Source organism: Achromobacter sp. NCFB-sbj8-Ac1-l (assembly GCF_052695805.1).
This window is the reverse complement of the sequence record NZ_CP199812.1, coordinates 6,149,968-6,205,542: the sequence shown is the minus strand read 5'-3', so window position 1 is coordinate 6,205,542 and position 55,575 is coordinate 6,149,968. Positions and strand designations below refer to the sequence as shown.

Genomic DNA, 55,575 nt, shown 5'->3' with positions numbered 1-55,575 from the left:
TCGCCCAGGGCGGCAATGCGGGCCGCGTCCTTAGGGACGCGTGACCCGTCCCCCAGGCCGGTGGTGCCGTCGTCTCCGGTGCGGGTGGCAATGACGGAAAGGCGGTTGGCCATGAATTGTCCTTTGCAATCAACCGTCAAGATTGTTGCGTAATTGCGGGTGAACTATTGCACAAGGACGGTATCCTAGCACTGTGGAAATCGCAGAACCGCCGTAAGGTCCGGGCTGCGCTTGCAAGGCAATCGGAGGATAACGCATGGCTTTCAACCGCAAATACGCAATGCCCATGGCCGTCGCCACCGCGATGGCCGTCGTGTCGCTGGCGACGCCGCTGGCGTTCGCCCAGCAGGCCGACGCCAGTGGCGAGGTGCGGCGCGTGGACCCGGCTGCGGGCAAGGTCACCATCAAGCACGATGCCATCAAGGCGCTGGACCTGCCGGCGATGACGCTGGTGTACGACGCCGATCCCGCGCTGCTGGCCAAGATCAAGGCCGGTGACAAGGTCCGATTCACGGCCGAACGCAAGGATGGCAAGTACGTGGTGACCGCAATCACCAACTAAGTCTTGCCAGGCTGTCCGCCGTTGTGGCCCATGAGCCACCGCCGCGCGTGGCGCTTCAGGAATGCAGAAAGGCCCGCCGCAATGGATTGCGGCGGGCCTTTCTGCGTGCGGCGGACAGCCTTGGGCCGCGCCTACAGCACGTAGCTACAGCACGTAGCGGGCCAGGTCCTGGCTGCTGGCGGCTTCGGCCAGTTGCGCATTGACGTAGGCGGCGTCGATCTTGACGGTCTTGTCGCTGCTGGAGGTGGCGTCGAACGACAGTTCGTCGAGCAGCTTTTCCATCACCGTGTACAGGCGACGGGCGCCGATGTTCTCGGTGGTTTCATTGACGTCGTAGGCCAGTTCGGCCAGGCGGCGCACGCCTTCGTCGGTGAATTCCAGCTGCACGTCTTCGGTGGCCATCAGCGCCGTGTACTGCTTGGTCAACGAGGCATCGGTGTCGGACAGGATGCGGACGAAGTCTTCGGCGGTCAGGGATTCGAGCTCGACGCGGATCGGGAAGCGGCCCTGCAGTTCAGGGATCAGATCCGACGGGCGGGCCAGGTGGAAGGCGCCCGACGCGATGAACAGGATGTGGTCGGTGCGGACCATGCCGTAGCGCGTGTTGACGGTGGTGCCTTCGACCAGCGGCAGCAGGTCGCGCTGCACGCCCTGGCGCGAGACGTCGGCGCCGCCGCTTTCCTGGCGGGCTGCGATCTTGTCGATTTCGTCCAGGAAGACGATGCCGTTCTGTTCGACGTTATTGATGGCGGCGGTGCGCAGGTCTTCTTCGTTGACGCGCTTGGCGGCCTCTTCGTCGACGATGAGCTTGAAGGCTTCGCGCACCTTCATTTTCTTGGACTTCTTCTTGTCGCGGGCCAGGCCGGCAAACATGCCGCGCAGTTGCTCGGCCATTTCTTCCATGCCGGGGGGCGTCATGACGTCCATCTGCGGCGCAGCCTGGGCGACTTCGATCTCGATTTCGAGGTCGTCGATCTTGCCTTCGCGCAAGCGCTTGCGGAAGGTCTGTCGGGCGCTGTTGTCTTCGCCGCGTTCGGGTTCGCCGGAGGCACCGCGCGGGGGCGGCACCAGGGCGTCGAGGATGCGGTCTTCGGCGGCGTCTTCGGCCTGGGTGCGCACGCGGCGCATTTCCAGTTCGCGAGTCTGCTTGATCGAGTATTCGGTCAGGTCGCGGATGATGGTGTCGACGTCGCGGCCCACGTAGCCCACTTCGGTGAACTTGGTGGCTTCGATCTTGATGAACGGCGCGTTGGCCAGCTTGGCCAGGCGGCGGGCGATTTCAGTCTTGCCCACGCCGGTGGGGCCGATCATGAGGATGTTCTTGGGGTGGATTTCGTGGCGCAGGGGTTCTGCGACCTGCTGGCGGCGCCAGCGGTTGCGCAGGGCGACCGCCACGGCGCGCTTGGCGCGGTTCTGGCCGACGATGTATTTGTCGAGTTCGGAGACGATCTCTCCGGGCGTCATGTTGGATGCGGACATGAGGGCGAATCCTTGGAAAGCTAGGGCTGGCTGGGGGACGCGCGCCGCGGCGCAGGAAGCTGCGCCGCGCGGCGGCGTCAGTCGCCCAGCGTTTCGATGACGTGGTTCTGGTTGGTGTAGATGCAGAGGTCGCCAGCGATCTCGAGAGATTGTTTGACGATGGTCTCGGGCGGCAGTTCCGTGTTGCGCAGCAGGGCCAGGGCGGCCGACTGGGCATAGGCGCCGCCGGAGCCGATGGCGGCCAGGCCGTGTTCGGGTTCGAGGACGTCGCCGTTGCCGGTGAGCACCAGCGTGTGCTCGGCGTCGGCCACGATCAGCATGGCTTCGAGCCGGCGCAGGACGCGGTCGGTGCGCCAGTCGCGCGTGAGTTCGACCGCGGCGCGCATCAGGTTGCCCTGGTGTTTGTCGAGCTTGGCCTCGAAGCGTTCCTGCAGCGTGAACGCATCGGCGGTGGCGCCGGCGAAACCGGCCAGGATCTTGTCGTGGTAGAGGCGGCGGATCTTGCGCGCCGTGCCTTTGATGACGATGTTGCCCAGGGTGACCTGGCCATCGCCGCCCAGTGCGACGCGGTTACCGCGACGCACGCACACGATGGTGGTGGCGTGAAATTGTTCCATGCGTTCCTTCCTTTGAAAGGACTAGCTGGGGGCGATCCAGGGGAAATCAAGACTCAGCGCGACGCCAATAAAAAAGGCCATGCTGGGGCCAGCATAGCCTTTCAGGGTGACGCCGGAAAACGGGACGGATCAGTCGCCGTACAGCTTCTGGCGCATTTCGCGGCGCTCTTGGGCTTCGAGCGACAGCGTGGCGGTGGGGCGGGCCAACAGGCGCGGAACGCCGATGGGTTCGCCCGTTTCTTCACACCAGCCGTATTCACCGCTGTCGATGCGGGCGATGGACTGTTGCACCTTTTTCAGCAGCTTGCGTTCGCGGTCGCGGGTACGCAGCTCAAGGGCGTGTTCTTCCTCGATGGTGGCGCGGTCGGCGGGATCGGGCACGAACTGCGTTTCGCGCAGGTGCTCGGTGGTTTCGCCGGCGTTGGCCAGGATGTCCTGTTCGAGTTGTTTGAGCCGTTCCTTGAAGAAAGCCAGCTGGCGTTCGTTCATGTAGTCGGACTCGGGCATGGCCAGCAATTCCTTCTCGCTGGGCAGATCAATCGCCGTATCGCTCGTCGACTTGCTTGATTTTTTGGTTGCTGCCTTGGTAGCCATGAAAACACTCCACTATGAATCGATCCTGGCGCGGGCGGTTCTTCCCGGTCCGTGTGCTTGCTGCCTACGCTATCCGTACCTCACAGTACTGCCTTCGTCGCATCGAGTCACGTATCCAAAAAGGGGATTACCCCGCCAGGCACTGCTCCAAGCCCCGGGTGAAAATTTCCTGGGGCAGCTTGCGTCCGATGAAGACCATCTTGGTGGACGGTTTTTCGGCCGCGGTCCACGGTTTGCCGGGTTCGGCGCCCATCATCATGTGCACACCCTGGAACAACATGCGGCGGTTGATGCCCTTCATGTACAGGATGCCCTTGTAGCGCAGCAGGTCGGGACCATAGACCTGCACCACGCCACCCAGGAATTCCTCAAGGCGAGCGGGATCGAACGGCTTGTTGGAACGGAACACGAACGCGCCGATTTCATCGTCGTGTTTGTGGTGGTGATGATGTGCGTGATTGCAATGCGCCCCGCAGTCGCCGTCGTGGTCGTGACCGTGGTCATGATCATGGCCGTGATCGTGCCCATGGTCGTGCCCATGGTCGTGCCCGTGGGCATGGCTGTGGGCGGCGTCGGGGTGCTCATCGGCCAGGAATTCCGGGTCGATGTCGAGAATGGAATTCAGGTTGAAGCCGCTGATGTCGATGATGGACTTCAGGTCGGCGTCGCCGAAGTTGACCGCGGTGATGGGCGCGCGCGGGTTCATGTGCACCAGGCGGTTGCGCAGCGCTTCGTAGTCGACTTCGTTGACCAGGTCTTTCTTGGAAATCAGGATGCGGTCCGCGAACCCGACCTGCTTCTGGGCTTCGGGCTGCTCGTCCAGCGTGGCCATGCCGTGCTTGGCGTCGACCACCGTGACCACCGCGTCCAGGCGGTAGTACTCGGCGATGTCGTCGTCCATGAAGAACGTCTGGCACACCGGGCCGGGGTTGGCCATGCCGGTGGTTTCCAGGATGACGCGTTCGAAATTCAGGGTGCCGGCTTCACGCTTGGCGCGCAGCTCGGACAGGGTGCGCATCAGGTCGCCCCGCACCGTGCAGCAGACGCAGCCGTTGGACAGTTCGATGATTTCTTCATCGCTGTCCTGGACCAGCAGGTCGTTGTCGATGCTTTCCGGCCCGAACTCGTTTTCGATGACCGCGACACGGCGGCCGTGGAATTCGGTCAGGATACGTTTGAGCAGGGTGGTCTTGCCCGCACCGAGAAAGCCGGTGAGGATGGTGACGGGAACCATTTTGTCCAAACTGCGCGGGGTGTTCATGGCGAAGCTGCTTGCGTGAAGTAAGGCGGCGAAGAGTCGCTGCCACAGGCTGCGAGGGCCGCCTATAGCGGCCGGACGCAGGATTACAGCACAGTCGGGGGCAGGGGGCAAACCCCGGGCCAACCCGGGGGCCAGAGCCGCCCAGATCGCGGCTGTACGCCGTCAAGTATCGGGCGATATCACTATTTTGGGGCAATTTTCCGGATTTCAAGGTCCGGATCAGGCGGGGGCCAGGATTGCCGGCCAGGGCCCTTGCGCCTGCCCTGCGACAGGCGCGTATCGGGCGCCTCAGTGGTGATGGTGGTGGTGGCCGGCGTCGGCGGGCTGCTTCTGCTGGCACTGCGGGCACAGGGCCCGGATCTCGGTTTCGTGGGTGGCCAGGGCGTAGCCCGTCTGGGCGACGCGTTCGGCCAACTGGCGGCTCATGGCGGGGTCGGAGACTTCGGCCACCGCGCCGCAGCCGGTACAGACCACCAGCAGGTCATGCGGTGCGCCGCCGGCATCATGGCAGGCGCTCCAGGCGTTGACCGCGTCCAGGCGGTGGATCAGGCCTTCATCCATCAGGAAGTCCAGGGCGCGGTACACCGTGGGAGGCGCGGCGCCGGGGTGGACTTCGCGCATGGCGTCCAGCAGTTCGTAGGCCTTCAGGCTGCGGCCGTGGCGCAGCAGCAGTTCCAGCACCTTGCGGCGGATGGGGGTGAGGCGGCGGCCGCGTTGTTCGCACAACGTCTCGGCGACGCTGAGCTGGGCGCCTACGGTGTCGCTGCGGGGGGAACGGGGCGGAGCGGGCATGGCGGGCTTCATCTGAATTAGGGACGCGCGCGACGCGCGCGAGATGCCAGGAAGGTAGCAGAAAACACCCTGATGCGGGCGAAAGGCGCCCTTTCAAGCCTTGTTAGTTATGATATAACATAATAAATCTGTTTCGCAGCCTGCCGGTTTCATGTCTCACTTCACGCTTTTGCCCCCGCGGCCCGGCGCCGCGCCGGGGGCGGGCACGCTTTCCCGCTCCAGCTTCCTGGCCTCTGCCTGGCGCCGCATGGCCTATGCGCTGGCCGCGGCCGCGGCGCTGTGGGCCCTGACCGGCTGGGCGATGGACTGGTGGCCCCGATGAGCGCCGTGCCGGTCGCCATCGAACTGCAGGACGCGTCCTTCGGCTGGCATGGGCACGCGGCCCTGCGCGGCGTGTCGGGTCGTTTCGAGCCGGGTGCGATGACCGCCGTGGTCGGGCCGAACGGGGCCGGCAAGTCGACGCTGATCAAGGGCATCATGGGGGTGCTGCGGCCGTTGTCAGGCAGCGTCACCGTCGGTGGGGCCGGCCGTTCGGAACTGGCCTGGCTGCCCCAGGCGGCCGAACTGGACCGATCGTTTCCCGTGTCGGTGCTGGACCTGGTGGCAATGGGCGCGTGGCGCCGGGTCGGCGCCTGGCGGCGCTACGGGGCCGAGGAAATCGACCGCTGCCTGCATGCGCTGGATACGGTGGGCCTGGCAGGCATGGCCGGACGCGCGGTGGACACGCTGTCTGGCGGGCAGATGCAGCGCACGCTGTTCGCACGGATGCTGGTGCAGGATGCGCCGGTGCTGCTGCTGGACGAGCCCTTCGCCGCGGTGGACAGCCACACCGCCGATGACCTGATGGCGTTGCTCTGCGGCCTGCATGGCCAGGGTCGTACCGTGATCACCGTGCTGCATGACCTGGACATGGTGCGCGGTCATTTTCCGCAGTGCCTGCTGCTGTCCGGCTCGGTGGTGGCCTGGGGCGATACCGAGGCTGCGCTGTGCGACAAGAACCTGAAGACGGCACGCCAATGGCACGTGGGGGCGTTCGCATGAGCGCGCTGCAATGGGTCGTGTCGCCTTTTCTTGATTACGGTTTCATGCGCCGCGCGCTGGCCGGGGCCTGCGCCTTGTCGCTGGGGGCCGCGCCGCTGGGGGTGTTCCTGGTCTTGCGCCGCATGAGCCTGATGGGCGACGCAATGTCGCACGCCATCCTGCCGGGCGTGGCGGCGGGTTTCCTGCTGTCCGGGCTGTCGCTGGGCGCGATGATGCTGGGCGGCATCGCCACCGGCCTGGCCGTGGCGTTGCTGGCGGGCCTGGTGGCGCGGCTGACGCCGCTGCGCGAAGACGCCAGTTTCGCCGCCTTCTATTTGATCTCGCTGGGCCTGGGGGTGCTGCTGGTGTCGCTGCGTGGCTCCAACATGGATCTGCTGCATGTGCTGTTCGGCACCGTGCTGGGGCTGGATGACGCCGCGCTGCTGCTGGTGACGGCGACGGCCAGCGTCACGCTGGTGGTCCTGGCGGCGCTGTACCGGATGCTGGTGGCGGAATGCCTGGACCCGGGCTTTCTGCGGGCCAGCGGCGGGCGCGGCGGTTGGGTGCACATGGGCTTCCTGGTGCTGGTGGTGGTGAATCTGGTGGCGGGTTTCCAGGTGCTGGGCACCTTGATGGTGGTCGGCATCATGATGCTGCCGGCCGCCGCGGCGCGCTTCTGGCTGCGTTCGGCAGCAGGGCAGATCCCGTTGGCGGCAGGGGTTGGCGTGGCCGCATCGGTCGCCGGCCTGCTGGTTTCGTATCACTTCAATGTGCCGGCCTCGCCCGCGATCATCCTGGCCGCCGGCGTCTGTTACCTGTTTTCCATCGTTTGCGGCCCGCAAGGCGGGTTGCTGCGGGCGCCGCGCAGATCGCGCCGGGCCTGATCCCCTCAAGGAGATTTGCTATGACTTCCCTATCGCTGGCGCTGTCGCGCCGCCGCGCCTTGCTGGCCGCTGCCGGCCTGTGGCTGTCCGCGGCCTTCGGCCTGGCGCATGCCGCCCAGCCGTTGCAGGCCGTTGCCAGCTTTTCCATCCTGGGCGACATCGTGCGCGAAGTGGGCGGCGAAGACGTGCAGTTGACGACGTTGGTCGGACCGGACGGCGATGCCCATGAATACGAGCCTACGCCTGCGGATGCCAAGAAACTGGCGGCCGCGAAAGTGCTGTTCGTGAACGGGCTGGATTTCGAGGCCTGGCTGCCCAGGCTGGTCAAGGCGTCCGGCTTTTCGGGCCAGACCGTGGTGGCGTCCAAAGGGGTCGCGGCGCGCAAGTTCGCCGGGCACGGCCACGATCACGGCGGCAAGGACCACGATCATGACCACGCCGCCCACGCCCATGGCGACGCGGGCCACAGCCACGGCGACGCCGATCCGCACGCCTGGCAGAACCTGGCCAACGGCGTGATCTACGCGCGCAACGTGGCAGACGGCCTGGCCGCCGCGGACCCGGTCCATGCCGACGCCTATCGCAAGCGCGCCGATGCCTACATCGCTCGCATCCAGGCCGCCGACGCGTCGGTGCGCAAGACCTTTGCGGCGATTCCCGCGGAACGCCGCAAGGTCGTGACGTCGCATGATGCGTTCGGCTATTTCGGTGACGCCTATGGGGTGGAATTCATTTCTGCGGTGGGCATGTCGACCGCGGCCGAACCTGCGGCCGGTGACGTGGCGCGCATCATTGAACAGGTCAAGCGCGAGAAGGTGCCGGCGGTGTTTGTCGAGAACATCACCAGCCCGCGCCTGGTGCAGCAGATCGCGCGCGAAACGGGCGCCAAGGTGGGTGGTACGCTTTATTCCGATGCGCTGTCCAAGCCCGGACAACCCGGCGCCACCTACCTGGAAATGTTTGAATGGAACGTACGTCAGCTCGCCGCGGCCTTGCAGCCCTGATTGCCGTGACGGGCGCGTTGGCGGCCAGCGCCGCCAACGCCCACCCGCACATGTGGATCGACGCCCGCGCGGTGGTCGACCTGGACGAGCAGCACCGGATCACCGCGGTGCGGCAGGTCTGGCTGTTCGACGAGATGTTTGGCGCCTATGCCACGCAAGGCCTGAAGAAGGGCAAGGGCGGCACGCTCGCCGACGACACCTTGAAAGGCATGGCAGAAGACTGGATGAAGGCGCTGGGCGAGCCGGTGTCGCACTATTTCACGCGGGTCACGGTGGCGGGCAAGACCGCGGCGTTCGCCGCGCCGCGTGATGCGCGCGTGACCTGGAACCCCAAGACGGGCCGTCTGGCCCTGGCATTCACCTTGCCGCTGGCCGAGCCCGCGGCGCTGGACGCCGCAGGCGCCCAGGTGGACATCTACGACCCGACCTATTTCGTGGCCTACGCCTTTGACGAAAAGGGCGCTGTCACGCTGGGTGGCCCCGGCGCGGCGGCCTGCAAGCCGGCTTACCGCAAGCCGAAGGAACTGGATTGGAACACCATGCAGCAGCTGGCCGCGATCCCGGCCGATCCGGACGCACTGCCGGAAGAGCTTTTCGCCATCACCAAGGGGCTGACGCACCGCATCGAGGTGCAATGCGCCTGACGGCGGGCGGTGCGGCCGCCGCCTGCGCGTGGCTGTTGGCGTTGGCCGTCATGGCCTGGACCGGGACGGCCAACGCGCAGGGTGCGCATCCGTTTGGCGTGCCGGAAAGCGGTGCGGGCATGAGCGGGCCAAGCTGGCTGGCGAGCTTTTTCGGCCAGGTGTCGGTGTGGCAAAGCCATTTCTACCGTCAGCTGACGGGCGCGGTACGAGCCTGGCAGGCGGACGGCGGCGCGGCCTGGATGCTGATCGGCCTGTCGTTCGCGTACGGCGTGTTCCACGCGCTGGGGCCGGGGCACGGCAAGGCGGTGATTTCCTCATATGTCGTGGCCAACCGGCAGACCGCGCGCAATGGCGCCCTGCTGGCCCTGGTGTCGTCGCTGGTGCAGGCGCTGGTGGCGATCGCGATGGTGGCTGTGCTGGCGCTTGTCTTCAACGCGACGGCAGCGACCATGAACCAGGCGACGCGCTGGTTGGAGCTGGCCTCGTATGCGTTGGTGACGTTGTTGGGCGCGAGGCTGGTGTGGGTCAAGGCGCTGCGGCCGTTGCGGCGGCGGCGCGCCTTAGCGGTGCCGCCCGCCGAGCTTGGCATTCATGGGCCAGGGCCGTCCGCGGCCGCCACGCCCCGCCCGGCCTTGAAGGGGGCTGCGGCGTTGCGGGCCATTTCGGTGCAGGCGGCGCCTGTGCGGCAGGGCTCTGCCGCAGTTGCGTTGCCGAGCGCACTGCACGGCGCTGCGCACGATCATGCGCATCATCATCTCGACGACTGCGGTTGCGGCCATGCCCATGTGCCGCCGCCGGAGCAGGTGGCCGGGCCCTTGAATTGGCGACGTGCCGGGTCGGCGATCCTGGCCGTGGGGTTGCGACCGTGCAGCGGCGCGTTGATCGTGCTGGTGTTCGCGTTGTCGCAGGGATTCTTTCTGGCGGGCGTGGCGTCGGCATTGGCGATGGGCCTGGGCACGGGGTTGACGGTCGCCGCGCTGGCTTGCCTGGCGGTGGCCGCGGGTGGGGCGGCAACGGCCCTGGGCGGCCGACTGTCCAGCGTGGGCGCGGCGCGGCTGCGCTATGGCGTGGAAGCCCTGGCTGCCCTGGCCGTATTGGCGTTGGGTGTGCTGCTCTTGGGCGGAATGCTGGCGGGCGGCGGCTGAGCGGCCAGCGTCAGGATTTGCGGCCGGCGCGTGGATGCGCCTGATCGTACGCGCGAGCCAGGTGCTGGAAGTCGAGCCGGGTGTAGATCTGGGTGGTGGAAATGTTGGCGTGGCCCAGCATTTCCTGGACGGCACGCAGGTCCTGGGCGGATTGCAGCACGTGGCTGGCGAAGCTGTGACGCAGCACGTGCGGATGCACATGGGTGGGCAGGCCGGCGGTCTGCGCGATCTGCGCCAGTTGCAGCTGCACCACGCGCGGCGAGATGCGTCGTCCGCGCGCGCCCAGGAACAGCGCGGCCGCATCTTCGGGCTGCGCGGCGGGCGGAGCCAACTGTGGGCGGACTTCGATCCAGCGTCGCAACGCCACCAGGGCCGCCTGGCCTACCGGCACCGAACGGCGCTTGCCGCCCTTGCCCAGCACGATGACTTCGGCATCGTCCAGGTTGAGCCAGCCGCGTGATTCGTACTGGGTCGAGCGCTCGTAGCGCAGGTCCAGCCCCACCAGTTCAGAAAGGCGCAGCCCGCTCGAATAGAGCAATTCGAACATGGCCTGGTCGCGCAGCGCGGCGGGCTCGGTGGCGACCTGCGCCTGGGGGCGGTCGAGCAGGGCCTGGGTCTGTTCGACCGACAGGGCCTTGGGCAGGCCGCGAGGCGCCTTGGGGGCGCGTACGCCGGCGACGGGATTGCCGGCCAGGCCGACGACCGGCGCCCACCACTGATAGAAGCCGCGCCACGCTGCCAACGTGCGTGCCAGGCTGCGCGGGCCGCGGCCCTGGGCGTGCAGCCGCGCCACGAACTGGCGGATGTGGCCGTTGCCCAGGGTGTCCAGCGGCAGCTTGGCGCGTTCGGCCAGGTCGCGCAGGAAGTGCAGTTCTCGCCGGTAGCCGTCGAGCGTATGCGGGGAATAGCGGCGGTTGGCTTCCAGATGGCGTAGCCAGGCGACCATCGGGTCGGGCAGGGGGGCGTCCGGTGCTTGCGGTGCCTGCATGGGAGCCCCCGCCTTCATGGGGTCAGGCCTTGGGGGCGGCCGGGTTCAGCCGGTGCAGCGCGGCCGAGGCCAGTTGGCCGATGGATTCGAGGAACGCCGTGCCCATGTCGGGCGTGAAGCGTTCGGCGTCGTCCGAGCCCAGCACCAGCAGGCCGACGCTGGCGCCATCGGCTTCCAGGCGCAGCGGCACCAGGGCCAGCGACTTGGGCTTGGCATCGAGCCAGCCGGCGGCTTCGAAGGCGGTATCGGTGCCGCAATACGGCGTTTTCAGGCTGTCGGCGAACGTGCGCACGTCTTGCGTGACGGGTTCGCCGTAGCCAGTTTCGGGCAGGTCGGGCAGGTTCCACAGGCGCAGCGCGACGTGGTTGATGTCGAACTGCTCGGCCAGGCCCAGGGCGATTTCGCCGGGCAGGAGCTGAGGATCGTTTTCGGACAGCAGGCGGCAGCACCATTTGGCGACATGGCCGCCGATGGTTTCATTGGCGGTGGCGTTGTGCACCAGTTCGTTCAGGCGCCATTCGAGTTCGCGATTGCGTTCGCGCAGCGTGAGGATCTGGCGTTCGCCCAGAGAAATGGCGCGCGACCCATGCGGATGCGGCACTTGCAGCGTCGCGAAGACGTCGGCGTGTGCATCGAAGAAGCCGGGGTGTTCCTGCAGGAAATTGGCGATGTCCTGGGCGGTGAAAGCGGTATCGGTCATGGGTTATCGGTTCAGCGCCATGGAGAAGACGAGCTTGTCGATGTCGACCTGCCCCGTGAAGACGGATTCGGCCGGGCCGGTCATGCGCAACTGGCCGTCGGTCCAGGCGATGGTCAGCACGCCGCCGCGCGTTTGCACGCGCACCGGGGAATCGAGCAGGCCACGGCGGATGCCGGCCGCGACGGCGGCGCAGGCGCCGGTGCCGCAAGCCAGGGTTTCGCCGGCGCCGCGTTCGTGCACGCGCAGCCGGATGTTGTGGCGATCGACGACTTGCATGAAGCCGGCGTTGACCCGGCGCGCAAAGCGCGGGTGGGTCTCGACCAGCGGGCCGACGATGGCGACGGGGGCGGTGTCGACGTTGTCGACCACCTGCACCGCGTGCGGGTTGGAGATGGCCACGGCCGAGAGGCTGACGCTGCGCGGCAGGCCGGCGGGCGTATCCAGCGGCAGTTCCCACAGGGTGTCCTGGCCTTCGGCGTGCGAGGCCAGGCCGGCGGTGTCGAACGGCAGGGCGGCCGGGTCGAAGCGGGTGCTGCCCATGTCGACCGTGACTTGTTCGTCGTCGCCTTCGTCCAGGACGAGGATGCCCGTGGCGATCTCGGCGCGCAGCGGATTGCGGTCGGACAGGCCCTGCTCGTGCACGAAGCGCACGAAGCAGCGCGCGCCGTTGCCGCAGTGTTCGACCTCGCTGCCGTCGGAGTTGAAGATGCGGTAGCGGAAGTCGGCGTCGGGGCGCGTGGCGCGTTCGACCAGCAGGATCTGGTCGGCGCCGATGCCGAAGTGCCGGTCGCCCAGCGCGCGGGCGCGTTCGGGCGTCATGTCGATGACTTGGCGAACGCCGTCGAGCACGACGAAGTCGTTGCCTGCGCCATGCATTTTGGTGAAGTTCCAGTTCATGGGGGGATTATCGCCCATTCTGGCTCGGGAAACCGGGCGCGCCGCCGCAGTCGATCTGTCCGCGGCGGGGGCGGTGGCCTAGTAGATCTTGGCTTCGCCCGGCGGCCGGGTCTTGAAGCGGCGATGGACCCAGTAGTACTGGCTGGGGCAGCGGCGCACCCAGGCCTCGAGTTCGCGGTTCAGGCGGGCGGTGGCCTCTTCGAGCGAGTCGTCGCCGGGGAAGTTCTCCAGCGGTGGCAGGACTTCGGCGTGGTAACGACCGGTTTCGGGGTTCCAGAAATCCAGGATGGGCAGCACGGCAGCGTCCCACTTCTTGGCCAGCTGGGCGGTCGCCAGCAAGGTGGCGGCCTGGACGCCGAAGAACGGCGCGAACACGGCGCCCTGGCGGCCGAAGTCCATGTCCGGCAGGTAGTACACCGGGCGCGGGGCGCGCAGGTGGCGGATCAGTTCGCGTACGCCGTCCTTGCGGCTGACCAGGAAGACTTCGTTGAAGCGGGCGCGCCCGGCGGCCACGACGGCGTCGATGTGCGGGTCGCTTTGCGGGGTGTACATGGTGGCCGCGCTGGGCACTTCCATGGTGAGCCGGGTGGCGGCGGCATCCAGGCCGATGAAATGGGGGGCCAGCAGGATGACGCTGCGGCCCTGGGCGGTGAGTTCGTTGATGCGTTCGGCGCCGCTCTGGGTGACCATGTCCTTGATGGCCTCGGGCGTGCCGTACCAGAGCACGCCGCGGTCGACGATGGATTGCGCCAGGGCGCGGAAATGTTCACGCACCCAGCGTTCGCGCACGGCTTCAGGCTGGTCGGGAAAGCACAGTTCGAGGTTGCGGCGCACGATGCGGGTGCGCGATTTGGCCAGGCGCATGGCCAGCCAGCCGAGCGTGGCGCCGATGCGTTGGCGCGTGGCGGGCCGCATGCGGCCGAACCATTTCAGCAGGGAAACCAGCGTGCGCGTTTTGGATTCGTTCATGGGCAAAATAGGGGCATAAGACCAGGGCGGCGGAGGGGGCGCGGGCGTCAGCCGGGCTCGGCCGCGGCGCCGTCGACGGGCGCGGGCGGTGCGCCGCGCGGGGTCTTATAGCGGTTGTAGCTCCAGAGGTATTGCCGCGGGCAGCGGCGGATCAGGGTTTCCATGGCGGCGTTCAGCAGCGCGGCCTGGGCCTGCGGGTCGGCGGGCAGGGGCTCGGGCACGCGCACGTAGTGGATGCGCCAGCCGCGGCCACCGGGCAGGCGTTCGCCAGCGGTCAGGATGATCGGCACGCCGGTCTGGCTGGCCAGCTTGCCGGGCAGGGTCATGGTGTAGGCCATGCGGCCGAAGAACGGTGCCCAGACGCCGTCGCCGACGCCCGGGGCCTGGTCGGGCAGCATGCCGACCGATTCGCCGCGGCGCAGGGCGCGTACGAATTCGCGTACGCCCTGCATGGTGGCGGGTACGGCAATGACGGCCGAACTGTTGCGCGCGGTTTCCAGCAGCGGCGCCAGGATGTCCTTGCGAGGCGGGCGGAACATCACGGTCATGGGCATCTGGCGGGCCAGGTAGCGGGCGGTGATCTCGAAGCAGCCCAAGTGCGGGGTCAGGAACAGGATGCCGCGGTTTTCGGCGCGGGCAGCGTCCACGACCGCATTGTCGTCCGACACGACCTGGGCCAGGCTTTGCTCATTGCGGAACCAGACCCGGGGCATTTCGAGGATCATCGCGCCGGCCTCGCCGGCGGCCTGGCGGGCGAAGGCCGCGCCGGGGTAGCCGGCCTGCGCCGCATTGGCCTGCAGGCGGCGCCGGTACTTGCCCGGGAACGCATAGGCGACGCGGCCGAGCAGGCGCCCCAGCGCGTGCGCGACGGGCAGGGGCAAGGAGGCAAACAGGCGAAACAGGGCGAGCAGCATGCGGCAAAGGGGTGAGATCGGGCATGGTAATGCCTGTGCTCGCGGGAAAGACCCCACCCCCGGCACAAGCATAAGTACGGCATTTTCGCTTAAAATCGGCAGGTCGCCGAGTTAACCGACAACTTGCGGGGCGACGGCAGGGGGGCAGCGCATTGCGCGTCTCTTGCCAAATCCGCTAAAGCGTCGCGCCCAGATCAGCGTATGTCAATGCAGTCCGGGGTGCTACGCGCCTCGTGAACCTATGTTCCGGCTGTGCCGGACACGAAAGGACGCATCTGTGGCCAACAACGACTTTCTCTTCACTTCCGAATCCGTTTCCGAAGGGCACCCCGACAAGGTCGCCGACCAGATTTCCGACGCGATTCTGGACGCCATCTTCACCCAGGACCCCAACGCGCGCGTCGCCGCCGAAACCCTGTGCAACACGGGTCTGGTCGTGCTGGCCGGTGAAATCACCACCACCGCCAACGTCGACTACATCCAGGTTGCACGCGACACGATCCGCCGCATCGGCTACGACAACACCGAATACGGCATCGACTACAAGGGTTGCGCGGTGCTGGTCGCCTACGACAAGCAGTCGCCGGACATCGCCCAGGGCGTGGACCGCAGCTCGGAAGACTACCTGAACCAGGGCGCGGGCGACCAAGGCCTGATGTTCGGCTACGCCTGCGACGAAACCCCCGACCTGATGCCCGCCCCGATCTGGTACGCGCACCGCCTGGTGCAGCGCCAGAGCGAACTGCGCAAGGACGGCCGCCTGCCGTGGCTGCGCCCGGACGCCAAGTCGCAAGTGACCTTCCGCTACATCGACGGCCGCCCGGCTGAAGTCGACACCGTGGTGCTGTCGACCCAGCACGCGCCCGACGTCACGCAGGAAACCATCCGCGAAGCCGTCATCGAAGACATCATCAAGCCCAGCTTCCCCGAAGGCCTGATCACGCCCCAGACCAAGTTCCTGGTCAACCCGACCGGCCGCTTCGTCATCGGCGGCCCGCAAGGCGATTGCGGCCTGACCGGCCGCAAGATCATCGTCGACACCTACGGCGGCGCATGCCCGCACGGCGGCGGCGCGTTCTCGGGCAAGGATCCGTCCAAGGTCGACCGCTCGGCTGCCTACGCCGCCCGCTACGTGGCCAAGAACATCGTGGCCGCCGGCCTGGCGCGCCAGTGCCAGGTGCAGGTCAGCTACGCCATCGGCGTGGCCGAGCCCATCAACATCACCGTCTACACCGAAGGCACCGGCGTCATTCCCGACGACCAGATCGCCAAGCTGGTGCGCGAGCACTTCGACCTGCGTCCGAAGGGCATCGTGAACATGCTCGACCTGCTGCGCCCGATCTACACCAAGACCGCCGCCTATGGCCACTTTGGCCGTTCCGAGCCGGAATTCTCGTGGGAAGCCACGGACAAGGTCCAGGAACTGAAGAAGGCGCTCTAAGCTGCCCGCTTCCAGCAAAAAAGCGCCCCTGCATGAACTTGCAGGGGCGCTTTTCTTTGTGGGCAGCAACCGGGGCTACAGTCCCCAGGCGGACAGGTCAGGGGTACGCGGAACGGGCGCCAGCACCCGTTCGATGGCCGCGGCGCAATCCAGCATGGCGGCGTCGCTGCCCGCGGGGGCGAGCAGCTGCACGGCCAGCGGCATGCCGTCGGCGTCGAAGCCGGCCGGCAGGGCGATGGCCGCGGCGCCCAGGAAGTTGGCCGGGCGCAACAGTTTGCCCAGGCCGGTGTGGCGGATGTCGGCCGCGTCCAGCGGTTGCGCGGCCTGGTCGCAGGCGGGCATCAGCAGGGCGTCCAGCCCCTGCATGGCGGCGGCGAACGCGGCCATGTCGGCCTGGCGGCGCGTGAGTGCGGCTTCGTAGTCGGCATGGCTGATGCGGCCGCCCGCGGCAATGCGGGCGCGCACCACTTCCCACAGCGGTTGCGCAGGGTCTTCGGCCAAGGCGCCATAGTAGCGATAGGCCTCGTAGGCGAGCACCAGCGAGTTGTCGTCTGCCATGCGGGCAAACGACAGCGTGGCGGGCGGATGCCAGGCTTCGGGCGTGCAGCCGGCCTGGTCCAGGCTTTCCTGGGCGTCGTGCCAGATGCGCAGGCCTTCGTCGGTCAGCGGGGCCGGCCAGGCTTGCGGGGCCAATACCGCTACCGACGCACGCCGACGTGCGGCGGGGCGGCGCAGGGCTGTGATGCAGGCGGGCGGCAGCGCCAGTGTGGCGGCGTCATCGACATCCGGGCCGGCCAGCAACTGCGTCAACAGGCGTGCGTCCGCCACGCTGCGGGCGATGGGGCCCAGCACATCCAGGGTGTCGGACAGCGGCAGACAGCCGGCGCGGCTGATGACGCCGGACGACGGCTTGTAGCCGACCACGCCGTTCAGCGCCGCCGGAGCGCGCACTGAACCGCCCGTGTCGCCGCCCAGCGCCAACGGCGCCAGGCCGGCGCCCACGGCCACGCCGGCGCCGCTGGACGAGCCGCCCGGCGCGCGCGCTTCGCGGGCGTCCCAGGGGTTGCGGGCGGTGCCTTGCGTGGGGTTCTGGCCGGACAGGCCGAACGCGAATTCGGTCATGCGGGTCTTGCCCAGAATGGGCATGCCCTGCGCGGCCAGCCCGTGGGCGGCGGCGGATGTCTCGTCGCTGACCACGCCGCGGCGGGTCTGTGACCCTCCGCTGATCGTGGTGCCTGCCCATTGCACGCTGTCTTTCACCGCCACCGGCACGCCGTGCAGGGGGCCCATCGAGATGCCCGCGGCTTGCAGGCGATCGGCCGCGTCGGCCTGGGCCAGCGCGCGTTCGGCGGTGACTTCGCTGTAGGCGGCGAGCTGCGGCGCGCGTTCGATGCGGTCCAGGAAGTGGGTGGTGACCTGGCGCGACGTCAATTCGCCGTCGCGGATGGCGCGGGCGAGTTCGCGGGCTTCTCGGAAATGCAGGGCGGTATCTTGGTCTGGCATGGCTCTCACGAAAATGAAAAAGCCTTCCGGCCCGTCGGGGCCGGAAAGCAGGGCATGGGACGCTGCAAGAGGCGCGTTACTTCAGCGATTGGCCCCGGGTTTCAGGCATGCGGATGAAGGTGATCAGCGTGATGACGGCGCCCGCCAGCACGTAATAGAAGAACCAGCGCTCCATGCCCTTGCTTTGCAGCCAGGTCAGCAGGTAGGGCGTGGTGCCGCCCAGCAGCGCGACGACCAGGTTGTACGGCGCGCCGATGCCGACGGCGCGCACGCTGGTCGGGAACTGCTCGGACATGATGGCCGGGGCGATCGACGTGTACATGGCATACAGCACCAGGCCGAACAGTTCCACGGCCAGGATCGAGCCGAACGACGGGCCCAGCGTGCTCATCAGCGGATAGAAGAAGATCAGGTAGCCGGCGGCAAAGAAGATCAGCTGCGGCTTGCGGCCGATGCGGTCGGACAGCATGCCGAACAGCGGCTGCACCAGCATGAACACGATCAGCGCGATGGTGTTGGCGGCGAACGCGACCTGCGGGTCGGCCTTGACCTGGCGGATGGCGTAGGTAGGCACGTAGGCCACGAAGATATAGAACGCGAAGGTCGTCAGGATGGAGAAGCCGACGATGCGCAGCACTTCGCGCGGGTGGTCCCGCAGCAGGGTGCGCAGCGGCTGCTTTTCGACACCGGCTTTCTTGGCGTGCGAGAACGCTTCGGTTTCCGGGATCGAACGGCGGATCCACATGCCGGCCAGGCCGCCCAGCGCGCCCAGGGCGAACGGAATGCGCCAGCCCCAGGCGGCCATGTCAGCCTTGGTCAGCGTCGACGTCAGGATCCAGCCCACGGCCGAGGCGGCCAGGATGCCGACCGCGGCGCTGAAGAAGACGAAGCTGGAATAGAAGCCGCGCTTTTCGGGCGGCGCCATTTCCGCCAGGAAGGTCGTGGCCGAGGCATACTCTCCGCCCAGCGACAGGCCTTGCAGCAGGCGGGCGGCGGTGAGCAGCAGCGGCGCGGCCAGGCCGATGGCGGCGTAGGTGGGCGTGACGGCGATGATGAGCGAACCGCCTGCCATCATCAGGATGGTCAGGCCCAGCGCGGCCTTGCGGCCGTAGCGGTCGGAAAAGATGCCCAGCACCCAGCCGCCCACCGGACGCATGAAGAAACCGACGGCGAAGATGCCGAACGTGTACAGCAAGGCGGCGGTTTCATTGCCTTCGGGGAAGAACTGGCTGGAAAAGAAGATGGCGAACGACGCATAGATGGTCCAATCGAACCATTCGACGGCATTGCCTACACTACCGGCCAGAATCGTGCGGGACCGCGACACGGGCGCGGCGCTTGCCCCCTGCTGGGCGCGCAGGGTTGCGGAAGGGGTGCTCATAAGTTCCTCGGGTATTTATTTTTGGTCAATTTGACCGTTTAATTTTGTGTTTTTATCAATGCGCGAACGTTAGATTAATGAATATGGTCACGTCAAGTAAGGGTAAGTCCCTAATGCCGGCGCTCGATGACACCGATCTGGCCTGCCTGATCGCCTTGCAGGCAGACCCGCGGGCGTCCTGGCGCGAGCTGGGCGCGGCCACCGGCATCGCCGAGCGCACCGTGGCGCGGCGCGTCAAGCGGCTGATGGACGCCGACGCCTTGCGCGTCATCGCCGAAGCGGACCCGCTGGCGACTGGCCGCGGCGTGGTGCTGCATGCCTGGGTGCGTTGCCGCTCGGGCCGGGTGCCCGACGTGGCCGAGGCGTTGGCGCGGTTGGGCATCACGCAGCTGGTGGTAACGCTGGCCGGCACCGCGGACCTGATGGCGGAACTGACGCTGGAGGACGCGGCGGACATGCCCGACGTGGTGACGCGCGTCCTGCCGTCGATTGACGGTGTCGAGCACGTCGAAGCCCGGCTGGTGCTGCGGCCGTTCCGCCGGGCGGGCCAGTGGCGCATCCAGGCCGATGCCGGGGCGCCTCAAGACGCGCAGGAGCCGTCGTTGGCACCGCCGGCGGCACTGACGGACGCCGAGCAACGCATCGTCGCCCATCTGATGCGCGACGGTCGCGCCAGCCTGGCGGAACTGGCCGGGCACGCCGACGTCAGCGAGCCCACCGCGCATCGCCTGCTGCAACACCTGGTGGACCGGCGCGCGTTGAGCTTCCGGGTCGAGGTCGAGCCTGCGCTGGTGGGCTTTCCGGTCGAGGCGGTGATTTCGGTGCAGGTGCGCCCGCAGGCGGTCGATGCGCTGGCCGCGCACCTGGCGCTGGATCCGAACACGCGATGCCTGTTCGGCACCAGCGGCGCGTCGCAATTGTTCTGGCACGTGCTGTGCCGTGACAGCCTGCACCTGTGGGATGTCGTCACGCGCCGGCTGGGCGAGCTGGACGGCGTGCTGGCGAGCGAAGTCGGCGTGGTGATGCGCGCCTACAAGCGTTGCGGCATCGTGCGCGAAGGCGCGCGGCTGGGCGGCGAAAACGCCTGATCGGCTGGCAGGGATATGCGGGCCGGCTGGCGGGCAGGGCGCCTGAGCCGACCCGAGCAGACACGAACTGACTCGGGCAGACCCGATTCGTCCCGAGCCGGCCCGACTGTGCCCGCGTCGCTACGCGCCCAGGTAGGCGCGGGCCAACGCCCCATCGGCCGCGATCTCTTGCGCCGTGCCCTGCGCCGCCACGCGCCCGGATTCCAGCACGTAGGCGCGATCGGCCAGGGACAGGGCCAGCGCGGCCATCTGGTCCACCAGCAGGATCGTCATGGATTCGGCGCGCAGCCGGTCCAGCGCTTCGAACAGTTCGTCGATGATCTTGGGCGCCAGTCCCAGCGACGGTTCGTCCAGCAGCAGGATGACGGGCTTGGACATCAGTCCGCGCGCAATGGCCAGCATCTGCTGTTCGCCGCCGGATAACAGGCCGGCACGCTGGTGCAGCCGCTCGCGCAGCCGCGGAAAGCGCGTCAGCATTTCTTCTACCCGCGCATCACGGTCGGCCGGATGCAGGAAGGCGCCCAGCCGGATGTTGTCCAGCACGCTCAGGTCAGGAAACACCTGGCGGCCTTCGGGCACCAGCACCAGTCCGCGCGCCACGATGCGGTCCGCCGTCAGCCCATTGAGTTCCTGGCCCTGCAGGTGCATGCCGCCTTGCGCCGGCCGGTGCAGACCCGCCAGCGTGCGCATCAACGTGGATTTGCCCGCGCCGTTGGCGCCCAGCAGCGCCACCATTTCGCCTTCGCGCACCTGCAGGTCAATGCCATGCAGCACGGGGTTGGCACCGTAGCCGGTGGTCAGGCTGCCTACCCCCAGCACTTCGGGGGCGATGCCGGCGCCCGCCGAGGCGGGGCGTGCGGCGGGTGTGCGCCGTGCGGCGTCGTCGCCCAGGTACGCTTGCCGCACCGCGTCGGATTGCTGGATCTGGGTGGGCGTCCCTTGCGCCAGTTCGCGGCCGGCGTCGATGGCGACGATATGGTCCGACACGCCCATGACGAGCGCCATGTCGTGCTCGACCAGCAGCACGCCTGCGCCGGCCTCGGCGATGCGCCGCAGCAACCCGGCCAGGCGGACCTTGTCTTCGCGCGACAGGCCGGCCGCGGGTTCATCCATCAGCAGTACGTCGGCGTCCGTGGCGAGCGCGCGCGCAATCTCCACCAGCCGCCTGTCCACATGCGGCAGGTCGGCGGCGGGCGTGTCCAGTGCGCCCTCGTAGCCGCAAAATGCCAGCAGGGCGCGCGCCCGTTCGCGCGCGTCGGCGGCCAGGTAGCGCCGTTGCGCCAGCAGTCCGCCAAGGCGGCCGCGCAACAAGCCCAGCGCCACGTTGTCTTCGACGCTGAGCGTGTCGAACAGCTGCGAGGTCTGGTAGGTGCGCGCAATGCCGCTGCGTGCCACGCGATAGGCGGGCAGCGCGGCCAGTAGGACCTTGCCCAGCGACACCGTGCCGGCGGTCGGCGCGTAGTAGCCGCTGAGCATGTTGATGACGGTGGACTTGCCCGCGCCGTTCGGCCCGATCAGCGCGGTGACCGCGGCGGGGGCGACCTCGAACGACACGTCCTGCACCGCGCGCACGCCGCCGAAGGTCATGGTCAGTCCCTTGGCGTGCAAGGTGCGGCGCGGACCGCCGGCGGCCGTGATGCCCCCGTGGCGGGGCGCCAGCCGCGGCGCCGCGCGGCGCTGCCGCCAACGTCCCAGCAGCCCGGCGGCGCCGTCGGGCGCGGCCCACAGCACCACCAGCAGGAAGGCGCCGAAGAACAGCAGGCGGTATTCCTCCAGGCCCGCCAGCAATTCGGGTAACAGGCCCACCACCAGCGCACCCAGCAGCGGCCCCGCCAGCGAGCCCGCGCCGCCGATGGTCACCGCCAGCACGAACAGGATGGACTGCATGAAGTTGAAGTTGTGCGGCGTGATCATGCCGGCTTGCGACGCATACAGTCCGCCGGCCAGGCCCACCACCGCCGCCGACACCATGAACGCCACCGCCTTGACGACCAGCGGATTGATGCCGATCGATTCACTGGCGGTCTCGCTGTCCTTGACCGCCCGCATCGCCGCGCCCCAGGCGCCGCGCGCCAGCCGCGCATAACCGGCCAGCGCGACGAACACGGCAACGATGGCCAGCATCGCCACGCCGCGGTCGCCGCCCAGTCCGCCCAGCGAGGGCTGCACGATGCCCATCAGGCCGTTCTGCCCGCCGGTCACGTCCCCGCCTTCGATCAGCGCGTGTTCCACGATGAAGCCGAAGGCAATGGTGATCATCGCCAGGTACGGGCCTTTGACGCGCAGCGCCGGCACCGCCAGCAGCAGGCCGAAGGCGCCGGCCACCAGCGCTGCCACCGGCCAGGCCAGCCAGAAGCTCCAGCCCGCCTGCCCGGTCAAGATCGCCACCACGTAGGCGCCGATGGCATAGAACGCCGCGTGGCCGAACGACATCTGTCCGGTCAGCCCCAACAGCACGTTCAGCCCGATGCCCGCCAGCGCCAGCAGCGCCACGTTGCCCAGCACGAAGACGTAGTAGCCGTTGACGCAGGCGGCCAGGGCCAGGCTGGCAACGGCCAGCAGCGCGTAGCCCGCCAGTGCCAGCGGAAAGGGTGCAATGCGTTTGTCCATCAGACTTTCCTTGCGGCGGCGCGGCCGAACAGCCCGTCGGGGCGTGCCGCCAACATCACGATGACCAGCGCGAAACTGATGATCTGCGTGTACCCGGAACCCAGCGTCACCGTGATCAGCGCTTCGACCACGCCGAACAGCAGGCCCGCCAGCATCACGCCCCAGGCGCTGGTGATCCCGCCCAGGATGGCCACCACGAAGGCCTTCAGGCCGAACAGCGTGCCCATGTCTGCCTGCACGTTGAACAGCGGCGCGACCAGCGCGCCGGCAATCCCCGCGAACAGCGTGGACACGGCAAAGGCCGCCATGATCGCGCGGCGCACGGGGATGCCCATCAGGCGCGCGGCATTGGGGTTCTGCACCACCGCCAGCAGCGCCACGCCCCAGCGGGTGCGGCGCGACAGCGCATGCAACGCGGCGGCCAGCGCCAGCCCGATCAGCGGAATCAGCAATTGCAGCGGATACACGCCCAGGCCCAGTCCGCCGATCTCCAGCGGTGCTTGCGCCAGGGGCGACGGCAGGCTGCGCGGCTCTTTGCCGAAGGTGAACATCACCACGTTGTCGAGCACGATGCCCAGCGCCACCGTCGACATGAGCCAGGCGTTGGACCCACGGCTGGCGAAAGGCCGCACGGCCAGCCGCTCGACCACCAGGCCATACAGCGCGCACAGCGCCAGCGCGGGCGGCAGGGCGGCCGCGAGCGGCCACCCGAGCGTCTGCGCGAAGGTGTAGGTCAGCACGGCGCCCAGCATCATCGAGCTGCCCTGCGCGAAATTGACCGTGCCCGACACGGCGTAGGTCAGGTAGAAGCCCAGGGCCATCAGCCCGTACATGCTTCCCAGGCCCAGGCCGCTCACGATGGCGGACATCCACAACATGCGTGTCTCCCGTTGGCGATGGTGGCGGCCGCGCTTATTGCGCGCCCGCGACCGGCAGGATGCGGTTGTCCACGAAGTGGGTCCACACGTAGTCGTTCTCGCGCAGCGCATCGTGCGAGGCCGGCGTGAAAGGCTGTTCGTAGGTCTTGATCAGGCCTTCGTACTTGCCGATCTTGTAGAAGCCCTGGCGCACCGCGTCGCCGTCGGTGGAGCCGGCCTGGGCAATGGCCAGCGCGGCCAGCCGCATGCCGTCATAGGCGTTGGCCACCCCCACGGCGGGCGTGATGTCCTGCGGGCCCTTGATGTCGGAATACTTGGTCTTCAGTGCCTGCATCACCTTTTCACCCACGGGACTTTGCTTGCCGAAGAAGCTGTAGGTCTGCACGAAGTGCACGTTCTTGGCATTGGGGCCGGCCAGCTCGGTGAAGCGCCCGCCCGCGGGGCCCCAGTGCGACACCACCGGCACCTTCCAGCCCATGCGGTCCAGCGACTTGACCACCTGCGCCGACGGGCCGACGTTGCCCACCAGGAACAGCGTGTCGGCCCCGGCCGCCTTCAGGCGGCTGAGCTGAGGCGTCACGTCCAGGTCGGCAGGCTGGAATTTCTCGACGCCGGCGGGCGTGATCCTGGCGGCGGCCAGTGCCGCGGCCAGGCCTTTTTCGTTGGATTCGCCCCAGGGGTTATTGACCAGGATCATGCCCGGCTTGGCGCTCTGGAACGTCTTTTGTGCGTACTGCACCATGGCGCTGTCGACGATCTCGTCCATGGCCGACACGCGGAACACGAAGTTCGGGTTGCCCTTGTTCTGCGTGATCGCGGTGCCTGCGGCCCAGGGCCCCATGAACGGCACTTTTTCCTGGTTCACGATGGGCACGATCGCCATCGACACCGGCGTGTCCAGCCCGCCGAACAGCACGGTGACTTTTTCCTTGTAGATCAGCTCGCGCGCGGCGGCCATGCCCTTGGCCGGGTTGCCTTCGTCGTCGCGCCGCACCAGTACCACCTGGCGTCCGCCCAGCAGGCCGCCGCTGGCGTTGATCTCGTCGATCGCGATGGTCATGCCGCGCGTCAACGCTTCGCCGGCTCGGGCCGATTCGCCCGACAGCGCGGTGATCAGGCCGATCTTGATCGGGTCGGCGGCCAGCGCTGGTTGCGTGGCCAGGCCAGCCGCGAACAGGGCGGCGCTGGCGGTGCGAAGCAGGAAGGAACGGCGGGTCGGGGTCATCGGGCACTCCTGGAAAAGTGGAACGGATCTTGCATGGGTTCAAGTGCTGCTCCGGTTCCCTATGCAAGATCCATGCCACCCGGCTGGCCATGCGCCGTGCCTGTCTCGCAAGGCCTTGTCCCAGGGGGATGTGGACGGTTCATCAGAGAGTTTGTCGCGCCTTAATCCAAATTTTGTTCCCAAAACATCAGGCTTTTTGTTAACAATCACGCATCAGGATTTGCACCAAAATGAATCCATCCCCGCTCTCAAGCACCAATCCGGGGCGCGCCGCGCCCGCGCCCTGGGCCCCTGCGCCGCTCGCCAGCCATGGCCGTTTCCCGTACCAGGCCATTACCGGCCGGGCGGACTACGCCTGGCCCAACGGCGCGCGCCTGGCGGTGTACCTGGGCTTCAATATTGAGCACTTCGCCTTCGGCGAGGGCCTGGGGGCCGAGCTGGGGCCGGCCTCGCCGCATCCCGACGTGCTCAATTTCGCCTGGCGCGAGTACGGCAATCGGGTAGGGGCGTGGCGCTGCCTGGAACTGTTCGACGAATTGGCATTGCCCGCCGGCGTGCTGATCAACACGGCGCTGTATGAACACTGCCCCGAACTCGTCGACGCCTGCCTGGCGCGCGGCGACGAATTGATCGGGCATGGCTACAGCAACGCCCATCGCCAGGGGGGCCTGTCCGAACCCGACGAACGCGCGTTGCTCGAACACTGCCGCGACCGCATCGGCCAGCACGCCGGCCGTGCGCCCGCCGGCTGGCTGTCGCCCTGGATTTCCGAAAGCCACGCCACGCCCGACCTGTTGGCTGAAACGGGCTACCGCTACACCTTGAACTGGTGCCACGACGACCAGCCGGTGCGCATGCGCACCCGCGCCGGCGACCTGTGGGCGATTCCGTATCCGCAGGAACTGAACGACATCCCCATGATCATGGGCCGCAAGATGGACGCCCGCGACTTTGCCGATATGATTCTTGACCAGTTCGAGGAAATGCGGATGCAGGCGCAGCGCCAGCCGCTGGTCATGGGCATTGCGCTGCATCCGTATATCGTGGGCCAGCCCTATCGGCTGCGGCACCTGCGCCGGGCGCTGGCGCCGTTGGCTGCCGCGCGCGACCGCGGCGAGATCTGGTTCGCCACGCCCGGTGACATCTGCCGCCATATGGACAGCCTGACGCCTACAGCCTGACCCCGCCCGCTGATCTTCGACCCCCTGCGACCTTCTTGCCAATGCCGAGCCCCGCCATGCCCACCCGCAGCCCCGCCAAACCCCGTTCCACGCCGGCCGCCAAGCGCCGCGCGGCTGTCGTCGTGCCTGCCGTCGACGATGCCGCACCTGACGCCGACCAGGAACGCCGCATCTGCGAGGCCGTCTACGAAAGCGTGATGAGCCAGCGCCTGACGCCCGGCACCAAGCTGCCCGAAGCCGCCCTGTGCGACATCTTCGGCGTGTCGCGCTCGGTGGCGCGCAAGGCCTTGCAGCGCCTGGCGCACGAGCACGTGGTCGACCTGCATCACAACCGCGGCGCCGTGGTGGCCGAGCCCACCCCCGAAGACACTCGCCAGATCTTCCAGGCGCGGCGCGCGCTTGAGGCGGCGTTGCTGCCGCTGGCTGCCGCCCGCGCCACCAAGGCTGACTACGCCTCGCTGCGCAAGCAACTGCGCGACGAGCATGCGCTGCTGCATCGCGCCGGCCAGCCGGCCTGGGCACGACAGGCTAGCGCCTTTCACGTGCGGCTGGGCGAGCTGTCGGGCAACGCCATCCTGCACGGTTACCTGGCCGAACTGGTGTCGCGCTGCTCGCTGATCGTGGCGCTGTACGAACCGCCGGGCAACGCCGCCTGCGAGCACGGCGAACACGTGCTGATCGTCGACCTGCTCGAACGCGGGCAGGTGGCCGAGGCCGTGAAGATCAACGACAACCACCTGGCGGACCTGGAACGGCGCATCAGCCTGGAACGTCCGCAACCCGCTCAAACCCTTGCCCAGATGCTGGGACTGGCCTGATATGGACATCGACTTCGATTCAATCACCGAATACCAGCGCTACAAGCTCATGGCGAGCCTGATCGTGCCGCGCCCCATCGCGCTGATCACCACCTTGTCGGAAACCGGCGTGGTCAATGCGGCGCCCTTCAGCATGTTCAACATGCTGGGCGAAGACCCGCCCATCGTCATGGTCAGCATCAACCGACTGGAAGACGGCAACCTGAAGGACACGGCGCGCAACATCACGCGTACCGGCGAATTCGTGGTGCACCTGACCGACGAGGCCATGGCCGAGAAAATGCACCGCTGCGGCGACCGCCTGCCGGCCGACGTCAGCGAGCTGGCCCACGCCGGGCTTGACGCCGCGCCCAGCCGGAAGGTCGCGCCGCCACGCATCGTGCAAGCACCCGTGGCGTTCGAATGCACGCTGTTCGAAACCCTGGAAACCGCCAGCCGCCAGATCTTCATTGGCCAGGTGCGCTGGCTGCACGCGCGCGACGGCCTGATCGACACCGAGACCTGGCGCGTGCGCCTGCAAGACTATTTTCCGGTGGGCCGCTTCGGCGCCAGCTTCTACGTCACCACCCGCGACCGCTACGCCATCGGCGATGCGCCGGCCAGCACGGCCATCGACGAGATCTAGCGGCATTGCCCGGCGCCGCGCCATTGGCGCTTGCGCCGCGTCCACTGCATCACCAGACCGCTGCCTGCGAACCGGGCGCGCGCAGGTGCCGGGCAAAGCGCTGCGCCAGGAAGTCCACGAAGGCCAGCGTCTTGGCCGGCAGGTTCAGGCGTTCCGGGTACAGCACGTGGATATCGGCCGGCGGTGTGGACCATTCCGGCAGCACCTGCCGCAGACGGCCGGCGCGCAGGTAGGCGGCCGTTTCCCATTCCGACCGCATCACGATGCCGTGACCGTCCAGCGCCCATTCCAGCGCACTCTGGCCGTCGTTGGAACTGACCGGCCCGCGCACCTTCACGGTTTCGGCGCGCTGGCCGGCTTCCAGCCGCCATGTGCCGTAAGCCACGTCGTTCTCGCGCACCACGATGCAGCGGTGGCGTTGCAGCTCGCCCGGGGCACGGGGTTCGCCATACGTGTCCAGGTAATGCGGCGACGCGCACAGCAGCCGCCGGTTCGATGCAATCTTGCGCGCCGTCAGACGGGCGTCGGGCAGGTCGCCGAATCGCACCGCCACGTCGAAGCCTTCTTCTATCAGGTTCAAGGGCCGGTCGGTCAGGCGTAGCTGCACCTCGACGTCGGGATACTGCCGCGCAAAGTCGGACACGGCTGGCGCGACGTGGGCGCGGCCGAAGCCGAACGTGGCGTTCAGCCGCAACAGGCCCTGGGGTTGGGCGCGGCTGCTGGAAACCGATCGTTCCAGCGCCTGCAGGTCGGCCAGGATGCGGCCGCCTTCGGCCAGGTACAGCTCGCCTTCCTGCGTGACGCTGACGCGCCGCGTACTGCGGTTGAGCAGGCGCACGCCCAGCCGTTGTTCCAGCTTGGCCAGGCGCGTGCTGACGGCGGGCGGCGTCAGGCCCAGCTCGCGCGCGGCGGCCGACAGGTTGCCGTGCCTGACCAGCAGCGAAAAAAACGCCAGATCCGAGAGCGCGTCCATGGGCTTATTTATAAATTCAATTTAATAAAGATTTAGTTTAGTCATTAATTATAAGAATGGAACCGGCTTATACACTGGGTTCACCGATACGCAGAGCCGCCCGACGCGGCCAACCAGGAGGAGACCTGACCCATGAAGCCCACCCCTCGCGCCCTGCGCGCGCTGTCCATTGCCGCGGCAACCATGGTTGCCGCGTCCTGTTGGATCGCGCCGGCCATTGCGGCCGACGCCTTCCCGCAGCGGCCCATTACGCTGATCGTGCCTTTCGCGCCCGGCGGCAGCGTCGACATCGCCGCGCGCCTGATCTCGGATGCCTGGGGCAAGGCCCTGGGCCAGAGCGTCATCGTTGAAAACCGGGCCGGCGCCTCCGGCAATATCGGCATGGCGGCCGTGGCGCGCGCCGAGCCCAACGGCTACACGCTGGCCATCAACACCATGTCGCTGGCGATCAACCCGGCGCTGTTCAAGACCATGCCCTTCGACACCGCGCGCGACCTGCGTTCGGTGGGCACCGTGGGCACCTCGCAGCACGTGCTGACCGTGTCGCCGTCGCTGCCGGTGGACAACGTGCAGGCGCTGCTGGACTACATCCGCGCGCGCCCCGCCAATGAACTGAGCTTCGGTTCGGCCGGCACCGGCAGCACCTTCCACATGGCGGCGGAATTGTTCAAGTCGGTCTCGGGCACGCAGATCCTGCACGTGCCCTACAAGGGCGGCGGTCCGGCCATGGTGGACACCATCAGCGGCCAGGTGCAGATGAGCTTTCCGGTGCTGTCGGCGGCCAAGCCGCAGGTCGATGGCAAGAAGCTCAAGGCGCTGGGCGTGACCGGTACGACACGCTCGCCGCTGTTGCCCGACGTGCCCACCATCGCCGAATCGGGCCTGCCCGGCTACGCCTTCAACACCTGGTTCGTGATCAGCGCGCCCGCGGGTACGCCGCAGGCCGCGGTGGATACGCTCAACGCCAAGCTGGCGCAGGCGCTGCAATCGCCCGCCCTGGCCGAACGCATGGGCCGCGAAGGCTTCGATCCGCTGATCTCCACACCGGCCCAGGCCGACGCCATGGTGGCCACCGAGATGACGCGCTGGGCCGGCATCGTCAAGGACGCCGGCATCGAGGCCAACAACTGACGTTCCGCATTCGTTTCATCGCGCCCCGCGCGGGCGCGCCTTTTCGCAAGGAAGCACCGACATGCCCGGCATGACGCTTTACGACAAACTGGTGGCCAGCCACGAAGTGGCCCGCATCGACGACGAGCACATCCTGCTGTACGTCGATCTGCACATCATGAATGAATACACCAGTCCGCAAGCCTTCAGCGGCCTGGCCGGTCGTGGCCGCCAGGTACTGCGTCCCGGGCAGCAGATGGCGGTGGTGGATCACATCATCCCCACCCATCCGGTGCCGGCCGCGCTGCGCGTGATTGCCGATGACGCCTCGTTGCGCCAGGCCCGCAACCTGAAGCGCAATTGCGACGAACAGGGCATTGCGCTGTTCGACACCACCGACCCGCTGCAAGGCATCGAGCACGTGATCGCGCCCGAGCACGGCATGATCCTGCCCGGCATGGTGGTGCTGTGCGGCGACAGCCACACCACCACCTACGGGGCGCTGGGCGCGCTGGGCTTCGGCATCGGCACGTCGGAAGTCGAGCACATCCTGGCCACGCAGACGCTGGTGTATCGCGTGGCGCGCAATATGCGCATTCGCGTCGACGGCCACCTGCCCGCAGGGGTATCCGCCAAGGACCTGGTGATCTACATCGTTCACCGCATCGGCGCCCAGGGCGCGCGCGGCCACGCCGTGGAATTCTGTGGCAGCGCCATCGACGCCCTGTCGGCCGAAGCGCGCATGACCCTGTGCAACATGACGGTCGAAGCCGGTGCGCGCGCCGCGCTGATCGCACCGGATGCCACCACCGACGCCTACGTGACCGCACACGCGCCGCAACTGCATGGCGCCGAACTGGCGCAGGCGCGGGCCTATTGGGCCACGCTGCATAGCGATGCCGACGCCGCCTTCGACATCGAACACGTGTTCGATGCCTCGTCGATCGCGCCCTTCGTCACCTGGGGCACCAGCCCCGACCAGGCCATGCCGGTCACCGGCACCGTGCCCGATCCGCAGGCCGAACCCGACGCGCTGGCGCGCCTGGCGCTGGAAAAGGCGGTGGATTACATCGGCCTGCGGCCGGGGGCGCCCATTGCCGGCGTGCCGATCGACCGCGTGTTCATCGGGTCATGTACCAATGGCCGCATCGAAGACCTGCGGGTGGTTGCCGACGTGGTGCGCGGCCGCAAGGTCGCGGCCGGCGTGCGGGCCATGGTCGTGCCGGGCTCGGGCGCCGTGCGCGCGCAGGCCGAGGCCGAAGGCGTGGCCGACGCGCTGATCGCGGCCGGTTTCGAATGGCGCCAGCCGGGCTGTTCGATGTGCCTGGCCATGAACGACGACGTGCTGAGCCCCGGCGAGCGCTGCGCCTCCACCACCAACCGCAACTTCGAAGGCCGCCAGGGCCGGGCGGGCCGCACCCACCTGATGAGCCCCGCCATGGCCGCCGCCGCCGCGCTGGCCGGCCGCATTGTCGACGTGCGCGACCTGGAGCAGACGCGATGAATCAGATCATTTCCGGCATTGCCGCGCCTTTGCCGTATTCCAATCTGGACACCGACCAGATCATGCCCAAGCAGTTTCTGCGCATCATCGACAAGGCAGGGCTGGACCGTGGCCTCTTGTATAACCTGCGCTTTGACGCCGACGGCGCGCCGCGCCCGGACTGCGTGCTGAACCAGCCGGCCTACGCAGGTGCATCGGTCCTGGTGGCCGGGCCCAACTTCGGCTGTGGTTCCAGCCGCGAACACGCGGTCTGGGGCCTGATGCAGTTCGGCATCCGCGCCGTGGTCGCCGCCAGCTTCGGCGAGATCTTCTACTTCAACGCGCTCAACAATGGCCTGCTGCTGGTCAGCCTGCCGCCGGCCCAGGTCGACGCGCTGCTGGCGCGCGTGTCCGACCCGGTGTCCAATACGGCAGGCAACCGCGTCCAGATCGACGCGCTGGCGGGCACCGTGCGCGCCGCCGATGGCTGGACGTCCACGTTCGACCTGCCGGCGCGGCATCGCCGCATGTTCTCGCAAGGGCAGGACATGGTCGGCGCATCGCTGCAGCAGTTGCAGGACGTAGAACAGTTCGAGGCCGGCCACTGGGCCCGGCATCCGTGGATGAAAGACGTGGCGCGCCGCGTGCGCGACCGGCTGGACAACCAATAGGCGCAGACCGCAATGACCGCATTCTTCGATCTTCCCGTGCAACGCCACGAGGTCAATGGCATCCACATCGCCGCCCGCGTGGACGGCGCGGGGCCGCCGCTGCTGCTGCTTCATGGCCATCCGCAGACCCACGCCATCTGGCACCGGGTCTGGCCTGAACTGACGCGCCACCACACCTGCGTGGCGGCCGATCTGCGCGGGTACGGAGACAGCGACAAGCCCGCGGCATCGCCGGATCACGCCGCGCATTCCAAGCGCGTGATGGCCGCCGACATGGTGGCGCTGATGCACGCCCTGGGCCACACGCATTTCGACGTGCTGGCGCACGACCGCGGCGCCCGCGTCGCCCACCGCCTGGCGCTGGACCACGCGGCGTCGGTGGGCCGCATGATGCTGCTCGATATCGCGCCCACGCTCGACATGTACGAGCACACCACCCGGGCGTTCGCCCAGGCCTACTACCACTGGTTCTGGCTGATCCAGCCCGCGCCCATGCCCGAGACCATGATCGAGCGAGATCCGGTTTTCTACCTGCGTTCGGTCATGGGCGGGCGACCCGGCGGCCTGGCGCATTTTTCGGCCGAAGCCATGGCCGAATACGAGCGCACGGCCCGGCTGCCGGGCTGGGCCACCGGCATCTGCGAAGACTACCGGGCGTCCGCCACGCTGGATCTCGACCATGACCGGCAGGGGCGTGCGGCCGGGGAACGCCTGCGCCTGCCGCTCAGGGTGCTATGGGGCGAGCGTGGCGCGGTGGGGCGCAATTTCGACGTGCTGGGCCTGTGGCGCGCGGTGGCCGACGTGGTCTCGGGCAGCGCCTTGCCTGGCGCCCACTATCTGGCCGAGGAAACGCCTGACGCCTTGCTGCGCGAAGTCGCGGATTTCTTCGGCTGGCGGCGAAGTCAACCAAGCCACGCCGGGCAATAGGGCTATCAAAAAAGGGACGTAACCCTGGTGTTAACCTTCGGCCCATGAATCGTTCCTTTGCCGATCTGACCCAATTGCCCGACCCCGAAGACGCCCAGCGCGTTTCCCGGGCCACCGATTCCCCCTGCGTCGCCGTATGTTCCACGCTGTTCGACGACATCTGCCGGGGCTGCGGGCGCACGGCCATGGAAGTGGCCAACTGGGTCTTCATGACGGACGAGGAAAAGCGCGAGGTCTGGATCCGCATCAAGGCCCAGGGCTACCCCCGCCGCAACAACTAGGGCCGGGACGGCCATCCCTCGGACGGATGGCTACGGCGCAGGCCCCCGCCAGCGGCCGTCTTGGGCGTGTCACATGCCGCGGGCTAAATCGCGGTATTGCCCACTTCCGGCCCCATCATGCGCATCGTCCTGGTCACGGATGCCTGGCATCCGCAAGTCAACGGCGTCGTCCGCACCTGGACGACCATGCAGCAGATCCTGAGTGAATGGGGCCACGAACTGATCGTGGTGAATCCCCAGGGCAGCCGGACCATTCCGGCCCCGTCCGAGCCCGACCTGCGGCTCTGCCTGCAGCCTGGCCGGCAACTGCGCCGCATCCTGGGCGACACCATCCCCGACGCCCTGCACATCGCTACCGAAGGCCCGCTGGGCCTTGCGGCGCGGCGCATGGCGCTGTCGCGCGGCTGGCGCTTCACCACCTCGTTCCACACCATGTTTCCGGACTACCTGCAAGCCCGCATGGGCATTCCCGCCGCGTTGCCATGGCGGTATCTGCGCTGGTTCCACCGGCCCTCGCAGTGCGTGCTGGTACCCACCCCCACGGTGCGCGACATCCTGGTGCGGCGCGGTCTGGCCAACCTGCGGGTCTGGTCGCGCGGCGTGGATCCGCGCAAGTTCCAGCCCACCGCCGGCCAGGCGTTCCAGGGCCTGCCCCGTCCCGTTTTTCTGTCCGTCGGCCGGGTGGCGCGAGAAAAGAACCTGGACGCCTTTCTGTCGCTGGACCTGCCGGGCAGCAAGGTCGTGGTGGGGGCCGGACCGGACGAGGCGCGCCTGAAAAAGCGCTTTCCCCAGGCCGTGTTCCTGGGCATGCAGAAAGACGATGCCCTGCCGGCGTTCTACGGCGCGGCCGACGTGTTCGTGTTTCCCAGCCTGACCGACACCTTCGGCCTGGTGATGCTGGAAGCCATGGCCTGCGGCACGCCGGTGGCGGCCTTTCGCAGCGAAGCGCCGCTGGCGGTCGTGGCCCAGGGCGTCACCGGCATCCTGGACGATGACCTGGCCCATGCTTGCCGCGCCGCGCTGCCGCTGGACCGCCATGCGGTGCGCGAACATGCCCTGACGCGCAGCTGGGATTCGGTGGCCTCGGACCTTCTGGCCTCGCTGGTGCCGCTGACCCCCGGCGCCCAGGTGGACCGGCGCCTGGCCCGGGCGGGCTGAACGGCCCTGCTGCGGGATTTGCCGCGCCGGACGTTCCCCCCCGCAGGGCAAACCGGTACAATGCTCGCCAATCCTGAGGAGCGTTGCGACGACCGTCTGGTCGCCAGGCTCAGGAATCCCTGTTCAAGCGCTGCGCATCGCGCGGCGCTACAGCAACGGCGCTCACCTTTGTCGCGTATGGCGGAAAAGGCGAGCACTCGATTGTCGTGGTGGTTTCGCGTTGTCCGGCCGTATCGTGCGCCGTTCGTCTTTCACGTGGAGCCTACACACCATGAACGCTGTAACCGATAAATCCTTCTCCGACTACCTCGTCGCCGACCTGTCGCTGGCAGGCTGGGGCCGCCGCGAGCTGGCCATCGCCGAAACCGAAATGCCCGGCCTGATGGCCATCCGCGAAGAGTTCGCCGCCAAGCAGCCGCTCAAGGGCGCCCGCATCGCCGGCAGCCTGCACATGACCATCCAGACCGGCGTGCTGATCGAAACGCTGGTGGCCCTGGGCGCCGAAGTGCGCTGGGCCTCGTGCAACATCTTCTCCACGCAAGACCACGCCGCCGCCGCCATCGCCGCGTCGGGCACGCCGGTCTTCGCCGTCAAGGGCGAAACGCTGGAAGAGTACTGGCAGTACACCCACAAGATCTTCGAATGGCCCAATGGCCAGAACGCCAACATGATCCTCGACGATGGCGGCGACGCCACGTTGATGCTGCACCTGGGCACCAAGGCCGAGAAAGACATCTCGGTGCTGGCCAACCCGGGCAGCGACGAAGAGCGCGTGCTGTACGCCGCCATCAAGGCCACGCTCGAGCGTGACCCGAAGTGGTACTCGACCCGCCTGGCCCTCATCAAAGGCGTGACCGAAGAAACCACCACCGGCGTGCATCGCCTGTACCAGATGTCGCAGAAGGGCGAGCTGGCCTTCGCCGCCATCAACGTCAACGACTCGGTCACCAAGTCCAAGTTCGACAACCTGTACGGCTGCCGTGAATCGCTGGTCGACGGCATCAAGCGCGCCACCGACGTGATGGTCGCCGGCAAGATCGCCGTGGTCGCCGGTTACGGCGACGTGGGCAAGGGCTGCGCCCAGGCGCTGGTCGCCCTGCGCGCCCAGGTCTGGGTCACGGAAATCGATCCGATCTGCGCCCTGCAGGCCGCCATGGAAGGCTTCAAGGTCGTGACCATGGAAGAGGCCGCTGCCCACGGCGACATCTTCGTTACCGCCACCGGCAACTACCACGTCATCACCCGCGACCACATGAACGCCATGAAAGACCAGGCGATCGTGTGCAACATCGGCCACTTCGACAACGAAATCGACGTCGCCAGCCTGGCCGACTGCAAGTGGGAAGAGATCAAGCCGCAAGTCGACCACGTCATTTTCCCGGACGGCAAGCGCATCATCCTGCTGGCCCAGGGTCGCCTGGTGAACCTGGGTTGCGCCACCGGCCACCCGTCGTTCGTGATGTCGTCGTCGTTCGCCAACCAGACCATCGCCCAGATCGAGCTGTTCACGCGCAACGAAGCCTACAAGTCGGGCGAAGTCTACGTGCTGCCCAAGCACCTGGATGAAAAGGTCGCGCGCCTGCACCTGGCCAAGCTGGGGGTGAAGCTGACCACGCTGCGCAAGGATCAGGCCGACTACATCAGCGTGCCGGTTGAAGGTCCTTACAAGCCGAATCACTATCGCTACTGATGCTTGTAGCAAAATAGGGAAGTATCCGCGCCATGTCGGCGCGGGCTTTCCGGTCCGCGGGGTTCCCCCGTGTCGCCTGGCGATGACGGGGCCGCGGAGCGTCAATACAGGAGTTCGAACATGGCATTGATACTCGTCTGGATCCTGAACGCGGTGGCCCTGCTGGCCGTTGCTTACCTGCTGCCCGGCATCACCGTGGCCAGCTTCGGATCGGCGCTCATCGCCGCCCTGGTGCTGGGCCTGGTCAACATGCTGGTCAAGCCGGTCCTGGTGCTGCTGACGTTGCCCATCACGATCGTCACGCTCGGTCTCTTCCTTATCGTCATCAACGCCTTGTTGTTCTGGTTCGTCGGCTCCGTGCTCAAGGGCTTCCAGGTCAACGGGTTCTGGTGGGCCGTGGGCGGTGCGATCCTGTACAGCCTCATTTCCGGCCTGCTCACCAAACTGATCCCCTAATGTCTGATTCGACTACCCCCGCTTTCAGTCTGGAATTCTTTCCCCCGCGCGACCTGGCCGGCCAGGAACGGCTGGTCCGCGCGGCCAAGCAGATGCTGGCGATCCAGCCCAAGTATGTCAGCGTGACTTTCGGCGCGGGCGGTTCCACCCGCGCCGGCACGGCGGATGCCGTGCGCACGCTGCGCAACCTGGGCTGCGATGCGGCGCCGCACTTGTCGTGCGTCGGCGCAACCCGCCAGGACCTGCGGGACATCCTCCAGGCATACAAGAATGAAGGCGTGCGGCGCGTGGTCGCCTTGCGCGGCGACCTGCCTTCGGGCATGGGCGGCGACGCAGGTGAACTGCGCTATGCCAACGAACTGGTGTCGTTCATCCGCGAAGAAACGGGCGACTGGTTCCACATCGAAGTCGCGGCCTACCCCGAAATGCATCCTCAGGCGGCCAATCCGTCGGCCGACCTGGATCATTTCGTGGCCAAGGTGAACGCCGGCGCCGATGCGGCCATCACCCAGTACTTCTTCAATGCCGACGCCTACTTCGACTTCGTCGACCGGGCCCAGGCCAAGGGCGTGCGGGTGCCGATCGTGCCGGGCATCATGCCCATCACGAACCACACCCAGCTCTTGCGCTTCTCGGAAATGTGCGGCGCGGAAGTGCCCCGCTGGATTCGTCTGCGCCTGGCCGAATTGGGCGACGACAAGGCGTCCATCCGAGCCTTTGGCGTGGACGTCGTGACCGAGCTGTGCCAGAACCTGCTGGACAATGGCGCACCGGGCTTGCACTTCTACACGCTCAACCACGCCGATGCGCCGTTGGCGGTGTGGAAGGAATTGGCGGTGTAAGCCAGGTCATCGGGGCCTCATGCCCAGGCAACGCAAGGCCGGCATTCGCCGGCCTTTTTTCTTGCGTGCACTTCAGGGCGCCGGGTCACACACCCGCAAGCCGGCCATCAATCCGCGTACACGCCCGCCTTGCGGATGATGGGCCCCCACTTGTCCACCTCGGACTGCAGCCAGCTTTGCAGGCCTGCCGGCGTCTGCTTGGCTTCGGGCACGATCTCGGCGCCCAGCTCGGCCATCTTCTGCGTGAAGGCTGGATCCTTCAGCGCGGCGCGCAGGGCTTCATTGAACTTGGCAATGACCTCGGGCGGCGTGCCCTTGGGCGCGTACACGCCGTGCCACACCTTGACCTCGAAGCCCTTCACGCCGCCTTCCTGCAAAGTGGGCGCATCGGGCAGCGCCTTGATGCGGTCCAGCGTGGTGACGCCGTACAGCTTCACGCGCTGGCTCTTGATATGCGGGATGGTCTGCGTGGTCTGGTCGCACAGCACGTCCACCTGCCCACCCAGCAGCGCCGTCAGCGCGGGCGCCGTGCCGGCGTAGGGCACGGTCGTGAACTGCACGCCCAGTGATTCCTGCAGCAGCATGCCGCACAGCTGCGACACCGCGCCCAGGCCCGCGTTGGCCAGGTTGATCTTGTTGCCGTTGGCGCGGGCGTACTGGATGAATTCAGCCATGTTGCCGGGCGGCAGGTCCTTGCGGCCCAGCAGCGTCATCGGCACGTCGGCCACCTGGCCGACATAGGAAAAGTCGGTCAGCGGATTGAACGGTGGCTTGCGGTACAGCGCCGGCGCGGTCGCCATGCCGTTGTGGTGGATCAGGAACGTGTAGCCGTCGGGCGCGGCGCGCGCCACGTGCATGGCCGCCAGCGTGCCGCCGGCACCGGTGCGGTTTTCAATGATGATGCTCTGGCCCAGCGTCTTGGACATCGCCGCGCCGAGGCTGCGCGCCACCACATCGGTGGGGCCGCCGGCCGAAAAGGGCACGACCAGCGAAATGGCATGGTTGGGATAGTTGCTTTGGGCGGCGGCCGGGCCACCGGCCAGGCAGGCCAGGGCCACCACCGGCCCGGCCAGGCGCAACAACGTGCGCGAGGAAATAAGGGTCATGTCTCGTTCCTTGTGGTTTTATCGTGGCCCGCAAGGCGAAGCATGGCGGGCTGGCACCAGTGTGGCGCGCCAGCCGGAAGATGAGAATTTGCGGTTTTACAAGCCGGGCTTAGGGAAGCGGAAAGGAGGGTTTACACGGTCAGACAATTTTGCTGGTCGCGAGCAGAAAACACGAAAGCCCGCAGCAATCGCTTGCATGCGGGCTTCGGAAAAGCCGTCCCTAATTAGCCTGATCCTTCCCAGGATCTTCCGCCAGCACTTGCGGGGCGGCGTAGACGGCCAGGGGCACGTCCACCGGTTCGGCGCGCAGCGGCTGGTGGATGCGGCTGGCGGGCACCAGCGAGGCGGGGTCTTCGGGGTTGGCCCAGAGCGGGTCGGGGATTTCGGCGAAGACCTGGCGCAGGCGTTCGCCCCAGGTGCCGCGGATCATGCGGAAATATTCGTTGTGCTCGTCGATGCTGGCGAAATGGGTGACGCGCAGCGCGTGGGCGTCGTACACCAGCAGGTCCAGCGGCAGGCCCACCGAGATGTTCGAGCGCAGCGTCGAATCCATCGAGATCAAGGCGCACTTGGCGGCCTCGTCGAGCGTGGTCTCGGGGCGCAGCACGCGGTCCAGGATGGGCTTGCCGTACTTGGCCTCGCCGATCTGGAAATACGGGCATTCCGAGCCGGCCTCGATGAAATTGCCAGCCGAGTACACCTGGAACAGCCGGCAGTTTTCGGCGCCGATCTGCCCGCCGAAGATCAGGCTGACGTTGAATTCCACGCCTTGTTCGTGCAGGGCTTCGGCCTCGCGGCGGTAAACCTCGCGCACCGCGGCGCCGACGCGGCGGGTCGCCTCGAACATGTCGGGTGCGTTCCAGACCGTTTCGCCGCCTTCGTCGTGCTGGCGCGCCAGCGCGTTCAGCACGGCCTGGCTGACCGCGAGGTTGCCGGACGTCATCAGGACCATCACGCGGTCGCCCGGCCGCTCGAAGACGGTCATCTTGCGGAATACGCTGATCTGGTCGACGCCGGCATTGGTGCGGGAGTCGGACAGGAAGACCAGGCCGGAATCGAGGCGGGCTGCGACGCAGTAAGTCATGATCGGAAAAAAGGAAAAGCCACGCCGCATTGTATTGCGGCGCGGCCGGCACGGGTTATTGCTGCACAGTCGTCTGCACTTCCACGTGGACCTCCATGGATTCCTCGCCGCCGCCGCTGCGCACGCCGCGCACCGGCGAGGCCGAATCGTAGTCGCGCCCCACCGCCAGGCGGCAGTGGCAATCGGACGCAAACTGGCGGTTGGTGATGTCCACGCTGGTCCAGCCGGTGTCGGGCAGCCAGACGTCTGCCCAGGCGTGGCTGGCAGCGTGCTGGGCGGGGGTATACAGGTAGCCGCTGACATAGCGGGCCGGCACGCCCAGGCCGCGCACGCAGGCCAGGAACAGGTGGGCGTGGTCCTGGCACACGCCATGTCCCATGGCCAGCACCTGGCTGGCCGCCGTGGTGACGTCGGTGGTGCCCGGTTCGTAGGCCACCCGGTCGCAGATGGCGCTGGCCAGCGCCAGCACGTCGGCCGGCGCGTTCAGGCCGCCGGGCAGCACGTCGCGGGTGAAGGCGAGGATGGTGTCGTCGGCCTGCGTCAGCGGCGTCTGCACGCAATAGGCGTGCACCGGCAGGCGGCTGTCTTCGCCGCCCAGCGCACCCAGCGTCAACGCGCCCACCTGCACCTGACCCACGACGCGCAGTTCGATTTCGTTGTGCGGGCGGGTCAGCGTCAGCGTGTGGGTGATATTGCCGTAGGCGTCCACCTGTTGTTCCAGCGCACCCGGCGCTTCGATGTGCCAGCGCAGCACGCGCTGGTGCTCGTCGTCGCGCGGCGTCAGCCGCAAGGTCTGGATGCTGTAGGTGACGGGCGCGGTGTAGCGGTAATGCGTGACGTGCGTGATGATCTGTTTCATGCCTGTCTCCTTGTCATGCCGACAGCGGCACCAGGAAGTCCTGGCTGATGCGGTTGCCCAGATCGTTGATACGGTCCAGGAAGTGCTCCAGGTACTGGTGCAGGCCGCTCTGCAGAATGTCCTCGACGCGGCCGAATTGCAGTTCGGCGCACAGCATCCCGGCACGGCGCTGCGTCTCGGTCGAACGTTGGTTCGACACGCGCGCCAGGTCTTCGGACACCGCCCGCATCGACGCCAGCAGCGAACGCGGCATGTCGGGATGCAGGATCAGCAGTTCGGCCACGCGGTCCGGCGTGATGACGTCGCGGTACACCTTGCGATAGATTTCCAGCCCGGACACCGAACTGAGCAGCGCCGACCAGCGGTAGAACTCGCTTTGCAGGCCGGACGTGCCGTTGGGGTCGACGCGGCCATCCTGCTGTTGCTGCTGTTGTTGCGAGCTGCCCGATGGCGAGCCGCCGTTGCCGTCACGCTCGTGGAACTTCACGTCCAGCATGCGTGCGGTATTGTCGGCGCGTTCCAGGTGCATGCCGATGCGCAGGAAGTACAGCGCCTCGTCTTCGAGCATCGTGCCGATGGTGACGCCGCGGGCCAGGTGCGAACGGAACTTCACCCATTCGAAGAACTCGCCCGGATTGCGTTCCAGCAGGCCGGTGTGCAGGTGCTTGAGCAATTCCAGCCAGGTGGTGTTGTAGGTCTCCCAGACTTCTGTGGTCAGGCTGCCGCGCACGGCGCGCGCGTTCTCGCGGGCGGCGCGCATGCAGGTGTAGATGGATGACGGGTTCTCGGGGTCGCGCACCATGTACTGCAGCACGTCCTGCGGCGAAATGACGGCATGCTTGGCGCGGTACAGGCCTTGCAGTTCCGAGATGCGCAGCACGGCGTTCCACGAGCCCTCGCGGGTCTGCGCGTCTTGCGGCAGCAGCGACATCTGCAGGTTCACGTCCAGCATGCGGGCGGTGTTCTCGGCGCGCTCGATGTAGCGGCACATCCAGAACAGGTTGTCGGCGGTTCGGCTCAGCATCGTTATTCCTCCAGAACCCAGGTGTCCTTGGTGCCGCCACCCTGGCTGCTGTTGACCACCAGCGAGCCTTCGGTCAGCGCCACGCGGCACAGGCCGCCGGGCACGGTGCGGATGTCCTTGCCGCACAGCACGTAGGGACGCAGGTCGACGTGGCGCGGCGCCACGCCCGACTCGACGTAGGTCGGCACGGTGGACAGCGCCAGCGTGGGCTGCGCGATGTAGTTGGCCGGGTTGGCGCGCACGCGGTCCTTGAACGCCTCGACCTCGGCGCGCGAGGCCGACGGCCCCACCAGCATGCCGTAGCCGCCGGCGCCGTGCACTTCCTTGACCACCAGCTCGTGCATGTTGGCCATCACGTGGGACAGTTCCTCGGGGCGGCCGCAGCGCCAGGTCGGCACGTTCGACAGGATCGGCTCTTCGCTCAGGTAGAAGCGGATCATGTCCGGCACATACAGATAGGTGGATTTGTCGTCGGCAATGCCGGTGCCGATGGCGTTGGCCAGCGTCACGCGGCCGGCGCGGTACACCGACAGCAGGCCGGGTACGCCCAGGGCCGAATCGGCCCGGAACGACAGCGGATCCAGGAAGTCGTCATCCAGCCGGCGGTAGATCACGTCGACCTTGCGCGGCCCTTGCGTGGTGCGCATGTACACCGTGTTCTGTTCCACGAACAGGTCCTGGCCTTCGACCAGTTCCACGCCCATCTGCTGCGCCAGGAAGGCGTGCTCGAAGTAGGCCGAGTTGTACATGCCCGGCGTCAGCACCACCACGGTCGGGTCGTCGCCGCCGTGCGGCGCCACTTCGCGCAGGTTGTCCAGCAGCAGGTCGGGGTAGTGCGCCACCGGCTCGACCTTGATGCGGCTGAACGCGTCGGGCATCAGCCGCATCGACATCTTGCGGTTTTCCAGCATGTACGACACGCCGGACGGCACCCGCAGGTTGTCTTCCAGTACATAGAATTCGCCGGCGCCGGCGCGCACGATGTCCACGCCCGCGATATGGCAGTAGATGTCCTCGGCCACGTCCACGTCCTGCATTTCGGGGCGGTACTGGGCGTTCAGGAACACCTGCTCGGCCGGCACGATGCCGGCGCGCACGATGTCGTGGCCATGGTAGATGTCATGGATGAACATGTTCAGCGCCCGCACGCGCTGCTTCAGGCCCGCTTCCAGGCGGCGCCATTCGTCGGCGGGAATGATCCGCGGGATCATGTCGAACGGAATCAGGCGCTCGGTGCCGGCCGCGTCGCCCGCGACCGAAAAGGTGATGCCTACCCGGCGAAAGCTCAGGTCGGCTTCCAGGCGGCGCGCCGCCATGGCTTCCGCGGATTGCTCGTCGTGCCAGCGCTCGAAGGCCTGGTAATGGGAGCGTATGCCGCCTGCGCTGTCGCGCATCTCGTCATAGGCGGCTGGACGGGATGGTCTGTCCTTCATGGCTCCTCCGTTGCAGATGCTGACGGCCGGCTTGGGCGCGGCCGTTATCCGGTCGGTGCAGACCGGTCTGAATGAATAAGCAACCCGCATGCCAGCTTTGCGCAGACAAACGGGGCCGCCCTTGGGCAAGCATATCCTTCCCTGGGTCTTGTGTGGCCAGCCCCCGGGGAAACGACAGGCGCCCGGGGCATGGCGAGTGGTGGTCGAGGCGGCCGGGCAAGGTCCCGGCGCGGAGGGCGTGGTGGGTTCGTGACACCGCCGTGGGGGAAAACCGCGGGCGGGGGATGAGCGACGGGCGTGCCGTGCTGTGGGGGTGGGGGCCAAGCCTGGGTGAGACTCTGGCCGGGAATATCAGGGTCAGATGATAGGGCTTGCACCAGATTGGTGCAAGCCCCGGGGCAACTCTGGTGCGTCAGCGCAGCGTGTAGGTGTGCAGGAGGGTGCCGCCCTGGCCGGGCTCTTGCTGCGGCGCATGCGGTACCCAGCCGTCCGGCGTGATCACCGCGTCCAGGCGAAAATCGTGGGCGGCGGGCAGGTAGCCGGGGTCCAGTTCGCCACAGCTCCAGGCCACCCCGATGGTGGTGAAGGCGTGGCCGCGGTCGCGCAACGCGGCCAGGGTGCGGTCGTAATAGCCGCCGCCATAGCCCAGGCGGTCGCCGGATTCGGTGTAGCCCAGGGTGGGCACCAGCAGCACGTCGGGCAGCACCTCGGCGCCGTGCACGGGTTCCTGGATGCCGTACGGGCCGGCGCGCAGCTCGGCATCCGGCGTCCAGGGCAGAAACACCAGCGGGGCGTTGCGCTCGCGCACCACGGGCAGCGCCACCTTCACGCCGTTGTCGGTCCATTGTTCCAGCAAGGGGCGCAGATCGGGTTCGTCGTCCATGGGCCAGAAGGCGGCCACGGTGGCCGGCGCCGGGCGGCCCGCGCGCACGGCTTCATCGCGCGCCACGTTGAGCCAGGTGAACAGGCGCGCACGCATCAGCAGACCGCCGCGGCTGCGTTGATCTTCGGGCAATTCGGCACGCAATTTCCGCAATCGCGTGCGTAGCTGGACTGCGGTATCCTCTGGAGTATTTTGCGTAGTCATGCGGTAGCTGTAACAGGGGTGAAAAATGAAGGCGACAATGCGGATCAGCGATAACACCAACAACCGCGCGCACCATTGCGCGGACCCGCAAGCCTCTGGCAAGGCCGGCGCATGAAGCACACGCCCAACGACCTGATCATGGCCCCGGCCCCGCAATTCGGACGGTATCAGAAAACCGCCGGGAAATCCCCGCAGCCCGCCGACGTGCGCAGCGGCTTGCGCCGCTGGCTGCCGCTGCTGGCCCTGTTCACCGCGGCCTGTGCGCCGGTGGATGCTCAACAGCGCACCGCCGCGGTCAACCCGCAGCCCCAGCCCGCCGTGCAGACCCCGCAGCCGGCCATCGCCGTGCCGCCGGCCGTGCTGGCTGGGCTGCCGCCCACCAGTGACACGCCCGCGCTGGCCGCCGTGGTGGCCGCGCGCGAAGCCATGAACCGCAAGCAGTGGTCGGTGCTGGGCGCGCTGGTGCCGCAAGCCAAGTCCGATCCCCTGGGCATGTACCCCGAATACTGGCTGCTGCGCTACCAGCTCTGGAGCCCGCCGGCGGGTGGCCGGCCCACCGCCGACCTGCAGAAATTCATCAGCGGCAATCCCGACGCCTACCTGGCCGACCGCCTGCGCGCCGATTGGCTGCTGGCCGCCGCGCGTAGCGGCGACTTCGAAACCGTGCGCAAGCTCGCGCCGGTCAAGAACACCAACGCCCAGGTCGAATGCGCCATCCTGGACGCCAAGCACATGACCGGCCAGCGCGTCACGGCGGCACAGGCCATCGCCGTGTTCGCGCCGGGCGGCGCCTGCTGGGCGCTGTACGACCAACTGGTCGCCGACCGCATCCTGGGCTGGGACGAGCTTGAACCCCAGCTGCGCGATGCCATCGAGGCCAACAAGACCACCGACGCCCGCAAGTTCGTGCAGTACATGTTCGAGCCGCGCGACCAGAAAACCTACGACGTCCTCATCAAGGACCCGATGCGCTGGCTGACGCGGCAAGATCGCCTGCCCGTGGGTCGCAACGAAAAAGAACTGGTCACCATCGCGCTGGCGCGCCTGGCGCGTTCGGACATCAACGTGGCCGACTCGTATCTGCGGCGCGAATGGGCCAAGTCCATGGCCAAGTCGAACCTGGCCTGGATCCGCGGCCAGTATGCGCTGGTGGCCGCGCTCAACCTGGATAGCCGCGCCGACGACTGGTACCACGAAGCCGGCCATATCCGCATGACCGACTACAACGCCGGCTGGAAGGTGCGCGCCGCGCTGCGTCAACCCAAGATCGACTGGAAGTGGGTCATCGAGTCCATCGACCAGATGCCGGCCGCGCAGCAGGCGGACCCGTCGTGGGTCTACTGGAAGGCGCGCGGCCTGGCCGCCACCGGCCGTCGCGACCAGGCCAACGCTGCCTACGCCAGTATCGCCGACCGTTTCGACTTCTACGGCCAGCTGTCGGCCGAAGAGCTGGGCCGGCGCATCACCGTGCCGCCGCGCCCCGCACCCATCAGCGACCGCGAAATCGCCGAAGCCCGCGCCAACCCGGGCCTGCGCCGCGCGGTTCAGCTGTTCAGGCTGGGCTGGCGCCAGGAAGCCGTGCCCGAATGGAACTTCGCGCTGCGCGGCATGACCGACCGTCAACTGATTGCCGCAGCCGAACTGGCCCGCGCCGAAAACATCTACGACCGCGTCGTCAACACGTCCGACCGTACCGAAAAGGAATTCGATTTCAGCCAGCGCTTCATCGCGCCGTTCGAAGGCCGCGTCACCGCCAAGGCCAATGCCATTGCACTGGACCCGGCGTGGGTCTATGGCCTGATCCGCCAGGAATCGCGCTTCATCATGGACGCACGTTCGCACGTGGGCGCTTCCGGCCTGATGCAGCTGATGCCCGCCACGGCCAAGTGGGTGGCCGGCAAGATCGGCATGAGCAACTTCACGCCCGACAGCGTCAACGACTTCGACACCAACACCGAACTGGGCACCAACTACCTGAACATGGTGCTGCGCGACCTGAACGGCTCGCAGATGCTGGCCAGCGCCGGCTACAACGCCGGGCCGCGCCGGCCGCACAATTGGCGGTCCACCTTTACGCATCCCGTCGAAGGCGCGATCTTTGCCGAGACCATCCCGTTCAACGAAACGCGTACCTACGTCAAGAACGTGATGTCCAACGCGGTCTACTACGCCGCCATGTTCAGCGGCCAGCCGCAGTCCCTGAAAGAACGCCTGGGCAACATCGTGCCGCTGGGCGCTGAAACCACCAACCTGCCATGACGCAAGACGTGGCAACGCAGGGTTTGCAGGTGTTTATCGTAGGCGGCGCGGTACGTGATGCGCTGCTCGGCCTGACGCCTGGCGATCACGACTGGGTGGTCGTTGGCGCCACGCCCGAAGACATGGCGCGGCGCGGCTTCATTCCGGTGGGCGGCGACTTTCCCGTGTTCCTGCACCCGGTCACCAAAGAGGAATACGCCCTGGCGCGCACCGAACGCAAATCGGGGCGCGGCTACAAGGGCTTTACCTTCTACACCGGCGCCGACGTCACGCTCGAAGAAGACCTGCGCCGCCGCGACCTGACCGTCAATGCCATCGCACAGCGTCCGGATGGCACGCTGGTCGACCCCCTGGGCGGCGCGGCCGACGTGCAGGCGCGCGTGTTTCGCCACGTGGGCGAGGCGTTCGAGGAAGACCCGGTCCGTATTCTGCGCCTGGCCCGCTTCACCGCGCGCTTTGCCGATTTTCACGTGGCGCCCGAAACCCTGGATCTGTGCCGCCGCATGGTCGAAGCCGGCGAGGCCGATGCCCTGGTGGCCGAGCGCGTCTGGAAAGAACTGTCGCGCGGCCTCATGGCGGACGCGCCGTCGCGCATGCTCGACATCCTGCGCCAGTCCGGCGCGCTGGCGCGCGTCATGCCCGAATTGCAGGGGTCGGAAACCACGGGTGGCGATGTCGACCGCGCTGCGGCACAAGGCCTGGCATTGCCCGGTCGCTATGCGTTGCTGTGCCGGCTGTCACCCGAGCGCGAAGCCCTGGGCAGGCGCCTGCGCGTGCCGGCCGAGTGCAACGACTACGCGCGTCTGCTGCCCGAGATGCTGGCGGGGCTGGATGCCGCCCAGGCGGCCGGCGCGGACGCCGCCGATGCACAACTGGCGCTGATGGAACGTGCCGACGCACTGCGCAAGCCTGAACGCTTTTTCGATCTGCTGGATACCGTGGCGGTGTTGCAGCCGGTGGACCGTGATGCCTGGCGTGCCCGCGTGGATGCCGTGCGCGGGGTGGATGCGGGCGCTATCGCCCGGGGCTGCGCGGGCGACCCGGCGCGCATCAAACAAAGCGTGCGCGATGCACGCTTGCAGCGGTTACGCGCGGGTTGATGGCGGGGGCGTGACGCCGGCCGGCGCGCAATGCGGGCTTGGCGGCGCTTGCTCTGCAAGCGCCTGGTCGCCGGCCCGGCGCCCTACAGCTTGCCCAGGCGGTCGCCGCGGGCAAAGCCGATCAAGGGTTCCGTCATGCCTCGCCCCACCGCCAGCACCTTGAACAGCTCGCCCATCTCGGCTTCCGACAGCAGCTTCTGCACCGGCGCCACCGCCTGCGCATAGGCTTGCGCGTCCGACGGATCCAGCTGCGCCAGCAGTTCCATCAAGCCCGCGTTCATCAGGAAGCGCGCCTGCGAGGTATAGCCCAACACTTGCAGCCCGGCCGCCAACGCGGCGTCCGCCATGGCGGTGAAATCCACGTGGGCCGTGATGTCCTGCAAGCCGGGGGCGGTGAATGGGTCGCCATGCGCATGGTGGCGCAGGTGGCACATCAGCGTGCCGCCCGCGCGTTGCGGATGGTAGTACTCGCTGCGCGGAAACCCATAGTCCACCAGCAGCGCGGCGCCGAGTTCCAGCCAGCCGCCCAGCGCGTCGATCCAGGCTTCGCCCTGCAGATTGATTTCGGACACATAGCCCGGCAGCGCCGGCATGCGCGCGGCCACCGCGGCCGCCAGCCGCGGCGAGGCCGGGCGGTCTTCCCACACAAAGCCCTGTGCTGCGTCCACCGCCACGCCGCGTTCCAGCACCGCGCCATCGGCGCCCCAGGTAAAGAGCGACACCGGCATCGCGTCCAGCACTTCGTTGGCCAGCACGCAGCCGCGGAAACGCTGGGGCAGCGCGTCCAGCCATTGCACCCGCGTGCCGAACGGCGCCAGCCGTTCGGCCTGGCGCGCGCGCAGGTCGGCCGACACCTCCAGGATCTGGTATTGCGTGTCCGTCAGCTCCAGCGCATCCAGCTCGCGCAGCACGCCTTCGGCCAGCGCGCCGGTACCGGCGCCGAATTCCAGCACGCTGTGCGTATCGGTCTGGCGCAGCACCTGCGCCACCTGGCGCGCCAAGGTGCGGGCGAACAACGGCGTCAGCTGCGGCGCGGTGACGAAGTCGCCCGCGGGCGTGCGGCCATCGGTGTCGGGTTCGGCCAGCTTGACGTTGCCCGCCGCGTAATAGCCCAGCCCGGGGGCGTACAGCGCCTCGGCCATCCAGTGGTCGAACGGCAGCCAGCCCGAAGCGGCGGCGATCGCGGCGCGCAGGTGCGCGCGGGCAGCATCGCTGTGTGCCTGGGCGGCGGAAGAGAGCGGGGGCAGATTGGCGGGGGCGGGGCGTTGCATGGCAGGAATCAGGACGTCGGGGCAATCACGCATTTTCCCAAAAAACAAACCCCGCGACAGGCGCGGGGTTTGCTGGGGAAGATCGACGGGCCGCCAGGCGGCCGGTCGATGTGCCGATCAGGGCTTAGCCGCGGCGGGCGCCGGCAGGCTTGGCGAAGCGCTTGGCGGGGCCGCCGGGGCGCTTGTCGAACGTAGGCTTGCCACGGAAACCGCCTTCCGGACGATCGCCGCCACGGAAGCCGCCTTCGCGCTGCGGACGGTCTCCAAAGCTGGGGCGGTCGCTGAAGCTGGGACGGGCGTCACGGTCGGCGCCGCGGAAACCGCCTTCACGGGGCGCGCGCTCGTTGAACGGACGCGGATCACGCTGGGGGCGGTCGCCAAAGCTGGGACGGTCGCTGAAGCTGGGGCGTGCGTCGCGGTCGGCGCCACGGAAGCCGCCTTCACGCGGGGGGCGATCGCCGAAGGGACGATTGCCCTGGTAGCCGCCTTCGCGTTGGGGACGGTCGCCGAAGCTGGGGCGATCGCTGAACGAGCGGGCCGGGCGGTCGCCGAACGGGCGGTTGCCTTGGTAGCCGCCTTCGCGCGGGGCGCCGTCGCGGGCGCCTTGGTAACCGCCTTCACGCGGCTTGAACTCGCCACGCGGGCCGCCAAACGAACGGCCTTCACGCGGGGCGCCATCGCGGTTGCCCTGGTAGCCACCGCCGAAGCCGCCGGGGCGCTTGCCAAACGGCTTGCCGCCACGCGGGGCGCCGCCGACCGACGGACGCGGGGTGCGCTTGGGTTCCAGGCCGGCGATCACTTCAGGGGTGATCGATTGACCGATGTAGTGCTCGATGCGGCGAACCTTGTGGCGCTCGGAGTGCGTGGCCAGCGTGAACGCCAGGCCGTTGCGGCCGGCGCGGCCGGTACGGCCGATACGGTGCACGTAGTCTTCGGCTTGCATCGGCAGGTCGAAGTTGACGGCGTGGCTGATGCCTTGCACGTCGATGCCGCGGGCAGCCACGTCGGTGGCAACCAGAATACGCAGCTGGCCGCGTTGCAGTTGCGACAGCGTACGGGTGCGTTGGCGCTGGTTCATGTCGCCGTGCAGGGCAGCGGCGGCAAAGCCTTGGTCGGCCAGGCGGTCGGCCAGGTCGTCAGCGCCGCGCTTGGTCGACGTGAAGACGATGGCCTGGTCCAGCGAGGCGTCGCGCAGCACGTGGTCGAGCAGCTGCATCTTGTGGCTGGCGTCGTCCGCGTACAGCAGGCTTTGCGTGATGTTGGTGTGCTTTTCCTTGGAGCCGGCCATCTCGATGCGTTGCGGGTCGCGCATCATGCGCGCCGCCAGCTTGGCGATGGTGCCGTCCAGGGTGGCCGAGAACAGCAGCGTCTGGCGTTCCGCGGGCAGGCGGCTGACGATGGTCTCGATATCTTCGATGAAGCCCATGTCCAGCATGCGGTCGGCTTCGTCCAGCACCAGCGTGTGCACGGTGTTGAGCTTGACGCGGCCCGACTGCAGGTGGTCGATCAGGCGGCCGGGGGTGGCGACCAGCACGTCAACGCGGCGCGACAGCGCCTTCAGTTGGGCGCCGTAGGGCATGCCGCCCACGACGGTGGCGGTGCGCAGGTCGGCCAGCTTGCGGCCGTAGGTGGCGGTGGCTTCGGTAACTTGCAGAGCCAGTTCGCGGGTCGGGGTCAGCACCAGCACTTGCACGCCGACGCCCTTGTTGGCGGGCATCTGGGCAATGCGGTGCAGGGCCGGCAGCATGAAGGCGGCGGTCTTGCCGCTGCCCGTCTGCGAGGACACCATCAGGTCGTGGCCGGCCAGCGCTTGCGGAATGGCCGACGCTTGAACGGGGGTGGGGGTGCTGAAGCCAGCTTCTTGAACGGCCGACAACAGGGCGGGTGCGAGACCCAGGGTTTCGAAAGACATTACTTTCCCTTGCCGCGAAAAATGCGACGCAGTGCTTGGTCGGGCCAGGGGATTAGGCGGCCGGATCCAGGCGACGGTTGATGGAGCATCGTGCCGACCGAATCAACCGTGCGCGTGGCGCGTTCTCTTGATACTGCTTGGAACGCAGGGCGAAAGGAAAGGAGGTCAGGAATCGATGATGTTCGGCATGGGGCTCGGGCTTGGTTGCCCGGCAGACTGCTAAAACTTCCGCTAAATCAAGGCGGTAAATGCCGAACTCGTTTTGTGCAGTGCGGCGATCATAACCCGAATTCGCCTTGCATGGGGATTATTTTTTTGTCCAGCGCCCAATCAATAGGGTTTTTCCCTTGGTCGGCCAGCCAGCGATTGGTCGCCAGAAAGTGACCGCAGCCCAGGAAAGGCACCGGGGGACGCCGGGCGGACAGCGGCGAAGGATGGTTGGACATCAGCACCAGGTGGCCGCTGTTGCTGGGGAGCAACGCCTGCTTGGCTTGAGCATGGGCCCCCCACAGCAAAAATGCCTTGGGCGAGGGGTCTTGGGCCACCAACGCAATCAGCGCGTCGGTCACCGTTTCCCAGCCGCGTTTGGCGTGCGAGGCAGGCTGGCCATCTTCCACCGTCAGGGCGGTATTCAGAAGCAGCACGCCCTGGTCGGCCCAGGGGCTCAGGTCGTTGCCGGCGGGCAGCGCCGTGCCGGGGTATTCCTGGGCGATCTCATTGAAGATGTTGCGCAGGCTGGGCGGGCGCTTGCAGTCGTCCGGCACCGAAAACGCCAAGCCCTGGGCCTGGCCCGGGCCGTGATAGGGGTCCTGCCCCAGGATCACCACCCGCACGTCCGATGGCGCCAGGCCTTGCAGCGCCCGAAAAGGCGTGGCCGGGTAGACCACGGCGCCTTCGGCCAGCCGTTTTTCCACATGGGCGGTCACGGCTTGCAGGGCGTCGGCCACGCGCGGGGCGTGCAGCGCGGCCTGCCAGGCGGCGGGTAATTGGGCCGCCTGGGCGGCGAGGGCGGCGGGGACGAGGCGGTTGTCGATCGGCATGGGCGCGATTTTGGCATAGCCGGCCGGGGCGACTGGCGTTCGCGGCGCCCCGCGGAATTTTCCTCATCAAATTTCGGATTTTTCCTATAGCGATGCGTCCACTCACCGAGATAAGTTAGCGGGGCAGTCAGCTGTTACGAAACATGTACCTCCATACGCGCGTCCCGTCGCTATGTATGCCGGATTATTCGTCAACAAACGGCATAAATTGAGATGTGCGCTTAATTAGTCCGAGTTTCTACCGTTATCGGTAGAAACTAGTCATTTCAATAAGAAACAAGTGCATAAGTTCTTACTGCGAAGCCGCCTCCGGCAGAGGCGCCTTCCCGGGCTGCTGTTGCCTGTTGCCATGGCGGCCCATTTCATCGTTTTTTCCCCGGTTGCGGCGCAGACCCTGCCCGCCGACGCCGCTTCGCGCGCCAGCGAGATCCAGCGACGCCAGGAACAGGAACTGGACGCCCAGCGCGCCCGCGCCGCCGAGCGGCCGGACGTGCTGTCCGCGCCGGCCGCGCCTGTCCCTGGCGAAGGGCCCCTGGCCTTTCCGGCCGAATCGCCCTGCTTCACGCTGGGTCAGGTCATCTGGGACGGCCCCGAGCCCCCCGGCTGGCTGCGCCGCGAAAGCGAAGCTGCCCTGGGGCCCTGCGTGGGCGGCCAGGGCCTGCGCCTGCTGCAGGAACACCTGATGGCGGGTCTGATCGATCGCGGATGGATCACCGCGCGCGTGCTGGTGCCCGAGCAATCGCTGGCCAGCGGCACGCTGACCCTGCGCTACGTGCCCGGCCGCATTTCCGGCGTCAAAAGCGACGGCGCACCCGGCTGGTGGCGCACCGCGTTGCCGACCTGGCCAGGCGGCGACGTCAACCAGCGCGACCTGGACCAGGCGCTGGAAAACATCCGCCGCCTGGCCGGCCAGGCCGACGCCACCATCGACGTGGCCCCTGGCCCCGAGCTGGGCGAATCCGACATCATCATCAAGCCCGGCACCGGCAAGCGCTGGCATGCCTACCTGGGCGGTGACAACGCCGGCCTGGAATCCACCGGCAAGAATCAGGTCAACGCCGGCCTTACGCTGGATTCGCCGCTGTTCCTGTACGACCAGCTGTCCGTGTCCTGGAACAGCAACGCCGACCTGCGCAACAGCGACGCCGGTTCGCGCGCCGCGTCCATCAACTACAGCATCCCGTTCGGCTACTGGACCCTGTTCGCCGGCGCCAGCAAATCGCGTTACCGGCAGACGGTGGCCGGCTTCGAAGAACCCATCGTCTACGGCGGCACCAGCAAGCAGATCGAAGCCGGCGTGTCCGTCGTGCCTTACCGCGGCGCCAGCTACAAGGGCACCGCCGTGCTGAAGTTCTTGCGCAAGCGCGCCAACAGCACGCTCAACGACGTCGACATCGAAGTGCAGCGGCGCGACGTGGTGGGCTATGAATTCAGCTACGGCCACCGCCATTACGTTGACCAACTGGTGCTGGATATCGGCGGTGGCGTGCGCGGCACGTTGCCGCAGTTCTCCAACCAGCCTGGCTACGTGTACGGCGACCCCGACTGGAACGGCCGCAGCACGCTTCTGTCGGCCAATGCCGGCCTGTTCCTGCCGTTCAAGGTGGCGGGCCAGCAGATGGCCTACCAGGCCAACTGGCAGATCCAGCACGCCAAGACCCCCGTCGTGCCCGCCGACTACTTCACCATTGGCAATCGCTACGCGGTGCGCGGCTTCGACGGCCAGATGACCCTGGCGGCCGAAGATGGCTGGACCCTGCGCAACGACCTGTCGTTGAACCTCGGCAACCTGGGCCAGCAGCTCTACACCGGCCTGGACGCCGGTCGCGTCGGCGGCCCGTCTGCCCAGTACCTGACGGGCCGCACCCTGGTCGGCGCCGTTGCCGGCCTGCGCGGGCGCATCGCCATGCCCTATGTCAATGCCAGCTACGACCTGTCGGCAGGGTGGCCCCTGAAAAAGCCCGACAACCTGAAGACGCAAAGCACGGTCTTCGCCGCCACGCTGATGTTCGAGTTCTAAGCCCGGGCGGCGCCTGGCGCGCCGCCTGCCGCATGACGTGCCGCGACCCGAGTCGCGCCACAAGTCGCTTCACACATTGCTTTGCGGGTTGCCTCTCCATGGGTCGACCCACCTCTACCGAGATTCGCCACGCTATGTCCAAGCTTCGCTCCGCAGTGCTCTGGTTGGTCCTCTACACGCAGATCTGGACGCCCGTCCTGGCGCAGACCTTGCCGATTTCGGTAGACCAGAGTGTCGGCGGGCAAAGACCCGTGGTGGGCGTGGCCAACGGCGTGCCGGTGGTCAACATCGCACCGCCCTCGGCCGGTGGGGTGTCCAACAACCACTACACGCAATTCAACGTCGGCCCGTCCGGTGTGGTGCTCAACAACAGCGGCGCGGCCAGCCAGACGCAGGTGGCCGGGCAAGTGGCCGGTAACCCGATGCTGGGCAACCAGCGCGCCACCACCATCCTGAACCAGGTCACGGCGCCCAATCCCTCGCAACTGCGCGGCATGCTGGAAGTCGCCGGCAATCGGGCGAACGTCATTGTTGCCAACCCGGCCGGCATCACCTGCAACGGCTGCGGGTTCTTGAATGCCAATCGCGCCACGCTGACTACCGGCAAGCCGGTCGTGGGGCCGGATGGTTCGCTGGGCTTTGACATTGCCAGTGGTCGCTTGGCGATCGAAGGCGCGGGTCTGTACGGCGCCAACTTGAGCCAACTGGACCTGCTGGCGCGCACGCTGGAACTGAACGCCCAGGTCTGGGCGGACCGCTTGAACGTGGTGGCGGGACCCGCCCGGGTGGGCTACGACGGTATCGACGTGTCGGCCCTGACCGGCGCCGGTGCTACGACTGGCGTATCCATCGACGTGGCCGCCTTGGGTGGCATGTACGCCAACAGCATCCGGCTCATCGGCACCGAGGCTGGTGTGGGCGTGAACATCGGCGGCAACCTTGCTGCGCTGACCGGCACGCTGACCGTCAGCGCCAACGGCGACGTCAAGATTCTGCCGTCCGGCCGCTTGCAGGCCGCCACTGACCTGTCGGTGCAGGGCGGGCGCGATATCGTCAACGAGGGCACAGTCACGGCGGGCGGCGCGCTGGCGCTCAATGCGCCGGGTTCAGTCGTCAACACCGGCGCCATGTCCTCGGCGGGCAACGCCAGTGTCGTGGCACGGCAACTGGATAACCTCGGTGCCTTCACCGCGGGCCTGCAGGCCGATGGCTCCATTAGCCCCTTGGGCGCGCTGAGCGTGCAGGTCAATAGCCTGCAGAACGCGGGCACGCTGATGGCCGGCGGCAACGCTACGGTCACGGCCGATGCGCTGGGTCTGTCGGGCGGAAAATTCGTCGCGGGCGGTGCACTGACGTTGGACGCCAACGGTGCAATCACCAATCGCGCCGGTTCCGTGTACGGCGGCTCGCTGCTGCTGCGAGCTTCCAGCCTGGACAACACCGGCGGCAAGCTCACCAGCGGGGCAGGGCTGACCGCCAACGTCGTGGGCGCAATCGACAATACGGCCGGCACCCTGGCGGGCGCCGGCGCGGTGGCCATCACCGGTCAATCCATCATCAACGCCGCAGGCGGCGTCGTCTCGGGCGACAGCGTGGCGCTGCGCGGTCCAGCCGGCATCAACAACCAAGGCGGTTCCGTCCAAGCCAATGGCGCGCTGCGTGTGGAAACGGCCGGCGCCTTGAACAACCAGGGCGGCAAGCTTCTGGGTGGCACGGCCGATATCCAGGCGACCAGCCTGGACAACCGCAACGGCGTTGCGCAGGCGGACGGCAAGCTCACCATCGCCAATACCGGCGCTTTGCAGAACCAGGGCGGTGGCCTCTTTGGCGGCTCAGCGGACATCAAGGCAGCCAGCCTGTCCAACACCGACGGCAAGGTCGTCAGCGGCGGCGCACTGGACGTGAACACCACCGGCAACCTGGACAACACCGGCGGCACCGTTGCCGCTCAAGGTCAGGCCACGCTGAACGCGCAAACCCTGTCCAACACCCGCGGCCTCATTGCCGCAGGCAACCTGACACTCAATACACAAGACCTGCTCGACAACCGCGCCGGCCTGATCCAGGCCGACAACCTCGTGGCCCTGAGGGCCGGCAGCCTGAACAACCGCGACACGCTGGCCAATGGGCTGGCCGGAGCAGGCGCCGCTACGCCTGGCGCCCTGGGCGTCATGGGCCAGCAGGTTGCCTTGAACGCCACGGCCATCGACAACCAATCCGGCCGCATCGGCGCGGGCCAGGACCTGGGCGTTGCCACCGGCACGCTCGACAACACGTCGGGCAATGTCTCGTCCGACGCCAACGCCAAGCTCGCGGTCAACAGCCTAACCAACCGCGGCGGCGCGGTGACGGCCGGCAGTTCCCTGGAACTGACCACCGACACCCTGGACAACGACGGCAAGCTCCACGCCGGCCAGGACCTGAAGATCACCGCCAACACGCTGACCAACCGCGCCACCGGCGAACTGATCGCTCTGCGCAACAACACCCTGGTCATCAGCGGCCTGCTGGCCAACGCCGGCCTCATCGATGGCGGCTACACCCGCATCACTGCGGGCGGCCTGACGAA

The 55,575-nt window shown here is 67.6% G+C and carries 51 protein-coding genes and 1 riboswitch (2 of these 52 cut by a window edge); of the genes, 25 read left to right on the top strand and 26 right to left on the bottom strand.

The features are described from left to right. Positions 1-113 carry the beginning of a cob(I)yrinic acid a,c-diamide adenosyltransferase gene (locus ACUDP5_RS28455; RefSeq protein WP_445657820.1) on the bottom strand. Its footprint begins 451 nt before the window's first position, so the window shows 113 of its 564 coding nt (coding positions 1-113); its start codon is at positions 111-113; its stop codon lies off the left edge, out of view. A 143-nt stretch (positions 114-256) separates the two neighbouring features. Here ACUDP5_RS28455 and ACUDP5_RS28450 point away from each other — a divergent pair, with 143 nt between their 5' ends. Beyond that, entirely contained in the window at positions 257-562 is a 306-nt protein-coding gene (locus tag ACUDP5_RS28450; protein WP_025136245.1) for a copper-binding protein, read from the top strand. Between the two features lie 144 nt (positions 563-706). On the opposite strand, the gene hslU is transcribed toward ACUDP5_RS28450, so the two are convergent. The 5 genes from hslU to ACUDP5_RS28425 form a co-directional block, all read right to left on the bottom strand. Continuing rightward, positions 707-2,041 (bottom strand): ATP-dependent protease ATPase subunit HslU, encoded by a 1,335-nt coding sequence (gene hslU / locus ACUDP5_RS28445; protein WP_199164738.1) that lies wholly within the window; start codon positions 2,039-2,041, stop codon positions 707-709. 77 nt (positions 2,042-2,118) lie between these two features. Next, complete coding sequence (gene hslV, locus ACUDP5_RS28440) at positions 2,119-2,658, bottom strand: ATP-dependent protease subunit HslV (protein ID WP_263912978.1); 540 nt, start codon at positions 2,656-2,658, stop codon at positions 2,119-2,121. Positions 2,659-2,787: 129 nt separating this feature from the next. Beyond that, complete coding sequence (dksA, locus tag ACUDP5_RS28435; protein ID WP_006216410.1) at positions 2,788-3,252, bottom strand: RNA polymerase-binding protein DksA; 465 nt, start codon at positions 3,250-3,252, stop codon at positions 2,788-2,790. 127 nt (positions 3,253-3,379) lie between these two features. Beyond that, positions 3,380-4,513, bottom strand: coding sequence for a CobW family GTP-binding protein (locus tag ACUDP5_RS28430; RefSeq protein ID WP_445657819.1), 1,134 nt, complete (start codon positions 4,511-4,513; stop codon positions 3,380-3,382). Positions 4,514-4,801: 288 nt separating this feature from the next. Next, complete coding sequence (locus ACUDP5_RS28425) at positions 4,802-5,305, bottom strand: Fur family transcriptional regulator (RefSeq protein WP_006224833.1); 504 nt, start codon at positions 5,303-5,305, stop codon at positions 4,802-4,804. A 151-nt stretch (positions 5,306-5,456) separates the two neighbouring features. On the opposite strand from ACUDP5_RS28425, the gene ACUDP5_RS28420 reads away from it, so the two are divergent. Genes ACUDP5_RS28420 through ACUDP5_RS28395 form a run of 6 tightly spaced genes read left to right on the top strand, consistent with a single transcriptional unit; the run spans position 5,457 to position 10,002 of the window. Continuing rightward, on the top strand, positions 5,457-5,627 hold the full coding sequence (locus ACUDP5_RS28420) for a hypothetical protein (protein ID WP_263912976.1): 171 nt from the start codon (positions 5,457-5,459) through the stop codon (positions 5,625-5,627). Then, the gene (locus ACUDP5_RS28415; RefSeq protein WP_445657818.1) at positions 5,624-6,346 is read left to right on the top strand and encodes a metal ABC transporter ATP-binding protein; all 723 of its coding nucleotides are present in this window, start codon (positions 5,624-5,626) and stop codon (positions 6,344-6,346) included. The genes ACUDP5_RS28420 and ACUDP5_RS28415 overlap by 4 nt, the downstream gene beginning before the upstream one ends. Further along, positions 6,343-7,209 (top strand): metal ABC transporter permease, encoded by an 867-nt coding sequence (locus ACUDP5_RS28410; RefSeq protein WP_263912974.1) that lies wholly within the window; start codon positions 6,343-6,345, stop codon positions 7,207-7,209. Before ACUDP5_RS28415 ends, ACUDP5_RS28410 begins: the two co-directional genes overlap by 4 nt. A gap of 20 nt (positions 7,210-7,229) precedes the next feature. Next, the gene (locus tag ACUDP5_RS28405; RefSeq protein WP_263912973.1) at positions 7,230-8,213 is read left to right on the top strand and encodes a metal ABC transporter substrate-binding protein; all 984 of its coding nucleotides are present in this window, start codon (positions 7,230-7,232) and stop codon (positions 8,211-8,213) included. Positions 8,214-8,263: 50 nt separating this feature from the next. Next, positions 8,264-8,857, top strand: a complete 594-nt coding sequence (locus ACUDP5_RS28400) for a DUF1007 family protein (RefSeq protein WP_263913083.1) — start codon at positions 8,264-8,266, stop codon at positions 8,855-8,857. A 50-nt stretch (positions 8,858-8,907) separates the two neighbouring features. Next, positions 8,908-10,002, top strand: a complete 1,095-nt coding sequence (locus tag ACUDP5_RS28395; RefSeq protein ID WP_445659223.1) for a nickel/cobalt transporter — start codon at positions 8,908-8,910, stop codon at positions 10,000-10,002. Positions 10,003-10,012: 10 nt separating this feature from the next. Here the strand turns inward: ACUDP5_RS28395 and xerC are convergent, their stop codons facing one another. From xerC to ACUDP5_RS28370, 5 genes are read right to left on the bottom strand one after another with little or no spacing between them, the layout of a single operon-like run. After that, positions 10,013-10,990: a tyrosine recombinase XerC gene (xerC, locus tag ACUDP5_RS28390; RefSeq protein WP_263912972.1), complete on the bottom strand. Its 978-nt coding sequence runs from the start codon at positions 10,988-10,990 to the stop codon at positions 10,013-10,015. Positions 10,991-11,012: 22 nt separating this feature from the next. After that, a complete protein-coding gene (locus ACUDP5_RS28385; RefSeq protein ID WP_263912971.1) occupies positions 11,013-11,690 on the bottom strand; it encodes a DUF484 family protein in 678 nt (225 codons plus the stop codon). Between the two features lie 3 nt (positions 11,691-11,693). Then, positions 11,694-12,605, bottom strand: coding sequence for a diaminopimelate epimerase (gene dapF / locus ACUDP5_RS28380; protein ID WP_263912970.1), 912 nt, complete (start codon positions 12,603-12,605; stop codon positions 11,694-11,696). 60 nt (positions 12,606-12,665) lie between these two features. Further along, complete coding sequence (locus ACUDP5_RS28375) at positions 12,666-13,556, bottom strand: lysophospholipid acyltransferase family protein (RefSeq protein ID WP_263912969.1); 891 nt, start codon at positions 13,554-13,556, stop codon at positions 12,666-12,668. Positions 13,557-13,603: 47 nt separating this feature from the next. Next, positions 13,604-14,470 (bottom strand): lysophospholipid acyltransferase family protein, encoded by an 867-nt coding sequence (locus tag ACUDP5_RS28370; RefSeq protein ID WP_263912968.1) that lies wholly within the window; start codon positions 14,468-14,470, stop codon positions 13,604-13,606. A 277-nt stretch (positions 14,471-14,747) separates the two neighbouring features. Here ACUDP5_RS28370 and metK point away from each other — a divergent pair, with 277 nt between their 5' ends. Further along, positions 14,748-15,911 (top strand): methionine adenosyltransferase, encoded by a 1,164-nt coding sequence (gene metK, locus ACUDP5_RS28365; RefSeq protein ID WP_445657817.1) that lies wholly within the window; start codon positions 14,748-14,750, stop codon positions 15,909-15,911. A 75-nt stretch (positions 15,912-15,986) separates the two neighbouring features. Here metK and ACUDP5_RS28360 read toward each other — a convergent pair whose 3' ends face one another. Further along, positions 15,987-17,414, bottom strand: coding sequence for an amidase (locus tag ACUDP5_RS28360; protein ID WP_445657816.1), 1,428 nt, complete (start codon positions 17,412-17,414; stop codon positions 15,987-15,989). A 76-nt stretch (positions 17,415-17,490) separates the two neighbouring features. Further along, entirely contained in the window at positions 17,491-18,795 is a 1,305-nt protein-coding gene (locus ACUDP5_RS28355) for an MFS transporter (protein WP_263912965.1), read from the bottom strand. 77 nt (positions 18,796-18,872) lie between these two features. Between ACUDP5_RS28355 and ACUDP5_RS28350 the strand changes: the two genes are divergently transcribed. Continuing rightward, the gene (locus tag ACUDP5_RS28350; RefSeq protein WP_445657815.1) at positions 18,873-19,883 is read left to right on the top strand and encodes an Lrp/AsnC family transcriptional regulator; all 1,011 of its coding nucleotides are present in this window, start codon (positions 18,873-18,875) and stop codon (positions 19,881-19,883) included. A gap of 120 nt (positions 19,884-20,003) precedes the next feature. Here ACUDP5_RS28350 and ACUDP5_RS28345 read toward each other — a convergent pair whose 3' ends face one another. Genes ACUDP5_RS28345 through ACUDP5_RS28335 form a run of 3 tightly spaced genes read right to left on the bottom strand, consistent with a single transcriptional unit; the run spans position 20,004 to position 24,596 of the window. Beyond that, entirely contained in the window at positions 20,004-22,493 is a 2,490-nt protein-coding gene (locus tag ACUDP5_RS28345) for a branched-chain amino acid ABC transporter ATP-binding protein/permease (RefSeq protein ID WP_445657814.1), read from the bottom strand. Further along, positions 22,493-23,371 (bottom strand): branched-chain amino acid ABC transporter permease, encoded by an 879-nt coding sequence (locus ACUDP5_RS28340; protein ID WP_445657813.1) that lies wholly within the window; start codon positions 23,369-23,371, stop codon positions 22,493-22,495. The genes ACUDP5_RS28345 and ACUDP5_RS28340 overlap by 1 nt, the downstream gene beginning before the upstream one ends. A 34-nt stretch (positions 23,372-23,405) precedes the next feature. Continuing rightward, complete coding sequence (locus ACUDP5_RS28335; protein ID WP_445657812.1) at positions 23,406-24,596, bottom strand: ABC transporter substrate-binding protein; 1,191 nt, start codon at positions 24,594-24,596, stop codon at positions 23,406-23,408. Between the two features lie 230 nt (positions 24,597-24,826). Here ACUDP5_RS28335 and ACUDP5_RS28330 point away from each other — a divergent pair, with 230 nt between their 5' ends. The 3 genes from ACUDP5_RS28330 to ACUDP5_RS28320 are packed head-to-tail and all read left to right on the top strand — an operon-like array spanning position 24,827 to position 27,220. Further along, on the top strand, positions 24,827-25,777 hold the full coding sequence (locus ACUDP5_RS28330; protein WP_445657811.1) for a polysaccharide deacetylase family protein: 951 nt from the start codon (positions 24,827-24,829) through the stop codon (positions 25,775-25,777). A gap of 56 nt (positions 25,778-25,833) precedes the next feature. Then, the gene (locus ACUDP5_RS28325) at positions 25,834-26,595 is read left to right on the top strand and encodes a GntR family transcriptional regulator (RefSeq protein WP_445657810.1); all 762 of its coding nucleotides are present in this window, start codon (positions 25,834-25,836) and stop codon (positions 26,593-26,595) included. 1 nt (position 26,596) lies between these two features. Then, a complete protein-coding gene (locus ACUDP5_RS28320) occupies positions 26,597-27,220 on the top strand; it encodes a flavin reductase family protein (RefSeq protein ID WP_263912959.1) in 624 nt (207 codons plus the stop codon). Positions 27,221-27,269: 49 nt separating this feature from the next. On the opposite strand, the gene ACUDP5_RS28315 is transcribed toward ACUDP5_RS28320, so the two are convergent. Beyond that, positions 27,270-28,193 (bottom strand): LysR family transcriptional regulator, encoded by a 924-nt coding sequence (locus ACUDP5_RS28315; RefSeq protein WP_025136221.1) that lies wholly within the window; start codon positions 28,191-28,193, stop codon positions 27,270-27,272. Between the two features lie 132 nt (positions 28,194-28,325). On the opposite strand from ACUDP5_RS28315, the gene ACUDP5_RS28310 reads away from it, so the two are divergent. From ACUDP5_RS28310 to metF, 9 genes are all read left to right on the top strand, one after another. Then, positions 28,326-29,324 (top strand): tripartite tricarboxylate transporter substrate binding protein, encoded by a 999-nt coding sequence (locus ACUDP5_RS28310; protein ID WP_263912958.1) that lies wholly within the window; start codon positions 28,326-28,328, stop codon positions 29,322-29,324. 61 nt (positions 29,325-29,385) lie between these two features. Further along, positions 29,386-30,807, top strand: a complete 1,422-nt coding sequence (gene leuC, locus ACUDP5_RS28305; RefSeq protein ID WP_445657809.1) for a 3-isopropylmalate dehydratase large subunit — start codon at positions 29,386-29,388, stop codon at positions 30,805-30,807. Then, positions 30,804-31,457 (top strand): 3-isopropylmalate dehydratase small subunit, encoded by a 654-nt coding sequence (gene leuD / locus ACUDP5_RS28300; protein ID WP_445657808.1) that lies wholly within the window; start codon positions 30,804-30,806, stop codon positions 31,455-31,457. The genes leuC and leuD overlap by 4 nt, the downstream gene beginning before the upstream one ends. Positions 31,458-31,469: 12 nt before the next feature. Further along, positions 31,470-32,384 carry an alpha/beta fold hydrolase gene (locus ACUDP5_RS28295; protein WP_445657807.1) on the top strand — a complete coding sequence of 305 codons (915 nt, stop codon included), beginning with the start codon at positions 31,470-31,472 and terminating at the stop codon, positions 32,382-32,384. A gap of 44 nt (positions 32,385-32,428) precedes the next feature. Next, positions 32,429-32,665, top strand: coding sequence for a DUF1289 domain-containing protein (locus ACUDP5_RS28290; protein WP_175192441.1), 237 nt, complete (start codon positions 32,429-32,431; stop codon positions 32,663-32,665). 117 nt (positions 32,666-32,782) lie between these two features. Continuing rightward, complete coding sequence (locus tag ACUDP5_RS28285; protein ID WP_445657806.1) at positions 32,783-33,823, top strand: glycosyltransferase family 4 protein; 1,041 nt, start codon at positions 32,783-32,785, stop codon at positions 33,821-33,823. 69 nt (positions 33,824-33,892) lie between these two features. Continuing rightward, positions 33,893-33,994, top strand: a riboswitch (S-adenosyl-L-homocysteine riboswitch). A gap of 100 nt (positions 33,995-34,094) precedes the next feature. After that, positions 34,095-35,513 (top strand): adenosylhomocysteinase, encoded by a 1,419-nt coding sequence (gene ahcY / locus ACUDP5_RS28280; protein ID WP_263912953.1) that lies wholly within the window; start codon positions 34,095-34,097, stop codon positions 35,511-35,513. A gap of 120 nt (positions 35,514-35,633) precedes the next feature. After that, complete coding sequence (locus ACUDP5_RS28275) at positions 35,634-35,969, top strand: phage holin family protein (RefSeq protein WP_025136213.1); 336 nt, start codon at positions 35,634-35,636, stop codon at positions 35,967-35,969. After that, on the top strand, positions 35,969-36,811 hold the full coding sequence (metF, locus tag ACUDP5_RS28270) for a methylenetetrahydrofolate reductase [NAD(P)H] (RefSeq protein ID WP_263912952.1): 843 nt from the start codon (positions 35,969-35,971) through the stop codon (positions 36,809-36,811). The genes ACUDP5_RS28275 and metF overlap by 1 nt, the downstream gene beginning before the upstream one ends. 107 nt (positions 36,812-36,918) lie before the next feature. Here the strand turns inward: metF and ACUDP5_RS28265 are convergent, their stop codons facing one another. The 6 genes from ACUDP5_RS28265 to ACUDP5_RS28240 form a co-directional block, all read right to left on the bottom strand. Continuing rightward, the gene (locus ACUDP5_RS28265; protein WP_445657805.1) at positions 36,919-37,917 is read right to left on the bottom strand and encodes a Bug family tripartite tricarboxylate transporter substrate binding protein; all 999 of its coding nucleotides are present in this window, start codon (positions 37,915-37,917) and stop codon (positions 36,919-36,921) included. A gap of 220 nt (positions 37,918-38,137) precedes the next feature. After that, entirely contained in the window at positions 38,138-39,001 is an 864-nt protein-coding gene (locus ACUDP5_RS28260; RefSeq protein WP_445657804.1) for a peptidase, read from the bottom strand. Positions 39,002-39,056: 55 nt separating this feature from the next. Further along, the gene (locus ACUDP5_RS28255; protein WP_263912949.1) at positions 39,057-39,860 is read right to left on the bottom strand and encodes a transglutaminase family protein; all 804 of its coding nucleotides are present in this window, start codon (positions 39,858-39,860) and stop codon (positions 39,057-39,059) included. Positions 39,861-39,873: 13 nt separating this feature from the next. Next, a complete protein-coding gene (locus ACUDP5_RS28250) occupies positions 39,874-40,884 on the bottom strand; it encodes an alpha-E domain-containing protein (protein WP_263912948.1) in 1,011 nt (336 codons plus the stop codon). A gap of 2 nt (positions 40,885-40,886) precedes the next feature. Further along, positions 40,887-42,317, bottom strand: coding sequence for a circularly permuted type 2 ATP-grasp protein (locus tag ACUDP5_RS28245; RefSeq protein ID WP_025136207.1), 1,431 nt, complete (start codon positions 42,315-42,317; stop codon positions 40,887-40,889). A gap of 412 nt (positions 42,318-42,729) precedes the next feature. Beyond that, positions 42,730-43,404, bottom strand: a complete 675-nt coding sequence (locus ACUDP5_RS28240; protein ID WP_263912947.1) for a 5-formyltetrahydrofolate cyclo-ligase — start codon at positions 43,402-43,404, stop codon at positions 42,730-42,732. 111 nt (positions 43,405-43,515) lie between these two features. Between ACUDP5_RS28240 and ACUDP5_RS28235 the strand changes: the two genes are divergently transcribed. Together ACUDP5_RS28235 and ACUDP5_RS28230 are read left to right on the top strand one after the other, a co-directional pair. After that, the gene (locus tag ACUDP5_RS28235; protein WP_445657803.1) at positions 43,516-45,663 is read left to right on the top strand and encodes a transglycosylase SLT domain-containing protein; all 2,148 of its coding nucleotides are present in this window, start codon (positions 43,516-43,518) and stop codon (positions 45,661-45,663) included. Next, the gene (locus ACUDP5_RS28230) at positions 45,660-46,763 is read left to right on the top strand and encodes a CCA tRNA nucleotidyltransferase (RefSeq protein ID WP_445657802.1); all 1,104 of its coding nucleotides are present in this window, start codon (positions 45,660-45,662) and stop codon (positions 46,761-46,763) included. The genes ACUDP5_RS28235 and ACUDP5_RS28230 overlap by 4 nt, the downstream gene beginning before the upstream one ends. Positions 46,764-46,846: 83 nt before the next feature. Here ACUDP5_RS28230 and ACUDP5_RS28225 read toward each other — a convergent pair whose 3' ends face one another. The 3 genes from ACUDP5_RS28225 to ACUDP5_RS28215 form a co-directional block, all read right to left on the bottom strand. Then, on the bottom strand, positions 46,847-48,034 hold the full coding sequence (locus ACUDP5_RS28225) for a class I SAM-dependent methyltransferase (protein WP_445657801.1): 1,188 nt from the start codon (positions 48,032-48,034) through the stop codon (positions 46,847-46,849). 124 nt (positions 48,035-48,158) lie between these two features. Next, entirely contained in the window at positions 48,159-49,946 is a 1,788-nt protein-coding gene (locus ACUDP5_RS28220; RefSeq protein ID WP_263912944.1) for a DEAD/DEAH box helicase, read from the bottom strand. A 278-nt stretch (positions 49,947-50,224) separates the two neighbouring features. Next, the gene (locus ACUDP5_RS28215) at positions 50,225-50,986 is read right to left on the bottom strand and encodes a uracil-DNA glycosylase (RefSeq protein ID WP_263912943.1); all 762 of its coding nucleotides are present in this window, start codon (positions 50,984-50,986) and stop codon (positions 50,225-50,227) included. A gap of 349 nt (positions 50,987-51,335) precedes the next feature. Between ACUDP5_RS28215 and ACUDP5_RS28210 the strand changes: the two genes are divergently transcribed. Further along, the gene (locus ACUDP5_RS28210; RefSeq protein WP_263912942.1) at positions 51,336-53,006 is read left to right on the top strand and encodes a ShlB/FhaC/HecB family hemolysin secretion/activation protein; all 1,671 of its coding nucleotides are present in this window, start codon (positions 51,336-51,338) and stop codon (positions 53,004-53,006) included. A 134-nt stretch (positions 53,007-53,140) separates the two neighbouring features. Beyond that, a protein-coding gene (locus ACUDP5_RS28205) for a two-partner secretion domain-containing protein (protein ID WP_445657800.1) crosses the window boundary here: on the top strand, positions 53,141-55,575 show its start. 5,830 nt of this gene lie beyond the right edge of the window; only the first 2,435 of its 8,265 coding nucleotides appear in the window; the start codon lies at positions 53,141-53,143; its stop codon lies off the right edge, out of view.

Bases quoted from the DNA above. Each gene is read 5' to 3' on its own strand.
- ACUDP5_RS28360 (WP_445657816.1), bottom strand. From the start codon at position 17,414: ATGCCAGACCAAGATACCGCCCTGCATTTCCGAGAAGCCCGCGAACTC.
- ACUDP5_RS28450 (WP_025136245.1), top strand. From the start codon at position 257: ATGGCTTTCAACCGCAAATACGCAATGCCCATGGCCGTCGCCACCGCG.
- ACUDP5_RS28310 (WP_263912958.1), top strand. From the start codon at position 28,326: ATGAAGCCCACCCCTCGCGCCCTGCGCGCGCTGTCCATTGCCGCGGCA.
- ACUDP5_RS28395 (WP_445659223.1), top strand. From the start codon at position 8,908: ATGGCCTGGACCGGGACGGCCAACGCGCAGGGTGCGCATCCGTTTGGC.
- ACUDP5_RS28420 (WP_263912976.1), top strand. From the start codon at position 5,457: ATGTCTCACTTCACGCTTTTGCCCCCGCGGCCCGGCGCCGCGCCGGGG.
- ACUDP5_RS28335 (WP_445657812.1), bottom strand. From the start codon at position 24,596: ATGACCCCGACCCGCCGTTCCTTCCTGCTTCGCACCGCCAGCGCCGCC.
- ACUDP5_RS28235 (WP_445657803.1), top strand. From the start codon at position 43,516: ATGAAGCACACGCCCAACGACCTGATCATGGCCCCGGCCCCGCAATTC.
- ACUDP5_RS28325 (WP_445657810.1), top strand. From the start codon at position 25,834: ATGCCCACCCGCAGCCCCGCCAAACCCCGTTCCACGCCGGCCGCCAAG.
- ACUDP5_RS28210 (WP_263912942.1), top strand. From the start codon at position 51,336: ATGGCGGCCCATTTCATCGTTTTTTCCCCGGTTGCGGCGCAGACCCTG.
- ACUDP5_RS28255 (WP_263912949.1), bottom strand. From the start codon at position 39,860: ATGAAACAGATCATCACGCACGTCACGCATTACCGCTACACCGCGCCC.
- ACUDP5_RS28245 (WP_025136207.1), bottom strand. From the start codon at position 42,317: ATGAAGGACAGACCATCCCGTCCAGCCGCCTATGACGAGATGCGCGAC.
- dapF (WP_263912970.1), bottom strand. From the start codon at position 12,605: ATGGGCGATAATCCCCCCATGAACTGGAACTTCACCAAAATGCATGGC.
- ACUDP5_RS28220 (WP_263912944.1), bottom strand. From the start codon at position 49,946: ATGTCTTTCGAAACCCTGGGTCTCGCACCCGCCCTGTTGTCGGCCGTT.
- leuD (WP_445657808.1), top strand. From the start codon at position 30,804: ATGAATCAGATCATTTCCGGCATTGCCGCGCCTTTGCCGTATTCCAAT.
- ACUDP5_RS28260 (WP_445657804.1), bottom strand. From the start codon at position 39,001: ATGACTTACTGCGTCGCAGCCCGCCTCGATTCCGGCCTGGTCTTCCTG.
- xerC (WP_263912972.1), bottom strand. From the start codon at position 10,990: ATGCAGGCACCGCAAGCACCGGACGCCCCCCTGCCCGACCCGATGGTC.
- ACUDP5_RS28415 (WP_445657818.1), top strand. From the start codon at position 5,624: ATGAGCGCCGTGCCGGTCGCCATCGAACTGCAGGACGCGTCCTTCGGC.
- ACUDP5_RS28400 (WP_263913083.1), top strand. From the start codon at position 8,264: ATGTGGATCGACGCCCGCGCGGTGGTCGACCTGGACGAGCAGCACCGG.
- leuC (WP_445657809.1), top strand. From the start codon at position 29,386: ATGCCCGGCATGACGCTTTACGACAAACTGGTGGCCAGCCACGAAGTG.
- ahcY (WP_263912953.1), top strand. From the start codon at position 34,095: ATGAACGCTGTAACCGATAAATCCTTCTCCGACTACCTCGTCGCCGAC.
- ACUDP5_RS28385 (WP_263912971.1), bottom strand. From the start codon at position 11,690: ATGACCGATACCGCTTTCACCGCCCAGGACATCGCCAATTTCCTGCAG.
- ACUDP5_RS28330 (WP_445657811.1), top strand. From the start codon at position 24,827: ATGAATCCATCCCCGCTCTCAAGCACCAATCCGGGGCGCGCCGCGCCC.
- ACUDP5_RS28285 (WP_445657806.1), top strand. From the start codon at position 32,783: ATGCGCATCGTCCTGGTCACGGATGCCTGGCATCCGCAAGTCAACGGC.
- hslU (WP_199164738.1), bottom strand. From the start codon at position 2,041: ATGTCCGCATCCAACATGACGCCCGGAGAGATCGTCTCCGAACTCGAC.
- ACUDP5_RS28240 (WP_263912947.1), bottom strand. From the start codon at position 43,404: ATGACTACGCAAAATACTCCAGAGGATACCGCAGTCCAGCTACGCACG.
- ACUDP5_RS28375 (WP_263912969.1), bottom strand. From the start codon at position 13,556: ATGAACGAATCCAAAACGCGCACGCTGGTTTCCCTGCTGAAATGGTTC.
- hslV (WP_263912978.1), bottom strand. From the start codon at position 2,658: ATGGAACAATTTCACGCCACCACCATCGTGTGCGTGCGTCGCGGTAAC.
- ACUDP5_RS28290 (WP_175192441.1), top strand. From the start codon at position 32,429: ATGAATCGTTCCTTTGCCGATCTGACCCAATTGCCCGACCCCGAAGAC.
- ACUDP5_RS28345 (WP_445657814.1), bottom strand. From the start codon at position 22,493: ATGGACAAACGCATTGCACCCTTTCCGCTGGCACTGGCGGGCTACGCG.
- ACUDP5_RS28405 (WP_263912973.1), top strand. From the start codon at position 7,230: ATGACTTCCCTATCGCTGGCGCTGTCGCGCCGCCGCGCCTTGCTGGCC.
- ACUDP5_RS28425 (WP_006224833.1), bottom strand. From the start codon at position 5,305: ATGCCCGCTCCGCCCCGTTCCCCCCGCAGCGACACCGTAGGCGCCCAG.
- ACUDP5_RS28265 (WP_445657805.1), bottom strand. From the start codon at position 37,917: ATGACCCTTATTTCCTCGCGCACGTTGTTGCGCCTGGCCGGGCCGGTG.
- dksA (WP_006216410.1), bottom strand. From the start codon at position 3,252: ATGGCTACCAAGGCAGCAACCAAAAAATCAAGCAAGTCGACGAGCGAT.
- metF (WP_263912952.1), top strand. From the start codon at position 35,969: ATGTCTGATTCGACTACCCCCGCTTTCAGTCTGGAATTCTTTCCCCCG.
- ACUDP5_RS28225 (WP_445657801.1), bottom strand. From the start codon at position 48,034: ATGCAACGCCCCGCCCCCGCCAATCTGCCCCCGCTCTCTTCCGCCGCC.
- ACUDP5_RS28355 (WP_263912965.1), bottom strand. From the start codon at position 18,795: ATGAGCACCCCTTCCGCAACCCTGCGCGCCCAGCAGGGGGCAAGCGCC.
- ACUDP5_RS28350 (WP_445657815.1), top strand. From the start codon at position 18,873: ATGAATATGGTCACGTCAAGTAAGGGTAAGTCCCTAATGCCGGCGCTC.
- ACUDP5_RS28230 (WP_445657802.1), top strand. From the start codon at position 45,660: ATGACGCAAGACGTGGCAACGCAGGGTTTGCAGGTGTTTATCGTAGGC.
- ACUDP5_RS28275 (WP_025136213.1), top strand. From the start codon at position 35,634: ATGGCATTGATACTCGTCTGGATCCTGAACGCGGTGGCCCTGCTGGCC.
- ACUDP5_RS28370 (WP_263912968.1), bottom strand. From the start codon at position 14,470: ATGCTGCTCGCCCTGTTTCGCCTGTTTGCCTCCTTGCCCCTGCCCGTC.
- ACUDP5_RS28320 (WP_263912959.1), top strand. From the start codon at position 26,597: ATGGACATCGACTTCGATTCAATCACCGAATACCAGCGCTACAAGCTC.
- ACUDP5_RS28295 (WP_445657807.1), top strand. From the start codon at position 31,470: ATGACCGCATTCTTCGATCTTCCCGTGCAACGCCACGAGGTCAATGGC.
- ACUDP5_RS28340 (WP_445657813.1), bottom strand. From the start codon at position 23,371: ATGTTGTGGATGTCCGCCATCGTGAGCGGCCTGGGCCTGGGAAGCATG.
- ACUDP5_RS28315 (WP_025136221.1), bottom strand. From the start codon at position 28,193: ATGGACGCGCTCTCGGATCTGGCGTTTTTTTCGCTGCTGGTCAGGCAC.
- ACUDP5_RS28215 (WP_263912943.1), bottom strand. From the start codon at position 50,986: ATGCCGATCGACAACCGCCTCGTCCCCGCCGCCCTCGCCGCCCAGGCG.
- ACUDP5_RS28430 (WP_445657819.1), bottom strand. From the start codon at position 4,513: ATGAACACCCCGCGCAGTTTGGACAAAATGGTTCCCGTCACCATCCTC.
- ACUDP5_RS28410 (WP_263912974.1), top strand. From the start codon at position 6,343: ATGAGCGCGCTGCAATGGGTCGTGTCGCCTTTTCTTGATTACGGTTTC.
- ACUDP5_RS28250 (WP_263912948.1), bottom strand. From the start codon at position 40,884: ATGCTGAGCCGAACCGCCGACAACCTGTTCTGGATGTGCCGCTACATC.